The organism is Parathalassolituus penaei, assembly GCF_026626885.1.
In the GTDB taxonomy this organism is placed as follows: domain Bacteria; phylum Pseudomonadota; class Gammaproteobacteria; order Pseudomonadales; family Oceanobacteraceae; genus Oceanobacter; species Oceanobacter penaei.
Map to the genome: position 1 here is coordinate 1 of NZ_JAPNOA010000055.1, position 57,671 is coordinate 57,671.

At 54.8% G+C, this 57,671-nt stretch carries 46 protein-coding genes and 6 tRNA genes (1 of these 52 running past the window's edge); 13 read left to right on the forward strand and 39 right to left on the reverse strand.

Annotated elements, in window-relative coordinates:
* Window positions 1-254: electron transfer flavoprotein subunit beta/FixA family protein (locus OUO13_RS14480; protein WP_428982347.1), on the reverse strand; the 254-nt coding region annotated here is incomplete at its 3' end.
* Window positions 255-598: 344 nt separating this feature from the next.
* Here OUO13_RS14480 and OUO13_RS14485 point away from each other — a divergent pair.
* On the forward strand, window positions 599-2,239 hold the full coding sequence (locus OUO13_RS14485; RefSeq protein WP_283174616.1) for an electron transfer flavoprotein-ubiquinone oxidoreductase: 1,641 nt from the start codon (window positions 599-601) through the stop codon (window positions 2,237-2,239).
* A gap of 145 nt (window positions 2,240-2,384) precedes the next feature.
* Here the strand turns inward: OUO13_RS14485 and OUO13_RS14490 are convergent, their stop codons facing one another.
* The 12 genes from OUO13_RS14490 to OUO13_RS14545 all read right to left on the reverse strand — a co-directional run bounded on the left by OUO13_RS14490 (window position 2,385) and on the right by OUO13_RS14545 (window position 11,611).
* The gene (locus OUO13_RS14490; protein ID WP_283174617.1) at window positions 2,385-4,220 is read right to left on the reverse strand and encodes a SurA N-terminal domain-containing protein; all 1,836 of its coding nucleotides are present in this window, start codon (window positions 4,218-4,220) and stop codon (window positions 2,385-2,387) included.
* A 150-nt stretch (window positions 4,221-4,370) separates the two neighbouring features.
* Window positions 4,371-4,643 (reverse strand): HU family DNA-binding protein, encoded by a 273-nt coding sequence (locus OUO13_RS14495; protein ID WP_283174618.1) that lies wholly within the window; start codon window positions 4,641-4,643, stop codon window positions 4,371-4,373.
* Window positions 4,644-4,759: 116 nt separating this feature from the next.
* A complete protein-coding gene (gene lon, locus OUO13_RS14500) occupies window positions 4,760-7,150 on the reverse strand; it encodes an endopeptidase La (RefSeq protein WP_283174619.1) in 2,391 nt (796 codons plus the stop codon).
* A gap of 117 nt (window positions 7,151-7,267) precedes the next feature.
* Window positions 7,268-8,557 carry an ATP-dependent Clp protease ATP-binding subunit ClpX gene (gene clpX / locus OUO13_RS14505; protein WP_283174620.1) on the reverse strand — a complete coding sequence of 430 codons (1,290 nt, stop codon included), beginning with the start codon at window positions 8,555-8,557 and terminating at the stop codon, window positions 7,268-7,270.
* A gap of 96 nt (window positions 8,558-8,653) precedes the next feature.
* On the reverse strand, window positions 8,654-9,283 hold the full coding sequence (gene clpP / locus OUO13_RS14510) for an ATP-dependent Clp endopeptidase proteolytic subunit ClpP (protein WP_283174621.1): 630 nt from the start codon (window positions 9,281-9,283) through the stop codon (window positions 8,654-8,656).
* A 120-nt stretch (window positions 9,284-9,403) separates the two neighbouring features.
* Window positions 9,404-10,720, reverse strand: coding sequence for a trigger factor (gene tig / locus OUO13_RS14515; RefSeq protein WP_283174622.1), 1,317 nt, complete (start codon window positions 10,718-10,720; stop codon window positions 9,404-9,406).
* Between the two features lie 240 nt (window positions 10,721-10,960).
* Window positions 10,961-11,036: transfer RNA gene (locus tag OUO13_RS14520), tRNA-His, on the reverse strand.
* A gap of 23 nt (window positions 11,037-11,059) precedes the next feature.
* Window positions 11,060-11,136 (reverse strand) — tRNA-Arg (locus OUO13_RS14525).
* Window positions 11,137-11,159: 23 nt separating this feature from the next.
* Window positions 11,160-11,236, reverse strand: a tRNA-Pro gene (locus tag OUO13_RS14530).
* Between the two features lie 96 nt (window positions 11,237-11,332).
* A tRNA-His gene (locus tag OUO13_RS14535) sits at window positions 11,333-11,408 on the reverse strand.
* Between the two features lie 26 nt (window positions 11,409-11,434).
* Window positions 11,435-11,511: transfer RNA gene (locus OUO13_RS14540), tRNA-Arg, on the reverse strand.
* A 23-nt stretch (window positions 11,512-11,534) separates the two neighbouring features.
* Window positions 11,535-11,611: transfer RNA gene (locus OUO13_RS14545), tRNA-Pro, on the reverse strand.
* Window positions 11,612-12,067: 456 nt separating this feature from the next.
* Between OUO13_RS14545 and folD the strand changes: the two genes are divergently transcribed.
* Window positions 12,068-12,922 carry a bifunctional methylenetetrahydrofolate dehydrogenase/methenyltetrahydrofolate cyclohydrolase FolD gene (folD, locus tag OUO13_RS14550; protein ID WP_283174623.1) on the forward strand — a complete coding sequence of 285 codons (855 nt, stop codon included), beginning with the start codon at window positions 12,068-12,070 and terminating at the stop codon, window positions 12,920-12,922.
* A gap of 83 nt (window positions 12,923-13,005) precedes the next feature.
* Here folD and OUO13_RS14555 read toward each other — a convergent pair whose 3' ends face one another.
* The 4 genes from OUO13_RS14555 to OUO13_RS14570 form a co-directional block, all read right to left on the reverse strand.
* On the reverse strand, window positions 13,006-13,707 hold the full coding sequence (locus OUO13_RS14555; RefSeq protein WP_283174624.1) for a response regulator transcription factor: 702 nt from the start codon (window positions 13,705-13,707) through the stop codon (window positions 13,006-13,008).
* Complete coding sequence (locus tag OUO13_RS14560) at window positions 13,700-14,962, reverse strand: sensor histidine kinase (RefSeq protein ID WP_283174625.1); 1,263 nt, start codon at window positions 14,960-14,962, stop codon at window positions 13,700-13,702. Before OUO13_RS14560 ends, OUO13_RS14555 begins: the two co-directional genes overlap by 8 nt.
* Before the next feature lie 221 nt (window positions 14,963-15,183).
* Window positions 15,184-16,557: a cysteine--tRNA ligase gene (gene cysS / locus OUO13_RS14565; protein ID WP_283174626.1), complete on the reverse strand. Its 1,374-nt coding sequence runs from the start codon at window positions 16,555-16,557 to the stop codon at window positions 15,184-15,186.
* Between the two features lie 6 nt (window positions 16,558-16,563).
* Window positions 16,564-18,234: a glutamine--tRNA ligase/YqeY domain fusion protein gene (locus OUO13_RS14570; protein WP_283174627.1), complete on the reverse strand. Its 1,671-nt coding sequence runs from the start codon at window positions 18,232-18,234 to the stop codon at window positions 16,564-16,566.
* Window positions 18,235-18,396: 162 nt separating this feature from the next.
* Here OUO13_RS14570 and OUO13_RS14575 point away from each other — a divergent pair, with 162 nt between their 5' ends.
* Together OUO13_RS14575 and OUO13_RS14580 are read left to right on the forward strand one after the other, a co-directional pair.
* Entirely contained in the window at window positions 18,397-18,894 is a 498-nt protein-coding gene (locus OUO13_RS14575; RefSeq protein ID WP_283174628.1) for a peptidylprolyl isomerase, read from the forward strand.
* A complete protein-coding gene (locus tag OUO13_RS14580) occupies window positions 18,894-19,619 on the forward strand; it encodes a UDP-2,3-diacylglucosamine diphosphatase (protein ID WP_283174629.1) in 726 nt (241 codons plus the stop codon). The genes OUO13_RS14575 and OUO13_RS14580 overlap by 1 nt, the downstream gene beginning before the upstream one ends.
* Before the next feature lie 114 nt (window positions 19,620-19,733).
* Here OUO13_RS14580 and murB read toward each other — a convergent pair whose 3' ends face one another.
* From murB to OUO13_RS14620, 8 genes are all read right to left on the reverse strand, one after another.
* The gene (gene murB / locus OUO13_RS14585) at window positions 19,734-20,750 is read right to left on the reverse strand and encodes a UDP-N-acetylmuramate dehydrogenase (protein WP_283174630.1); all 1,017 of its coding nucleotides are present in this window, start codon (window positions 20,748-20,750) and stop codon (window positions 19,734-19,736) included.
* The gene (locus OUO13_RS14590) at window positions 20,747-21,247 is read right to left on the reverse strand and encodes a low molecular weight protein-tyrosine-phosphatase (protein ID WP_283174631.1); all 501 of its coding nucleotides are present in this window, start codon (window positions 21,245-21,247) and stop codon (window positions 20,747-20,749) included. Before OUO13_RS14590 ends, murB begins: the two co-directional genes overlap by 4 nt.
* Before the next feature lies 1 nt (window position 21,248).
* Complete coding sequence (locus OUO13_RS14595; RefSeq protein WP_283174632.1) at window positions 21,249-21,467, reverse strand: Trm112 family protein; 219 nt, start codon at window positions 21,465-21,467, stop codon at window positions 21,249-21,251.
* Window positions 21,467-22,459, reverse strand: coding sequence for a tetraacyldisaccharide 4'-kinase (gene lpxK / locus OUO13_RS14600; protein WP_283174633.1), 993 nt, complete (start codon window positions 22,457-22,459; stop codon window positions 21,467-21,469). Before lpxK ends, OUO13_RS14595 begins: the two co-directional genes overlap by 1 nt.
* Before the next feature lie 5 nt (window positions 22,460-22,464).
* A complete protein-coding gene (msbA, locus tag OUO13_RS14605) occupies window positions 22,465-24,225 on the reverse strand; it encodes a lipid A export permease/ATP-binding protein MsbA (protein ID WP_283174634.1) in 1,761 nt (586 codons plus the stop codon).
* Entirely contained in the window at window positions 24,215-24,637 is a 423-nt protein-coding gene (locus tag OUO13_RS14610) for an ExbD/TolR family protein (protein ID WP_283174635.1), read from the reverse strand. The genes msbA and OUO13_RS14610 overlap by 11 nt, the downstream gene beginning before the upstream one ends.
* On the reverse strand, window positions 24,634-25,269 hold the full coding sequence (locus OUO13_RS14615) for a MotA/TolQ/ExbB proton channel family protein (RefSeq protein WP_283174636.1): 636 nt from the start codon (window positions 25,267-25,269) through the stop codon (window positions 24,634-24,636). The genes OUO13_RS14610 and OUO13_RS14615 overlap by 4 nt, the downstream gene beginning before the upstream one ends.
* 89 nt (window positions 25,270-25,358) lie before the next feature.
* Complete coding sequence (locus tag OUO13_RS14620; RefSeq protein WP_346429361.1) at window positions 25,359-27,632, reverse strand: DNA internalization-related competence protein ComEC/Rec2; 2,274 nt, start codon at window positions 27,630-27,632, stop codon at window positions 25,359-25,361.
* A gap of 57 nt (window positions 27,633-27,689) precedes the next feature.
* Here OUO13_RS14620 and OUO13_RS14625 point away from each other — a divergent pair, with 57 nt between their 5' ends.
* On the forward strand, window positions 27,690-28,241 hold the full coding sequence (locus tag OUO13_RS14625; RefSeq protein ID WP_283174638.1) for a DUF2062 domain-containing protein: 552 nt from the start codon (window positions 27,690-27,692) through the stop codon (window positions 28,239-28,241).
* A gap of 58 nt (window positions 28,242-28,299) precedes the next feature.
* Here OUO13_RS14625 and OUO13_RS14630 read toward each other — a convergent pair whose 3' ends face one another.
* Entirely contained in the window at window positions 28,300-28,998 is a 699-nt protein-coding gene (locus tag OUO13_RS14630; protein ID WP_283174639.1) for an ABC transporter ATP-binding protein, read from the reverse strand.
* Window positions 28,991-30,241, reverse strand: a complete 1,251-nt coding sequence (locus OUO13_RS14635) for a lipoprotein-releasing ABC transporter permease subunit (RefSeq protein WP_283174640.1) — start codon at window positions 30,239-30,241, stop codon at window positions 28,991-28,993. Before OUO13_RS14635 ends, OUO13_RS14630 begins: the two co-directional genes overlap by 8 nt.
* Before the next feature lie 163 nt (window positions 30,242-30,404).
* On the opposite strand from OUO13_RS14635, the gene OUO13_RS14640 reads away from it, so the two are divergent.
* Window positions 30,405-31,433: an agmatine deiminase family protein gene (locus OUO13_RS14640; protein ID WP_283174641.1), complete on the forward strand. Its 1,029-nt coding sequence runs from the start codon at window positions 30,405-30,407 to the stop codon at window positions 31,431-31,433.
* On the forward strand, window positions 31,420-32,349 hold the full coding sequence (locus OUO13_RS14645) for a carbon-nitrogen hydrolase (RefSeq protein WP_283174642.1): 930 nt from the start codon (window positions 31,420-31,422) through the stop codon (window positions 32,347-32,349). The genes OUO13_RS14640 and OUO13_RS14645 overlap by 14 nt, the downstream gene beginning before the upstream one ends.
* 48 nt (window positions 32,350-32,397) lie before the next feature.
* Here the strand turns inward: OUO13_RS14645 and OUO13_RS14650 are convergent, their stop codons facing one another.
* The 5 genes from OUO13_RS14650 to OUO13_RS14670 all read right to left on the reverse strand — a co-directional run bounded on the left by OUO13_RS14650 (window position 32,398) and on the right by OUO13_RS14670 (window position 38,540).
* Window positions 32,398-32,997: a histidine phosphatase family protein gene (locus OUO13_RS14650; RefSeq protein WP_283174643.1), complete on the reverse strand. Its 600-nt coding sequence runs from the start codon at window positions 32,995-32,997 to the stop codon at window positions 32,398-32,400.
* Between the two features lie 61 nt (window positions 32,998-33,058).
* Window positions 33,059-35,152 (reverse strand): ATP-dependent DNA helicase DinG, encoded by a 2,094-nt coding sequence (gene dinG / locus OUO13_RS14655; protein WP_283174644.1) that lies wholly within the window; start codon window positions 35,150-35,152, stop codon window positions 33,059-33,061.
* A gap of 36 nt (window positions 35,153-35,188) precedes the next feature.
* Window positions 35,189-36,118, reverse strand: a complete 930-nt coding sequence (locus tag OUO13_RS14660) for a general secretion pathway protein GspB (protein WP_283174645.1) — start codon at window positions 36,116-36,118, stop codon at window positions 35,189-35,191.
* A gap of 3 nt (window positions 36,119-36,121) precedes the next feature.
* Window positions 36,122-37,831 (reverse strand): ExeA family protein, encoded by a 1,710-nt coding sequence (locus OUO13_RS14665; protein ID WP_283174646.1) that lies wholly within the window; start codon window positions 37,829-37,831, stop codon window positions 36,122-36,124.
* Between the two features lie 94 nt (window positions 37,832-37,925).
* Entirely contained in the window at window positions 37,926-38,540 is a 615-nt protein-coding gene (locus tag OUO13_RS14670) for a TetR/AcrR family transcriptional regulator (RefSeq protein WP_283174647.1), read from the reverse strand.
* A 97-nt stretch (window positions 38,541-38,637) separates the two neighbouring features.
* Here OUO13_RS14670 and OUO13_RS14675 point away from each other — a divergent pair, with 97 nt between their 5' ends.
* From OUO13_RS14675 to OUO13_RS14690, 4 genes are all read left to right on the forward strand, one after another.
* Entirely contained in the window at window positions 38,638-40,092 is a 1,455-nt protein-coding gene (locus OUO13_RS14675) for an efflux transporter outer membrane subunit (RefSeq protein WP_283174648.1), read from the forward strand.
* Between the two features lie 17 nt (window positions 40,093-40,109).
* Window positions 40,110-41,255, forward strand: coding sequence for an HlyD family secretion protein (locus OUO13_RS14680; RefSeq protein ID WP_283174649.1), 1,146 nt, complete (start codon window positions 40,110-40,112; stop codon window positions 41,253-41,255).
* Window positions 41,256-41,258: 3 nt separating this feature from the next.
* The gene (locus tag OUO13_RS14685) at window positions 41,259-42,806 is read left to right on the forward strand and encodes a DHA2 family efflux MFS transporter permease subunit (RefSeq protein ID WP_283174650.1); all 1,548 of its coding nucleotides are present in this window, start codon (window positions 41,259-41,261) and stop codon (window positions 42,804-42,806) included.
* A 144-nt stretch (window positions 42,807-42,950) separates the two neighbouring features.
* Window positions 42,951-44,819 (forward strand): cation:proton antiporter, encoded by a 1,869-nt coding sequence (locus OUO13_RS14690; RefSeq protein WP_283174651.1) that lies wholly within the window; start codon window positions 42,951-42,953, stop codon window positions 44,817-44,819.
* Between the two features lie 10 nt (window positions 44,820-44,829).
* On the opposite strand, the gene OUO13_RS14695 is transcribed toward OUO13_RS14690, so the two are convergent.
* A complete protein-coding gene (locus tag OUO13_RS14695; protein ID WP_283174652.1) occupies window positions 44,830-45,864 on the reverse strand; it encodes a hypothetical protein in 1,035 nt (344 codons plus the stop codon).
* Window positions 45,865-46,133: 269 nt separating this feature from the next.
* Here OUO13_RS14695 and OUO13_RS14700 point away from each other — a divergent pair, with 269 nt between their 5' ends.
* Window positions 46,134-47,747 (forward strand): OpgD/OpgG family glucan biosynthesis protein, encoded by a 1,614-nt coding sequence (locus OUO13_RS14700; RefSeq protein ID WP_283174653.1) that lies wholly within the window; start codon window positions 46,134-46,136, stop codon window positions 47,745-47,747.
* 422 nt (window positions 47,748-48,169) lie between these two features.
* On the opposite strand, the gene pdxB is transcribed toward OUO13_RS14700, so the two are convergent.
* Window positions 48,170-49,312 carry a 4-phosphoerythronate dehydrogenase PdxB gene (gene pdxB, locus OUO13_RS14705; RefSeq protein WP_283174654.1) on the reverse strand — a complete coding sequence of 381 codons (1,143 nt, stop codon included), beginning with the start codon at window positions 49,310-49,312 and terminating at the stop codon, window positions 48,170-48,172.
* A 384-nt stretch (window positions 49,313-49,696) separates the two neighbouring features.
* Here pdxB and acnB point away from each other — a divergent pair, with 384 nt between their 5' ends.
* Entirely contained in the window at window positions 49,697-52,300 is a 2,604-nt protein-coding gene (acnB, locus tag OUO13_RS14710) for a bifunctional aconitate hydratase 2/2-methylisocitrate dehydratase (RefSeq protein ID WP_283174655.1), read from the forward strand.
* A gap of 107 nt (window positions 52,301-52,407) precedes the next feature.
* Here the strand turns inward: acnB and OUO13_RS14715 are convergent, their stop codons facing one another.
* From OUO13_RS14715 to OUO13_RS14735, 5 genes are all read right to left on the reverse strand, one after another.
* Entirely contained in the window at window positions 52,408-52,932 is a 525-nt protein-coding gene (locus OUO13_RS14715; RefSeq protein WP_283174656.1) for an Lcl C-terminal domain-containing protein, read from the reverse strand.
* Complete coding sequence (locus OUO13_RS14720) at window positions 52,929-54,701, reverse strand: Lcl C-terminal domain-containing protein (protein WP_283174657.1); 1,773 nt, start codon at window positions 54,699-54,701, stop codon at window positions 52,929-52,931. Before OUO13_RS14720 ends, OUO13_RS14715 begins: the two co-directional genes overlap by 4 nt.
* A 26-nt stretch (window positions 54,702-54,727) precedes the next feature.
* Window positions 54,728-55,243: an Lcl C-terminal domain-containing protein gene (locus OUO13_RS14725; protein ID WP_283174658.1), complete on the reverse strand. Its 516-nt coding sequence runs from the start codon at window positions 55,241-55,243 to the stop codon at window positions 54,728-54,730.
* Entirely contained in the window at window positions 55,240-56,619 is a 1,380-nt protein-coding gene (locus tag OUO13_RS14730) for a PKD domain-containing protein (RefSeq protein WP_283174659.1), read from the reverse strand. Before OUO13_RS14730 ends, OUO13_RS14725 begins: the two co-directional genes overlap by 4 nt.
* 235 nt (window positions 56,620-56,854) lie before the next feature.
* On the reverse strand, window positions 56,855-57,671 hold the 3' portion of the coding sequence (locus OUO13_RS14735; protein WP_283174660.1) for a CLCA_X family protein. The gene runs 26 nt beyond the window's last position; 817 of the gene's 843 nt are visible here — the last part of the coding sequence; the start codon falls outside the window, past its right edge; it ends in the stop codon at window positions 56,855-56,857.

Below are 57,671 nucleotides of genomic sequence, written 5' to 3' on the forward strand. Positions count from 1 at the left end.
AGGATGCCGCGATCAGCGCCCAGGGCGAGGGCGGTACGAATCTGTTCCTGAGCGGTTTTAGGACCGATGGAAACCACCACGATTTCAGACGCGATGCCTTTTTCTTTCAGGCGTACGGCTTCTTCGACGGCGATTTCACAGAATGGGTTCATGGCCATCTTGACGTTGCTCAGATCAACATCAGTGTTATCGGCCTTTACGCGCACCTTGACGTTGTAGTCGATCACGCGTTTTACAGCGACGAGAACCTTCATAGATTCCTCTGTTTGTATAGGGTTGATTCAAAAAGCCCGCCAACCACAGGAGACGTGATGAAACATCGTCATTCGGGGCATGTGTAACGGTCAGATTATTCTGATCTTTTACTTTAGCGTCAATAGTGGCTTTTCTTTGTTTCCAAAATGGCAGTATTCTTCAGGCCGCAGGTTGCCTGAGCCCACGACGACCGTATAATGCCGCCTTTCCACCGAAGGTGGCGCCCGCCATATCCCGTTATGGCCCTTGCACAGGCACGCCCGGATTAGACACGGCAGGCAATGATTGCCCTGCCACACAGTTTCTCACTCCCGCCTTATTAATAAATAGAGGAGAGATTCACATGCAACGTGATGTGATGGAGTACGACGTCGTCATCGTTGGTGCCGGCCCGTCAGGGTTGGCCGCTGCCTGCCGTATCAAGCAGGCTGCAGAAGCAGCCGGTACTGAAGTTTCAGTTTGCCTGGTTGAAAAAGGCTCTGAAATCGGCGCACACATTCTGTCGGGTGCAGTGATTGAACCCCGCGCCCTGAATGAGTTGTTCCCGGACTGGAAGAACATGGGCGCACCACTGAATACTGAAGTGACTTCTGATGAAGTGTACTTCCTGACCAGTGACACCGCTTCTGTCAAAACTCCTGGCTTCCTGATTCCAAAGCCGATGCACAACGATGGCAACTACATTGTCTCCGTTGGCAACCTTTGCCGTTGGCTGGGCGAGCAAGCCGAAGCGCTGGGTGTTGAAATCTACCCTGGCTTCCCGGCTGCGGACGTTATTATAGAAGAAGGTGTTGTTAAGGGCATCATTACTGGTGATATGGGTATCAGCGCTGAAGGCGAAGAAAAAGACACCTACACTCCAGGTATGGAACTGCGTGCCCGTTACACCCTGTTCGGCGAAGGCTGCCGTGGCCATCTGGGCAAAAAGCTGATCAAGGAATTCAACCTCGACGCAGGCCGTGATCCTCAGCACTATGGCATTGGCATCAAGGAACTGTGGGATATCGATCCTTCCAAACACAAGGAAGGTCTGGTTATGCACGGCGCAGGCTGGCCTCTGTCAGAGTCTGGCTCATCAGGCGGTTTCTTCCTGTACCACGCCGAGAACAACCAGGTGCTGGTGGGGCTGATCACCGACCTCTCCTACTCCAACCCGCACGTCAGCCCGTTTGATGAATTCCAGCGCATGAAACACCATCCGCTGGTGAAGCAATACCTGGAAGGTGGCAATCGTGTTTCTTACGGTGCGCGTGCCATTACCAAAGGCGGCCTGAACTGCTTGCCTAAAATGACCTTCCCGGGCGGTCTGCTGATCGGCTGCGATGCTGGCACCCTGAACTTTGCCAAGATCAAGGGCGTTCACACGGCCATGAAGAGTGGCATGGTGGCTGCCGACAGCCTGATTCCGGCCCTGACCGCAGGTCGTGGCAATGACGAGCTGACTGAGTTCGCAGGCAACTTTGAAGCGTCATGGGCCTGGAAAGAACTGCACCGCAGCCGTAACTTCGGCCCGGCCATGCACAAATTCGGCACCTTCGGCGGTGGCGCTTTCAACTTTATTGATCAGAACATCATGGCGTTGCCGGTTACCCTGCACGACACCCACCCTGATCATGAAATGCTGAAACCTGCGGCTGAATGCACCCCGATCAACTATCCGAAACCGGATGGCAAGCTCAGCTTCAGTAAACTGGACTCAGTGTTTATCGCCAACGTGAACCACGCTGAAGACCAGCCATGCCACCTGAAGCTGGCTGACAGCTCCATTCCACTGGAGATCAACCTCAAGAAGTGGAACGAGCCAGCGCAGCGTTACTGCCCGGCAGGCGTGTACGAAGTAGTTGAAGACGAAGCCGGCAAGCGCTTCCAGATCAACTCTCAGAACTGCGTGCACTGCAAGACCTGCGACATCAAGGACCCTCTGCAGAACATTACCTGGGTAACTCCAGAAGGCGGCGGCGGCCCGAACTATCCAAACATGTAAGACTTGCACCAACAACAAGGCCGGGATTATCCCGGCCTTGTTGTTTATGTCTGTTTGTTGTTTCTGTCAGCTGTCGCCTACACGCAGCAGAATTGGCAGACATAAAAAAACCGGCCAAGGCCGGTTTTTTTATTGCCACACGTTATCAGGCGCCTGGGCGCTTGATCTCGGTATTGGCTTCAGCCCACTTGCGGAAGCTGATCATTCCCTGACGGCTGATACGACTCAGCTGTGACATCTTGCCATCATCGCTTGCAGTCAGGTCAGCCATTTCTGGAACCTGAACCGCATCAACACGCACAACCGCCACACCACCGTTTACGTCAACCGCTTCAACAGCGCCTTTTGCCATAGCAAAAGCACGCGCCTGAGCTTCACGTGGCAGATCACTGCTCTGACGGAAGTTCACAGAAACCGATTTCCATTCAGGCGCATCACCAGAACCTTTCACAATGGCATCAGCACGCTGATGCGCCAGCTCCAGAGCTTTTTCACGCTTCAGGCGAGTTTCAACACGGTTGCGAACCTCAGCCAATGGCTGAACTTCAGCTTCTTTGTGTTCTTCAACCGCAAATACGTAAACACCACTGTCGGTTTCAACTACCTGACTGGTTTCGTGATCCAGCAGCACGTTATCAGCGAAGGCTTCTTCACGAACCTTGGCATCAGCCGCAATACCTTCACCCGCATCACGAGTAAAAGGCGCGCTGACTTCTGCTTTCAGACCAAGTGCGTCAGCGATATCGTTGACACCAGAAGCAGAGAAGGCAATGTTGGTCAGCTCCTGAGTTTGCTCAGCAATGTGCTGCTGGGCTTTCTCGTCGCGAATCCACGCGCTCAGCTCTTCACGCTTGTCATCCAGAGATGCGGCATCGGCAGCTTTTACACCCATCAGCTTGATGATGTGGTAACCGAACTCGGTTTTCACCGGCTCAGACACAGTACCTTCTTCCATACCGAACAGTACGTTATCGAAAGCTTCTACATAAGCACCGCGAGCCGCGAAGCCCAGCTCACCACCCTGGTTACGAGTGCCGATATCATCGGAGAACTCAGTCGCCAGCTTGGCAAAGTCTTCACCGCCAGCAATGCGTTTTTCGATATCAGCAGCCAGCGCCTGAGCAGCCGCATCATCACGCTTGTCATTCACTTCGATCAGGATGTGACTGGCGTTACGCTGCTCTTTATCTTTCAGCTGGGTCAGGTAGTCGTTGTACGCCTGTTTCAGCTCGTCTTCGGTCACCTCCATCTTGGCGGCAACATCCTTGCGGTTGAAGCCTACATAACGGATAGAAACGGTTTCAGGAGTTTGGTACAGATTCTTGGTAGCTTCGTAGCTGGCCTGAACTTCATCATCACTCAGCGTGATGCCATTGGTCAGATCACGAGCGTTCAGCTGAACCCAGGATACAGTACGCATCTCACCGTCCAGCATCGCATTCAGACGCACCTGATAAGGAGCGGCAATAGTGGTCTGTACCACAGCGGCATTCAGCTGGTTAACAATGATGTCCTGAGAGAGGTTTTCGCGGAATGTCAGCGGAGTCCAGCCGTTCATGGCCAGAATGCTGCGGAACTGTTCCTTGTTGAAATTGCCATCCAGCTGGAATGCCGGGATGGTTACGATGGCTTCGTCGATCTGTGCTGGAGAAGCATACAAGCCCATCTCATGAGCCTTGACCAGCTGCACTTTACGTTGAATCAGCTGTTCGATAGCGCTCTGACGCAGCACACCATCATTAAACAGGCTTTCATCAAACTGTTCGCCAAACTGGCGACGCAGTGTTGCCTTCTGTTGTTCAACGGCACGCTGAACTTCCACTTCCGTAATTTCCTGCCCGCCAACCTGAGCCAGCGGTTCGGAGCCACTGCCAAGGTTTACGATGCTTTCGACACCCCAGAGGGCAAATACGAAAATGATAAAAAATACGATGAACTTGGCGACGATACCCTGGGCATTGTCGCGCATTGTCTGAAGCATGCTTCCTCCACTCTAACGCTACTTCAACATAAAAAAAGCGCATCCAGGATGCGCTCTTTTTACATGAACCGATCAGGTACCAATCGGGCCAGCACCTGATTCCGATTCCTGGCGAAATGAACCACCTGAGCGGTCATTCCGATGGTGTGCTTACTGAACGGCGTCTTTCAGCGCTTTGCCTGGCTTGAAGCCAGGAACTTTGGCGGCCTTGATCTGGATTGGGTTGCCGGTCTGCGGATTGCGACCAGTGCGCTCAGCGCGCTCTTTCACCAGGAAAGTACCAAATCCGACCAGAGCAACCTGATCACCCTCTTTTAACGCATTGCCGATGCTTTCAATCATCGCATCCAGCGCGCGACCAGCAGCTGCTTTCGGAATATCAGCAGAAGCTGCGATTGCGTCGATTAACTCAGACTTGTTCACACTTATCCCCTCACTCTGTGCGCAATATTAAATTCTTGTTATGCGACTGGGCGATCGCTACAGGAAATTCAAGAGCGTCGATTTATACCAACTGGGCTATACAGCGTCAAGCCGACTCAGTGGGTGTTAGGTCGACTAGTTTCATCCTTCACGTTTCCCGTGTCATCCGTAGGAATCACGGGAGCTACAGCCGCTTCCGGAGTAGACTCAAGAGCCAGATCCAGAACTTCGTCAATCCAGTCTACAGGAATAACAGTAAGGTCCTGTTTGATATTCGCAGGAATATCGCGCAAATCCTTTTCGTTTTCCCGCGGAATAATCACAGTCTTGATACCACCACGGTGAGCAGCCAGAAGTTTTTCTTTCAGACCACCAATAGCCAACACTTTACCACGCAAAGTGATTTCGCCAGTCATTGCCACTTCCGCCTTGACCGGAATACCAGTCATAACGGATGCCAGAGCAGTTGCCATACCAATACCGGCACTTGGGCCGTCTTTTGGAGTTGCGCCCTCCGGAACGTGGACGTGAATATCTTTCTTGTCAAAGAAATCCACTGGAACACCCATGCCTTCAGCACGACTTCTGACGACTGTCAGAGCGGCCTGGATGGATTCCTGCATAACGTCACCAAGAGAACCGGTTTTGATAATACGACCCTTACCAGGCGTAGCGGCAGCTTCCAGCGTCAGTAGCTCACCACCAACCGAGGTCCAGGCCAGACCAGTCACTTGTCCAATTTCATTTTTCACACCCGCCAGTCCATAACGGAAGCGAGGCACACCAAGGTAATCTTCCAGCAATCCGGAAGTGATTTCCCGGGTTGCAGTTGTGCCATCCAGCATGTTGGCTTTCACCACTCGACGACACAACTTGGCCACTTCACGCTCAAGGCTACGCACCCCCGCTTCACGGGTGTACAGGCGAATGATTTCACGCAGGCGATCTTCGGAAACCTTGATCTCACCATCTTTCAGACCATTCTGTTTGATCTGTTTTGGCAGCAAATAACGCTGAGCGATGCTGACCTTCTCGTCTTCGGTGTAACCCGGAATCCGTATGATCTCCATACGATCCAGCAGCGGACCTGGAATGTTCATGCTGTTTGATGTACACACGAACATGATATCGGACAGGTCGTAATCAACTTCCAGATAGTGATCAGCAAAAGTGCTGTTTTGTTCCGGATCCAGAACTTCCAACAGCGCCGACGCCGGATCACCACGGTGATCCATACCCATCTTGTCTATTTCATCCAGCAGGAACAGTGGGTTACGAACGCCGACCTTGGTCATGCGCTGAACCAGCTTGCCTGGCATGGAGCCAATATAGGTGCGACGGTGACCACGGATCTCAGCCTCATCACGAACACCACCCAACGCCATACGAGTGAACTGGCGATTGGTAGCGCGGGCAATGGATTTGCCCAGAGAGGTTTTACCAACCCCTGGCGGCCCTACCAGACACAGCACAGCGCCTTTCACTTTCTTCACGCGGTTTTGTACGGCGAGGTACTCAAGGATACGTTCTTTCACTTCCTCAAGACCGAAGTGATCCGCATCCAGAATCTCACGCGCACGAGCCAGATCGTGATTCAGGCGAGTACGCTTCTTCCATGGCAGGTTCAGCAGCCAATCGAGGTATCCGCGCACCACGGATGCTTCTGCCGACATCGGCGACATCATACGCAGCTTGCGCAGCTCTGCTTCGGCTTTCTCTCGAGCTTCGGCCGTCAGGCCAACTGTTTCGATCTTCTGGGTCAGCTCATCAAATTCATTGCCACCTTCTTCAAGCTCACCCAGCTCTTTCTGGATGGCCTTCATCTGTTCGTTCAGGTAGTACTCGCGCTGACTCTTCTCCATCTGCTTTTTGACACGGCCGCGAATACGCTTCTCGACCTTCAGCAGATCCATTTCGGACTCCATCAGCTCCATAAGATGTTCAACGCGATCGCGTGGATCAAACATCTCAAGAACGTTTTGCTTCTCCTCCAGTTTCAGGGAGATATGGGCGGCAATAGTATCCGTCAGACGAGTAATGTCTTCGATGCCAGAAATGCTGGCCAGCACTTCGCTCGGAACCTTCTTGGACAGCTGAACATACTGTTCAAAGTGCCCGGTCAGAGAGCGAATCAGTGCTTCGTTTTCACGCTCGGTCAGCTCTTCACTGGCAGCAATACGAACATCACCGTGGAACATTTCTTCTTCGTCAATCAGCTGGTCCAGGTAGGCGCGAGCCTCACCTTCTACCAGCACCTTGACGGTGCCATCCGGCAAGCGCAACAGCTGCAGAATAGTAGCGACGGTACCTACCGGATGCAGATCATCGATACCCGGGGAATCATGAGAGGCATCTTTCTGGGCAACCAGCATGATGCGTTTTTCACCTGCCATAGCTTCTTCAAGCGCATTGATCGATTTTTCACGACCAACAAACAGAGGGATCACCATCGCAGGGAATACCACTACATCGCGTAGCGGTAACAGGGGAAGGACTTCTTGATTCATCAGATCAGCACTCTGGTACAAAGCTCTGTTCTCAGATTGGGGGCGGATGCCCGGAAAAACAAGGAACAGAGGAAGGAAAAGGAGCCATTGGCTCCTTTGGTCTGTTAGCTATCAGGTTCACTCGGAACTTGATGAAGCCTTCGCCATGTCAGCGCCATCGTAAATGATGATCGGCTCAGCGCCACCAGTGATCACATTTTCTTCAATCACCACTTTGGTGACGTGATCTTCCGATGGAACCATATACATGGTCTCCAGCAGTGCAGCTTCCAGAATCGAACGCAGACCACGCGCGCCAGTCTTACGCTCCATTGCACAAGTGGCAATGGCTTCCAGTGCCGCATCGCGAACTTCCAGTTCAACATCTTCCATTTCGAAGAGTGTCTGGAACTGGCGAACCAGAGAGTTTTTAGGTTCCGTCAGGATGCGGATCAGGGCATCCTTGTCCAGCTCTTCCAGAGTAGCAAGCACTGGCAGACGACCGATGAATTCCGGAATCAGACCGAATTTCACCAGGTCAACCGGCTCCACTTCTTTCAGGGCCTGCCCGATCGACTTCTGATCTTCTTTACCTTTTACAGTGGCCGAGAAACCAATACTACTGCGCTCGGAACGATCGCGAATAATTTGATCCAGACCGGCAAAAGCACCACCACAGATAAACAGGATGTTTGAAGTATCCACTTGCAGAAATTCTTGCTGAGGATGCTTGCGACCACCCTGTGGCGGAACAGAAGCCACAGTGCCTTCGATCAGTTTCAGCAGAGCCTGCTGCACGCCTTCGCCCGACACATCACGGGTGATAGACGGGTTGTCAGACTTGCGAGAAATCTTGTCGATTTCGTCGATGTAAACGATACCGCGCTGGGCACGTTCCACATCATAGTCACACTTCTGCAGCAGCTTCTGGATAATATTTTCAACGTCTTCGCCTACATAACCGGCCTCGGTCAGTGTGGTGGCATCAGCGATGGTGAATGGTACGTTCAGCAGTCGCGCCATGGTCTCGGCCAGCAGGGTTTTGCCACTACCGGTTGGGCCAATCAGCAAGATGTTGCTTTTGGACAACTCGACGTCAGCAGACTTGCGATCGCCATAACGCAGACGTTTGTAATGGTTGTACACCGCCACCGCGAGGACAATCTTGGCTTTGTCCTGACCGATAACGTATTCATCCAGGGTCTGTTTGATTTCCCGGGGAGTTGGCAACTTGTCGGACTTGCCCTTGGTGTCTGCTTCCTGCACTTCTTCACGAATGATGTCGTTACACAAATCGACACACTCATCGCAGATGAACACCGAAGGCCCGGCAATCAGCTTGCGAACTTCATGCTGACTTTTTCCGCAGAAGGAACAGTACAGCAGCTTACCGCCGTCTTCGCCCTTGCCTTTAGTATCGTCGGTCATTCGACTGCCTCATTCTGGAACATAGCTTCAAGCTTCAATATATAGGTGCCTGCGGGACAGGTTTCAAGCCCGCAGATGCACTTCAGGTCGAAATTATTACTGGCCGCGATGGGTCAGGACCTTGTCGATCAATCCGTACTCAAGAGCAGCGGCTGCAGTCATGAAGTTGTCACGCTCGGTATCGGCTGCAATACGGTCGTAACTCTGGCCAGTGTGTTCCGCCATAATGCGGTTCAGGCGCTCTTTGGTGTGCTGAATGTTGGCTGCCTGGATCTGGATGTCGGTAGCCTGACCCTGCGCACCGCCACTCGGTTGGTGAATCATGATGCGGGAGTTAGGCACGCTGTAGCGCTTGCCTTTGGCACCGGCGGCCAACAGGAACGCACCCATACTGCACGCCTGACCAATCACCATGGTGCTCACATCTGGTTTGATGAACTGCATGGTGTCATAGATCGACAGACCGGCTGATACGGAGCCGCCCGGAGAGTTGATGTACAGGTGGATGTCTTTGTCCGGATTTTCGGATTCCAGGAACAGCAACTGGGCAACCACCAGGTTAGCCATGTGATCTTCCACAGGACCTACCAGGAAAATAACCCGCTCTTTCAGCAGACGAGAATAAATGTCGTAGGAGCGCTCACCGCGTGCAGTTTGCTCCACAACCATCGGAATCAGGGCGTTGACCAGATTTTGATCTACCCCGTGAGTGATGTGATTGCTCATTCGTTTGTCCCCAACTAATCCAATTCAACCAACAGTTATAATAACAGTCACTTGTACCAAGTGACTGTTATCAAGTCTAGCTATTGGCAGACGGTCTGTCAGGCTCTTTCACTCAAGCAATCAGGCAGACTGGTTAGCATTGGCAGCTCGAATGACATCTTCATAGCTGCTTTCAACCACAGTAACGGCTGCCGCAGCCAGAATTTTCTCTACCAGTTGCTCTTCCAGAGCCAGAGCTTCGATCTGGGACTTCTGTTGAGCGTTGTTCAGGTAGTAGTTGCGAACTTCTTCCGGCTCCTGATAAGTAGCGGCGATTTCTTCAATCAGTTCGCTTACTTTTTCTTCGGACGGCTTCATGTCAGCAGCTTCGATGGCAGTGCTCATCAGCAGGCCAACCACGACGCGGCTTTCAGCTTGTGGCTTGAAGATTTCAGCTGGCAGCTGGTTAAAGTCAAATTGCTGACCGCCACCGAATTGCTGAACAGCCTGGCGACGCAGACGATCAACTTCCTGATTGATCAGGGCAGCTGGAACTTCGATCGGGTTGGCAGCTTTCAGGCCTTCGATAACCTGGTTCTTGGTCAGGGTGCGCAGAGCACGCTTCAGTTCACGCTCCATGTTGGAACGGATTTCAGCGCGAAATTCTTCTTCAGTAGAAGACTCAACACCGAAGGACTTGAAGAATTCGGAGTCCATTACTGGCAGCTCGCCCTTCTCAACCTTGCTTACTTTTACCTTGAACTGGGCTGGTTTGCCTTTCAGCTCTTCCTTGTGGTAACCCTCTGGGAAGGTAACGTCCAAAGTCACTTCAGAACCGGCAGCAGCGCCAACCAGACCATCTTCGAAGCCTGGAATCATGGAGTTGGAGCCCAGCACCAGAGTGTAAGCGTTGGCTTTGCCACCTTCGAATGCAGAACCGTCAATGAAACCTTCAAAGTCGATTACTACGCGGTCGCCAGAAGCTGCTGCTTCAGAAGACTCGCTCCAGCGAGTGCTCTGCTTGCGCAGGGTATCAACCATCTTCTCTACGTCATCGTCAGAAACCTGAGCGGTTTTCTGTTCAACTTGCAGAGCTGCGAAATCACCCAGAGTTACTTCCGGGTAAACTTCGTAAGTAGCCTTGAATTCCAGATCCTTGCCATCTTCGTCCACAGTTGGTTCGAAGTAAGGCATACCAGCCAGCTTCACGTTGTTCTCCTGAACAGCGGCGAAGAAGGACTGTTGCATTTGCTGATAGATGGCTTCGTAGCGAGCCTGTTTGCCGAACAGGCGCTTGATCACTGCTGGAGGAACCTTGCCTGGACGGAAACCGTCGATGCGGCGGCCACGGGCCAGTTTCTTCAGCTCTGCTGTTACTTTTTGTTCTACTTCAGCAGCAGGGACGCCAATGGTCATACAACGTTCAAGACCAGAGGTAGTCGCGATGGACACTTGCATAGATGCCTCTCAGATTCAGTGTATTACAGATCATGCCGGCCAACCTTGGTCGGACGTCAATTTGGAAAGCCGCGGATTATAGCCCAATGGCGAACGTGAATAAATGACCGATAACTGCGATCAATCACGCCATAAAGAAGTATCGAGAATAAAAGCGGAGGAGGATTTTGCGGGAACCAGAAACGGAAAAACCCGACTTTCGTCAGGCCATTTTATTCATGCATCTAGCGAGGTTTAAAGTGGGGTGGCCGATGGGGTTCGAACCCACGACAACAGGAATCACAATCCTGGACTCTACCAACTGAGCTACGGCCACCACATCGCTGCTGGTTACGCCTATGGCGCACCCGGCAGGGCTTGAACCTGCAACCCTCGGCTTAGAAGGCCGATGCTCTATCCGATTGAGCTACGGGCGCATGAAGCCACTATCCGAAGGAAGTGGTCGGGGTAGAGAGATTCGAACTCCCGACATCCTGGTCCCAAACCAGGCGCGCTACCAGACTGCGCTATACCCCGTTTTTACGCCTGATCAGAAAACTGAGCAGGTTGAAACTTTACTGCAAGATCGCTTTTGCGATCAAATCCCACACGCGCTGTAAGCGAGGTTTAAAGTGGGGTGGCCGATGGGGTTCGAACCCACGACAACAGGAATCACAATCCTGGACTCTACCAACTGAGCTACGGCCACCACATCGCTGCTGACTGCACCAAAACTGGCGCACCCGGCAGGGCTTGAACCTGCAACCCTCGGCTTAGAAGGCCGATGCTCTATCCTGTTGAGCTACGGGCGCATGGAGCCACCATCCGAAGAGAGTGGTCGGGGTAGAGAGATTCGAACTCCCGACATCCTGGTCCCAAACCAGGCGCGCTACCAGACTGCGCTATACCCCGTTTCTTGCAACTTGCTGAGCTGCCCCGAGCAAGTGATGCGCATATTACGGATGCATTACCGGGTCGTCAACGACTTTTTTCAAAAAAATCCAAAAAACCTTAAATTTCATGTTTTTGGTTATAAAACAAACAGTTGCAACGGATATTGCATGAAAATCCGCAGTGTAAAAGCCGGTGATACACAACAGGGCCAGGCCTCCCCGCTTATTACGTAGAAATGATAAAGAGGAACCTGCTCAAATTTTTCTCAAAGAGCAAAATCCACTACCGCCACCTGAAGCCACACCACCCACGACTGCAACATTATCGTTTTATGGTGCTTTATCTCTCGGGATGCAGTGAGAACAGTATCCACTACACTCCTGAATGTGACGATTACCGCCCGCGCTCTTTGCATAGTTGCAAACGCATGCGAAAATTGCGGCCTTTGATGATTTTTGACAGGTTCCTACTTACATGACTGCAAAGCTGATTGACGGCAACGCCAAGGCCAAGGCCATTCGCGAAGAAATTCGCACCCGCGTGGATGCACGCCTGGAAAAAGGTCTTCGCGCCCCTGGCCTCGCCGTCATCCTGGTGGGTACAGACCCGGCATCCCAGGTATATGTGGCGCACAAGCGTCGCGACTGCGAGCAGGTCGGCATTATCAGCAAGGCATATGATTTGCCAGAAACTACCACACAGCAGGAATTGCTGGATCTGATCGAAGAACTGAACCAGGACGCTACTGTTGACGGCATTCTGGTTCAGCTGCCACTGCCAGCCGGATTGAGCTCTTCCGAAATTCTGGAGCGCATCGACCCGAAGAAAGACGTTGATGGCTTCCATCCGTTCAACATGGGTCGCCTGGCTCAGCGCATTCCAATGCTGCGCCCTTGCACCCCTGCAGGTGTTATTGATCTGCTGGATGCCACTGGCGTGGATATCAAAGGCATGCACGCCGTTGTCGTTGGTGCTTCCAATATCGTTGGCCGTCCAATGAGCCTCGAACTGTTGCTGCGCGGCTGCACCGTTACTACTTGCCACCGCTTTACTGCCAATCTGCAACACCACGTTGGCGAGGCTGATTTGCTGGTTGTGGCAGTAGGCAAACCTGGCATCGTCAACAGCGAATGGATCAAGCCAGGTGCACTGGTTATTGACGTGGGTATTAACCGCGGCGCCGAAGGCAAGCTGGTTGGTGATATTGATTTCGACACCGCCGCCGAGCGCGCTGGTTTTATCACTCCGGTTCCTGGTGGCGTTGGCCCAATGACTCGCGCCAAACTGCTGGAAAACACCCTGTTTGCCTGCGAAGAACTGCATTCCTGAGTTCAGAGCACGCATCAAAAAGCCCGATCATTGATCGGGCTTTTTTGTTTTGAGCAACCGGGGCATTGCAAACCGAACAACCGTCAGCTTTTGCTACCCGTGTAGCGGTACCCCACCCCACGCACACTGATAATCAGCGCTTCTTTTGAGTCGGCCGTGTCACGCAAGCGAGCACGCAACCCCACCATATACTGATCGAGTGCTCGACTATTGGGGAGATGGGCATGACCCCAACCGCGGTTATAGAGTTCATCCCGGGTTACTGCCAAACCTGCCCGCTGCCATAAGAGCTCCAAGAGATGTAAATCTCTGACGCTGATCAACTGCGACTCCCCGTCCGGAAACAACACTTGCAAGCGCAGAGGATCAATCCGACGATTCCCAAACAGGAAGCCGGCTGGTGCCACTTCGTGCTGCAGATACGGCAATCGCCTGCGCATGACCGCTATTCTGGCAATCAACTCCTCCACATCAAACGGCTTGGTCATATAGTCGTCTGCGCCTGCTTTCAGCCCATCCAGCTTGTCCTTGCCACGACTGCGCGCAGACAGCATCAGGATTGGCATAACCGGATGCATCTTGCGCAACCGTTTGCAAAGAGCGTCACCGCTGGCACCTGGCAACTGCCGATCAAGGACACAAAGGTCCGGCATCTGATGAATCAGAATGTTTTCCGCTTCTTCTACTGACGCGCACGTCAAACAGGCATATCCCTCTTCCGTCAGGAGCATTTCCAGACCAGCTCGCAACGCTGGGTCGTCCTCGACCAACAACAGGCTATACATGACAGTCGCCTCCTGTAGCGACCGAACGTCGCTGTGTTTTCGTAGACGCCATCGGCATCGCAACAACAAGCCGATAAAACCGGCCGTCGAATGTTTGCTGGCAGCGCCATCCGTTCAGTCGCATTTGCCACAAGCATGAACGCAAACCAATGCCCGATTGCCAACGCATGGGTGTCGACTTGTGATTCGACACAGCTTCAGACATCCAGCGCAACTCCAGCTTGTTGGCATCGGTGACCAGCCAGATGTGCACGCGCCCTCTCGGCGAATACCTGCAAGCGTTATCCATCAAATTATCCAGCACTCGCGACAAGCCACTGACACTCCCACAGACGCTGCATGGAGCCATTCGGGAAATATCGGTGACGACCTGGATACCAGCGTTTTCAAGAGCAGGTTTCCAGGTGGCAATTTTGGATTTCAGATGGGCCTGAATGACAGAGCACTCAAGATGTGGTTTCTTGTTAAAGTCAAAGACAACGGTATAACCAAAACTCCGAAAGTTTGAGAGTTCCAACGCACTCCCCGTCATCAACGACGCCCGCTGCTGTTCGCTTTCGAGAACATCCAGATGTGGCGACACCTGTTCCGAATGTCGCCGCAACAACGCCAGATAAAGGCCAATATTGGCAAGCGGCATACGTAAATCGTGCAAAACTTCATCAATACGTTCACACAACCAACGCAGCCGAACTCGCAGCAGCAAAACCATGAGAACAGCAAGCGCCGCCAGCAGGCTGACCAGGACCAAAGCAGTCGTAAAAGGAAACCCGACATACTCGTTTGCAGGAATATCGATGTTATTGGCAGCCAACCAGCGTTCAGAGAAGGCCAGACACACGACCAACTCATTTGGAATCGGACTGCAATTAACCCAGGCCGGCCCAGTGCTCAGATACAAGCGCTGCCAGTTCAATGAGGCATCCATTCGAATGGCATTCATTACCGGGAGCAACTCAGCCAATAAACTGGACTCAGCCCATGTGGTCATACCGGAAGCAGACGGAAATATGCGTGCGTCGCCATCCCACATACCCGCAAACTCGACACCATCGCCCTGATATACCAGATTACGCAGGTAAAACGCGGCATCGTCAGTGGCATTAACCGACTCAACCATTGGCTCCAGACCAGTCAGTTGTTGTCGATACACAGCGTCAAGAGACAAGGGCTGTGTTAATGGAGGGCATATCTCGCTCAGAAAGGCCGCCAGCAGCGACACCACTACCAGAGCAGAAAAAACAAAATGACGCATACAAAACTCCGTTGCAAGCAATCAACGGATAGTCGATCTTTTCGAATGGCAACGCTACCCACCAAAGGTGCCATGCCCTCACTACCTTGGAGTTGTCAGCAGAATTTCCCCCCCTATTCCGCTGTGGCTGCCCATCTTTATTTCAAAAATGGCCCAATACTTTTCAAAACCCAATAAAAAAGGCCGCTAACGTTTCCGTTAGCGGCCTTTTTGACTATCAGTTACTGACGGGACCAGGTGGTACCCTCAGGACTGTCGCGTAACACAATACCCTTGGCCAGCAGCTCGTCACGAACCGCATCGGCGGTTTTGAAGTCTTTGGCTTTTTTTGCATCGGCACGTTTGACGATCATGGATTCAACCCATGCAGCTTCGTCTTCATCCGCACCACCCTGCAGGAATGATTGAGGATCAGACTGCAAGCATCCCAGAACAGAACCCAGGAACTTCAGCTGACCGGCCAGAGCCGCCTGTTCTTCACCACTGGTTTTGTTAATAGCACGCGCCAGCTCGAACAGCACTGCGATTGCTTCCGGAGTATTGAAGTCGTCATCCATAGAGGCATGGAAGCGCTCGGAATACTCGTTGGCCAGATCCTTGACCTCTCCCACTTCGATGCCAGCCAGAGTGTTATAGAAGCGATCCAGTTTGGTCTGGGCTTCTTTCAGGCTGTCTTCGCTGTAGTTAATCGCGCTGCGGTACTGGCTGGACAGCAGCAGGAAGCGCACAACTTCCGCTGGGTACTTATCCAGAATCTCGCGAATGGTAAAGAAGTTGCCCAGAGACTTGGACATCTTTTCGCCATCAACACGCACTGCGCCAGCGTGCATCCAGGTGTTTACGTAACGCTGTCCAGTCGCCGCTTCGGACTGGGCAATCTCGTTTTCATGGTGTGGGAACTTGAGGTCCGGACCGCCACCGTGAATATCGAAAGTATTGCCCAGGCAGCAGGTCGACATGGCAGAGCACTCGATGTGCCAGCCTGGACGACCAATGCCCCACGGCGAATCCCAATGCGGCTCTTCCGGCTTGGCTGCTTTCCAGAGCACGAAGTCCAGCGGGTCCTGTTTCAGTTCTTCAACCTCAACACGAGCACCGGCTTCCAGCTCATCCAGAATCTTGCCAGACAGCTTGCCGTAGCCTTCAAACTTGCGAACCGAATAATACACATCACCATTGCTGGCGGCATAAGCAAAACCCTTGTTGATCAGGGTTTCAGTCAGGCTGACGATGCCATCAATGTGGGCGGTAGCACGTGGCTCGGCGTTTGGCGCCTCGATACCCAGCAGCTCGGCGTCCTTGTGCATTTCAGCAATAAAACGCTCGGTCAGGGCATCAAACGGCTCACCGTTTTCCTTGGCACGTTTGATGATCTTGTCGTCGATGTCGGTGATATTGCGGATGTAATTCACTTCGTACCCACGATGGCGCAGGTAACGGGCGATCACATCAAACGCCACCATCACCCGCGCATGGCCCAGGTGACAGAAGTCGTACACGGTCATGCCGCATACGTACATGCCAACCTTGCCAGGCACCAGGGGAACAAAGACTTCCTTTTGACGGGTAAGGCTGTTGTAAATGGAAAGCGTCATGAAATATCAGTCCTTACTGAGTTCTTTGTCTTCGCGCAGACCAATGGTCAGGTTGAAGACCGGCTTGTCAGCCGTGTGATCAAAACGGTCAGAGACGAAGTAACCTTCGCGCTCAAACTGGAAATGGGTTTCAGGGGCAACCGCCGCCAGGGCTGGCTCAACCAGGCCTTGCACAACAGACAGGGATTCCGGATTCAGGTATCCCATGAAGTCGCCATCAGTCTTGTCTGGAGTCGCGTGATTGAACAGACGCTGATACAGACGCAGTTCAGCCGCCACAGCCTTGTCGGCAGACACCCAGTGCACAACGCCTTTTGGCTTGTCGCCATCTTCCGGATCAACACCCAGGGTGTTTTCAATCAGTTTGGCGCGCACCAGAACGACGGAACCGGCTTCGTCTTTTTCGTAACCAGTCGCCTCAATTACATAGGAATGACGCAGACGGATACGTTTGCCCGGAGCAAATTTCTTCTTGAACTTCTTGGAGTATTCTTCCTTGAAGTCGTCCTGATCGATGAACACTTCGCGGGTGAACGGAATATCACGACTGCCCAGATCCAGCTCGTGGTGGTAGGCAGCACTCAAGGATTCCAGATGGCCTTCTGGCAGATTCTCGATCACTACTTTCAGTGGATTGATCACACACATGCCACGCGGTGCATTGTGGTTCAGGTCATCACGTACGGCGTGTTCCAGCATCGCCACGTCAACCATGCCGTCGCTGCGGGTTACACCAATCATGTCACAGAAGTTACGCAGGGAGCGCGGAGTGAAGCCACGACGACGCATGCCGGAAATGGTTGGCATACGTGGGTCATCCCAGCCAGTCACGACTTTGTTGTCCACCAGAGATTTCAGCTTGCGCTTGGAAGTCACGGTGTAGTCGAGGTTCAGACGACCGAATTCATATTGCTTTGGCTGCGCTGGCACTGGCAGATTGCTCAGGAACCACTCATACAACGGCTTGTGATCTTCAAACTCCAGAGTACATACGGAGTGAGTCACGCCTTCCAGCGCGTCCGACTGACCATGGGTATAGTCATACGTCGGGTAGATGCACCATTTGTCACCGGTCTGGTGGTGATGTGCCTTGCGGATACGGTACAGGATCGGGTCGCGCAGGTTCATGTTGCTGGAAGCCATGTCGATTTTGGCGCGCAGCACACAGGCACCCTCGTCGAATTCACCGGCACGCATTTTTTCAAACAGCGCCAGGTTTTCTTCAACGGAGCGATTGCGGAATGGGCTGTCCTTACCGGCTTCGGTCAGGGTGCCACGGAATTCGCGGGCCTGTTCAGGGCTCAGGTCACACACGTAAGCCTTGCCTTCGCGAATCAGGTGCAGAGCCCACTGGTACAGCTCATCAAAGTAGCTGGAAGCGTAACGAACATCACCATCCCACTTGAAGCCCAGCCATTGAACATCCGACTGGATAGCATCAATAAACTCCTGGTTTTCCTTTTCAGGGTTGGTATCGTCAAAACGCAGGTTGCATACACCACCGAACTGCTCTGCTACACCGAAGTTCAGGCAGATGGACTTCGCGTGCCCTACGTGAAGGTAACCATTTGGCTCTGGCGGGAAGCGAGTCACTACCCGGCTGATCTTGCCGGAGGCCAGATCGTCTTCAATGATTTTGGCGATAAAGTTATTGCCGCGGACAGTTGCTTCAGTCATATACACCCGTTTCAGGTCGAAAATTGAAAGGCCGCCCCGTCTGTTCCGATACAGAGGCGCTGTCAGGCCGTCAAAAAGCCGCTATTATACGCGGCCTCGTATTTTTTTAGATACCCGTTTTATACCGTGCCCGGCTGCGGGCCTACAACCGGAAGAGACAACATGATCCTGCTCAAAACCAACTTCGGCGACATCAAGATCGAACTGAACCACGAAAAAGCGCCTAAAACCGCTGCCAACTTCGAAGCTTACGTAAAAGACGGCTTCTACGACGGTCTGGTTTTCCACCGCGTCATCGATGGCTTCATGATCCAGGGTGGCGGTTTCAAGCCTGGCATGAGCGAAAAAGCCGAGAACAAGACACCAATCGAAAACGAAGCTGACAACGGCCTGACCAACAAGGCTGGCACCATCGCTATGGCCCGCACCATGGATCCACACTCTGCCAGCTCCCAGTTCTTCATCAACGTGAGGGATAACGACTTCCTGAACCACAGCAGCAAAACCATGCAAGGTTGGGGCTACTGCGTATTTGGTGAAGTTGTAGATGGTATGGACGTGGTTAACCGCATCAAGGCTGTTAAAACCACTACCAAGATGGGTCACCAGGACGTTCCAGTTGAAGACGTGATCATCGAAAAAGCGGAAATCATTGCCTGATGACCGTTTATTTCATCTCCGATCTGCATCTGGAGCCGAGTCGCCCTGCCCTTGCAGACGGCTTTCTCCGATTCATCAACAGCCTGACGGACGCTGAAGCGCTGTATATTCTCGGCGATTTCTTTGAAGTCTGGATCGGTGATGACCTGCAAACCCCTTTCACAAAACTGGTGGAAGAGGCTTTGCGGGGACTGTCCGAGCGCGGCTGCAAGGTTTACATCATGCATGGCAACCGTGACTTCCTGCTCGGACAGGCATTCTGCCAGCGTGCTGGCGCTAGCCTGATTGACGAAGGCACCTGTCTGACACTCGGCAACGAACGCATTCTTTTGTTACACGGCGACAGTCTCTGCACTGCAGACGTGGAATACATAAAAATGCGCGGTCTGTTCCGCAGCCCGACCTGGCAACAGCAAATCCTGTCAAAAACCATCGAAGAACGCATTGCGTTTGCACGCCAGGTACGGGACGAAAGTCAGCGTAAAGGCCAGATGCAAAGCATCGAAATCATGGATGTGACTCAGGACGAGGTAGTAAACGTTATGCAACAGGCGGATGTCCATACCCTGCTGCACGGTCACACCCATCGCCCTGCGGTGCATCACTGGCAGGAGAATGGCCAGAGCATGACACGTATGGTGCTGGGCGACTGGAGCGACCAGCAAGGCTGGATGGCACGTTGGACCAGTGAGGATGGTTTGCAGCTGAGCGAGTTCGAACTCTGATCAACTGCTTCCCACCTTCCAATAAAAAGCCCGGTTAAACCGGGCTTTTTATTGTTTGAAATCCGAGGTTTTATTATCGTGAAGCAAACCTCGACGAGGCATCTCTGAGGCCCGTCACACCTCGCCAAATTGCAATGGCTCAGGTTCAAGGCGAACCCCAAAACGCTGCCAGACATCATCAGCAACCGCATTCTGGAGAGCACGAACATCAGCAAGCGTCGCCGCACCGTTGGTGACCAGCACCAAAGCCTGACGATCATGCATCCCCACAGTTCCTAACCAGCGACCTTTCCAGCCAGCCTGATCAATCAACCAGGCAGCAGCCAGTTTCAACTGGTCAGCACGTGCCGCCGGATACACCGGAATCCCCGGATACTGCTGCTGCAGTCTTTCCACTTGCACACGATCAATCACCGGGTTTTTAAAGTAAGAACCTGCATTCGGCGTAATTGCTGGATCAGGCAAACGCTCGCGGCGAATGTCGCACACCCGTTCGATCAGCTGTTGCGGTGTTACAGATGCAGCATCCAGAGTGGCCAGCGGGCCATAAGACAAATCCGGTTCAAACCGACGCTGCAGGCGAAACACCACCGACAGCACAATAAAGTCATTCGCCAGCTCTCGCTTGAAAACCGAATCACGATAACCGAAACGGCACTCCTGTGCCGATATCGTGCGCAGCTGCCCGGTCGAGAGCTGAAATCCACGAACCTCATCTACCAGATTGCCGACCTCAACTCCGTACGCACCGATATTCTGGATAGGTGCAGCACCAACGGTCCCCGGAATTAATGCGAGGTTTTCCAGACCATGTCCATATGCCGGACTCTCCAGCACCCACTCATGCCAGTTTTTGCCAGCCTCAACCTGAATACGTACGTGCTCGGCAGCACCTCCCAGAACGGTCACTGCTGTCATCGCCGAACGCAGCACCAACGCCGGAACCGATGATCCCAACAGCACGTTACTGCCACCGCCTAACATCATCACGGGCAAACGCGCAGCGCCAGCCTGATCCAGTAATGACAGCAAATCCGAAACGGTTGAGAACTCGGCAAATGCAGCTGCACGCCCCGCCAGACGCAAGGTATTGGCAGAGGTCAGATCATGGTTTTGAGCAACAGGAATCACGATAAACGGGTTTTCTGCAAATGAGAGAGGAGATTACGAGACGCGACTTCAACCAGATCCAGGACATGATCAAAACCGTCATCACCACCGTAATAGGGGTCGGGCACTTCTACAGGTCCCGGCCGTTCGCCGAATGCTTCGAGAAACAGCTCGGGCAGCGCGCCGCGATTACCATGACGGGCGCGCAGCTGACGCAGCTCGGCGAGATTTTTGCGATCCATCGCCAGCACCAGATCAAATGTATCGAAATCATCAACACTGACCTGACGAGCACGTTGCGCCGTCAGATCATAACCACGCAGCGCAGCCGCCGCACAGGTTCGCGGATCAGGAGCTGAACCAACATGCCACCACCCGGTTCCTGCTGATTCAACATGAATCACATCAGCCAGCCCGGCTCTGTTAACCATATGGGCAAATACGCCGTGCGCGGTTGGCGAACGACAGATATTACCAAGGCAAACAAACAGAACCGACAGCGGCTGATGATTGGCCATGTTATTCCGCATCAGCTGCAGGGGCAGCGGTTTCGGAACGTTCCATTTTTTCTTCAACGCTCATACGGCGGGCTTCGCCTTCCAGCATAACAGGCACGCCATCCTGAATCGGGAAAGCCAGGCCATCAAACGTACACAGCAACTCCTGGGCATCCTTGTCGTACTTGAGTTTGCCTTTGCACAGCGGGCATACCAGCATCGCAAGCAATTGTTTATCCATCAGTCTTTACCTCCCCAGGTCAACAACAGGGCTTCCAGCGCCTGCCGGGTCTTGCGGGTCAACACCGCTTCTACCGGCAGGTACCAGCTATTTTCAGTCACAAATTCACGACACTTCACCCAGTCTTTTTCGGTCATCACAACCGGGTGTTTGTCTCCAAACTGCAAATCTTCCGGCTGATAAGGATGATGATCCGCGAACACATGTTCGATTGGATTCATCCCCAGTTTGCGGAGCGTTGCAAAAAATCTTTGAGGGTTTCCAATACCCGCAACCGCGTGTACTGTCCGCCCTTCGAGGCGCATAAAATCAACTTCAAGGCCGCTGGCTGCGTTTATCAGGCTGGATGGCTGCAGAATAAAATCTTCGCCATTACGAACCACCAGATCAACGGATTCAATCCGCTCCACCGGCTCACGCAACGGACCAACCGGCATCAGCCAGCCATTACCAAAGCCGCGCTCATGATCAACCACCACAACCTCAGCCACCCGAGGCATGCGATAGTGCTGCATACCATCATCACTCAGCACCAGGTCAACCTCGTTGGCGAGGCTCTCCACTGCGCGACGACGATCCGGATCAACCACGACCGGACACCCCAGGCGATTAGCCAGCAATTTCGGTTCATCACCACAAAAGGCAGCATCCGTATTGGCCTGAACCCGCAATGGGTATTGCCCACCGCTGGAACCATAACCGCGACTGACGATACCGACCCGAATCCCCAGTTCACCGCCACGACGTGCCAACCAGGTGATAAGAGGAGTCTTGCCAGTACCGCCCACGGCGATGTTACCAATCACAATCACCGGCAGCTTTACGTCAACCGGCGGTCGCAGGGTAAACCACACCCGCCGCGCCGACGCAATCATCCAGAACAAGGCATGCAGAGGCAACAGCCACAGATTTCCAAAGGCCGATGGCGAATACCAGTTGTGTTCAATCCTGGCCGCCACTCGCTTCCAGAAACCCTGCTTTGCATCCTGCATGCCGGTTATTCCTCGCCAAACTGCATCTGGTAAAGCGTGGCGTACACACCACCTTTTGCCAGCAACTCCCGATGAGAGCCATCTTCCACAATACGACCACCATCCATAACCAGAATGCGGTCAACCCGTTCAATGGTGCTGAGGCGGTGCGCAATAACAAAGGTCGTCCTGCCCTTCATTACCTCTTCCATCGCCGCCTGAATGTGACGCTCGGAGCCGGTATCCAGCGCCGAAGTTGCCTCATCCAGAATCAGTACCGGTGCGTTCTTGAGGATGGCACGTGCAATCGCAATGCGCTGACGCTGACCACCGGACAACAACACGCCATTTTCGCCGAGCCAGGTGTCGTAACCCTGCTCGAGCTTTTCGATAAACTCATCCGCATGAGCAGCGTGAGCGGCAGCACGAACCTGTTCGTCAGTGCAATGACGCAAGGCGCCATAAGCAATGTTGTCGCGAACCGTACCGTTAAACAGCGTCACTTTCTGGCCCACAATCGCGATCTGCTCACGCAGACTGGCCAGGGTCAGTTCGCGAATATCTTCCCCGTCCAGACGAATACAGCCGGATACCGGCTCGTAAAAGCGCGGAATCATATTTACCAGACTGGTTTTGCCTGAACCGGACTTGCCCACAATCGCAACAGAAGTGCCGGCCGTCACAGTAAACGTAACCGCATCCACCGATGGCGTAACCGCACCATCGTAGGTCAGGGTCAGTTGATCGAACTCCATATCACCACGAGCAGGCACATCAAGAGTACGAGCACCGTTATCCGGCTCTTCCGGGCCATCGAGCACCAGGAAAATGGATTCAGCCGCAGCAATCCCTTTCTGGATCTGGGCATTGATATCAGCAAGGGAGCGAATCGGCTTGGCGATCAGGGAAGCAGCGGTCATAAACTGCAGGAACTCGGCAGCCGTCATGGACCCACCCTGAACCCGCAGGAACATGATGTACACCATTACACCCAGACCAACCGATACAATCTGCTGCGACAGCGGCACACTGATGGCGTTAGTCAGGTCGAACTTCAGTGCCTGATTACAGTTTTTCTCACTCACTTCAGCGAAGCGTTTCTGCTCGTGCTCAAGCGCACCGAAGGACCGCACTTCGCGATAGCCCTGAACCGTTTCGTTGGTTACCTGGGTAACATCACCAACTGACTGCTGAACCCGACGACTGTAGCGACGGAAAAAACGGCTCGACAGACCAACAACCGCCACCATTAACGGTGTGATCGCAATAAATACCAGAGTGAGGGTAAGGTCGAGATACATCAGATAAGCCATCAGGCCAATCACGGTCATTCCTTCTTGTGCAAACGTTGTGAGAGCTCGGGTCGATGCGCCGGTAACCTGGTCAACATCAAAGATCACACGAGAAATCAGGCGACCGGACGACTCACCGTCATAGTAGGAGCTGGGCAAACGGGTCATCTTGTTAAATAACTGGGTGCGCAAGCTGTGCACCACGTTGCGGGCGACCCGGGCCAGAAAATATTTGCCCAGAAAGGTACCGATACCACGGTAAAAGAAAGTGCCCATCAACAGGGAGATCAGCAGAAAAATCGCCGACTGGGTCGGTTCACGCAAAGTTTTCTCTACCAACCCCATCAAATGAGCCATAGCAGGCTGGGACGAAGCAAACAGTGCAAAACCGATGACGCTGACACCAAAGGCCACACGATGTGGCCATACATAAGAGAGCAACCGGGTATACACCCGGTATGCAGACCGCGTTTCCGCGGTAGATTCAGTTTTCATTTTCAGATTGGCGGGTAGTAATGCTGATATTGACCAAACCTAATTGGCCTGCGGCATCCATCGCACGTACAACGGCTCCGTGAGGAGCGCGGGAATCGGCGGTAATCACCAGCGGAGCGGTCTGACGTTCACCCAGTTCGTGGCTGATACCACGTTTGAGTGAATCAACCTGCTGATTGATCAACGCCTGATTATTGATGCTGTAGTTTCCTTCGGCAGTCACCACAATCTCGATCGCCCGTTCAGGAGCGTCGCTCGGCTGAGCCGTCGCTTCTGGCAGATCCAGATTCAGGTGACTTTCCTTGGTGAAGGTTGTCGACACCATGAAGAAAATCAGCAGCAGGAAAACAATGTCAATCAGAGGTGTCATGTTAACTGACACCTCCTCACGTTGCTGACGCTTGAAATTCACCGGGCGGCCTCTGCGCTGTCGACAACTTCACGATCACCGTGCAGAACGTCCACCAGTTTGATGGCTTCCTGCTCCATGAACACCACGATCTCATCCACACGACGTTGCAGGATGCGGTGACAGATCAGCGCCGGAATGGCGACAATCAGACCGGCTGCAGTCGTGATAAGAGCTTCGGAAATACCACCGGCCAACGCACCCGACTGACCAGTCCCCTGAGTCATGATCTCAGTAAACACCTGGATCATACCGAACACGGTACCCAAAAGGCCCATCAGCGGAGCAACCGCAGCAATGGTGCCCAGAGCGTTAAGGTAGCGCTCCATGTCATGAATCTCGTGGGATGCAACTTCCTGAATACTCTCTTTCATAATCTGACGACCATGACGGGAGTTAACCAGGCCAGCCGCCAGCACACGCCCCAGAGAGCTGGTTTCTTGCAGCTCACGGATACGGTCAGCATTCAGCTGCTTGTTTTTCATCCACGCCCATACCTGGGCTAACAAATCCGGCGGCGCGATTTTGGAAATACGCAAGGTCGCGAAGCGTTCGCCACAAATTGCCAGGGCCAGTACCGAACAGAGGATAATCGGTACCATCATCCATCCACCACTCTGGATGATCTCAAACATGCGGGCATTCTCCTTGATTCAAATTGCGCGCTACTCTAGCACAAGGGATTGTCATGTATAAGACATGACAGTCATGGCTATCAGGGACTTCAGAGCTGTCGCCATACAGGCTGCCAACCAGTCCGCATTCCCAGAACCGAACCATCCGGCTTCATTTCTATTGCACCCACCTCGGCGGTGTTGCGCCATGAGATATGCAACTGGCGTAATCGTTCCAGAACATCCTCATGCGGATGCCCAAAATGATTATGAAAACCCGCCGAGAACCACACTTCTCTGGGTTTTGCGGTCTCCAGAAACGGCCGGGATGAGCCACTCCGACTGCCGTGATGACTGGCAACCAGAACGTCTGTGCGCAACTCGTCGCCGTAACGACCAACCAGCAACTGCTCATAAGCACTGCTCAGATCACCCATAATCAGAATTCGTTGACCGAACCACTCCAGCATCACCACACAGGAATGATCGTTATCGTCAGCAGTTGCCATCAGAGGAACCAGCAGAAAACGCCAGCGTCCGTCATTACCAAACACATGCCAGCGATCGTCCTGCTGATGACAGTCCAGGGCAGAATTCAAAGATTCGATGTGTTGGCCGACATACCAGTCACGCACAGCCGCGCCACGTTTTAACAGGCTTGGCACTCCACCGGAATGATCCTGATCACTATGACTGACCACGACATCCAGAACTCCCGCACCCTGACGCAAAACCGGAATAATCACCAGATCAGCCACACTGAATTCATCGGAGTAAAGAGCGCCAGTGTCATACAACAAGGAATGACCGTTGGCACTGGCAAGCAGTGACAGTCCCTGCCCAACATCCAGCAGTAACAGGCGCTCGGGAACCGCTGGTGGAACCATAAACAACACCACCACACTGGCGATCGTTCCCAGCGCGGCCCGCCATGGGCTGGCGCCGAGATACAACAAAACCAGCAACCCGATCCATATAACCGTCAAACCGATACCCGCTCCAGAGAGGATCGGCAGCGGCACTCGTGCCGCCCACTCCAGCGACTGCCACCATACATCACCAAACCAAACCAGAGGTTCGGCAAACCACCCACCCGGCCATATTACGTTCAGCAAGACCAGCGGTAGCATCACAAAGCCCAGCACAGGAATTGCAACCGCATTGGCCAACAGATGCACAGGCGACAGCGGTTGCAACCAGCTGAGCGCCACTGGCATCAGCCCCACAAAGATCAGCCACTGCGGACGCCAGATACCCTCCAGCCACGACATATTCCGTCCCGACAAAAACAGCAACAACAGCAGCACAGCCAGCATCGAATAGTGAAACCCGGACGACAGCACCATCAGCGGATTAATCACCAGTATCACCAGCAGCGCGACGGTCCAGCCCAACAACGGCGAAATTCGCCAACCACTGCCGTATACCAGCAACAGTACCACCAACATCAGCCAGGCTCGCTGCAAGGCAACCCCTGCTCCTGCCAGCCACAGGTAAAAACCGGAAAGGATGAGCATCAACAAAGCACGGATCAGCCGGGACTCCTGCCAACGCAAAACAAAAACGGCCATTCCCGCTAACGCTAACAGGCGTATGACAAGCGCCAGCAGACCATACAAAAGCGCACAAACCATTCCCAGATGCAGACCACTGACCACCAGTAAATGCAGAGTTCCGGTCGCCTGCGCCACCCGCCACTGTTCTGCTGTGAAGGCGTCCTGCTGCCCCAACACCAGCCCGGCAATCCAAGGCCACACGTTGGCCCCTTGCTGTACCTGTTGCTGCTCCAGCCAGCGCTGCCGCCAACCGCCATTTGCAGCCACCGGAGCTAGCGAAGAAACACTACGAATGTATCCGCGCGCATCGACCTGCTTACGCAGCATCTGGCCTTCATAATCAAACGGCAATCCGTTCACCATGCCACGCAGCGCCCGCAGCCGCACCACGCCCTGCAAACGCTCACCCACGACCGGCAATCGGTGGCTGAATGCACCTTTGCGCCCATACCAGCCCAGTTTCAAACGTCGAATATCAACGCCAAGATCATCCGGCGCTTGCAGCACCGTCACCTGCAGACTTCGATAATTACCGCTGTCGCGAACATTATCGATTTCCAACAGCAGATCAACGTCCTCACCATCCCGCTCGACTGGCCAGCGATGAGACAACTGCTCCGCCAGCCAGAATTGGGTCCAGAGCATCAGCAAACAGCCAATTCCAAGCACCCACAACAAGCGTTTTCCAGCCATCGCATTGCGGTAACAATTAACCGTTACACATCCACACAGAATGACCAGAATTGCCAACAGAAACAGACTCGTCGACTGCGGTAGGATTACTGAAGAGGCGATCAGGCATGCCCAAAACATCATTGGATGTTGCATTGCTACTCCCTGCCAATGGCGGCATAATCACCGCGCTTCACAGCTATGGCCTTTTCCATGCCCAAAAAATTACTCAAGCGTTTCTTCCCGTCCCCTGAGCAGATCAAGGCCAACAAGTCGCTTCGTTTTTTGTCGCCGCTGTTTGCCAAACCGAACCTGTGGCATTTGAACAGACGTTCGGTTGCGCGTGCTTTTCTCGTTGGTTTGTTCGCAGCCTTTGTTCCGATTCCGTTCCAGATGGTCCTGGCTGCACTGATCGCGTTTTATGCCAATGCCAACGTTCCGATTTCCGTTGGAATGGTATGGCTGACCAACCCGATCACTATCCCGCCCATTTATTACGCCACCTACAAATTTGGTACCTGGATACTCAACACTCCACCTCGTGATTTCCACATCGAAATTTCTCTCGATTGGGTACTTAACGAACTGGGTGCGGTCTGGGAACCGTTGCTGGTCGGCTGTATTACCTCGGGTGTACTGTTGGGTGTTGCCGGTTACTTCCTGATTCATCTGTTCTGGCGACTGCACGTGCTGGACAACTGGAAAAAACGTGCACTTCGCCCAAAAAAGCCTCGCAAGACTGCTGTTGATCCTGCTGCTCACTGAACACAGGAACAACCAATAAAAAACGGCCGCTATTGCGGCCGTTTTTTATTGTGCGTACTCAGACGATTTCAACGAGCGACTGGTTACGCAAGCGCATACAACGATTCATGCGGCGCGCCAGGGTTTCATCGTGGGTCACCAATACAAACGCCGTTTCAACCTGACGCACCAGCTGCACCATCAACTCTTCGACCTGAGAAGCCGTTTGCTGATCGAGGTTACCGGTCGGCTCGTCCATCAACACCAACGCAGGCTTGTTCACCAGCGCCCGCGCAATCGCCGTACGCTGACGCTCACCACCCGACAACTCCGACGGCTTGTGGTCAGCACGGTGAAGCATACCCAGCTGTTGCAAACATCCCATTGCCGCCCGCATGGCCTCTGCAGTCGGCACACCCGCCAGCAATTGTGGCAGCATGACGTTCTCCAGTGCTGAGAACTCAGGCAACAAATGGTGGAACTGGTACACAAAGCCAATCTTGCGATTACGCACCCGGGTACGTTCAGGCTCACGCAGCGCGTGAAGATCCTGCCCAGCCAGCAGTACCTGCCCGGCATCCAGAGAATCCAGACCACCCAGAACGTTCAGCAAGGTTGTTTTACCAGAGCCGGACGCACCCACAATCGCCAGGGTTTCACCGGGCTGCAGAGTGATATCAATATTCTGCCAGACGGTTACGTCCTGCGGCCCCGTGGTGTAAGTCTTGCGCAGTCCTTTGGCAACCAGCACAGGCTCGCGCGTTACCGGATTATTCATAACGCAGGGCCTCCGCAGGTTGAACTCGAGATGCACGCCAGGATGGATAAAGGGTGGCCAGGAAACTCAAGGCCATAGCGGAAGCAATCACCACCACCACGTCTTCAAGCAACAGCTGGCTTGGCAGATAGGAAATGAAGTACACGTCAGCACTGAGAATCTGGAAACCGAAGACTTTTTCAACAAAGGCGACCAGGTCAGAAATGGTCAGCGCGGCAATAACACCGAGCAAACCGCCCGCCACAACACCCACCAGACCAATCGCCACTCCCTGAACCATAAAGATGGCCATGATGGTACGCGGACTGGCGCCCATCGTCCGCAGAATCGCAATATCCGCCTGTTTGTCAGTCACCACCATCACCAGCGTTGAAATAATGTTGAATGCGGCCACCGCCACAATAATCATCAACAACAGACCAATCATGGTTTTTTCCATCCGGATGGCGGCAAACAGATTGCCGTGCGTTCTGGTCCAGTCACTGCCGGAGAACTGGCCATCGAGGTTGTTCACCAGCTGCCAGATACGTTCCGGAGCATCAAACAGGTTGTCGAATTTGATCCGCAGCGACTCCGCCTGACCATTAATACGCTCCAGATGGCCCGCATCTTCGAGGTTGATCACCCCCAGATTGGCATCCAGTTCAGCACCCACCGAGAAAATGCCCACCACCGTCAAACGACGGACTCGTGGCAGAACACCAGCAGGTGTCACACTGGCTTGCGGAAGCATCAGGGTGATGCTGTCACCCGGCGCAACATCCAGACTGCGAGCCAGCAAGTCGCCCAGCATCACGCCATAGCTGCCAGGCTCAAGATCGGCCAGATGCCCAAGAGTGATGTGATCCGGCAGAATCGAAACCTTGCCTTCTTCGGCAGGATCAATACCGGTCAACATCACACCCTTGACCCGACCATTGGCGGCCAACATGCCCTGAATACGGGTCAGCGGCGCCACGCCAGCAACACCCGGAAAGGCCTGAACCTGACGAGCCAACGAACGCCAATCCTGAATTCCACCGGTCTGGTAGAGAACACCGTGAGGCACCATACCGAGAATGCGCTGGCGCAATTCGCGGTCAAAGCCGTTCATAACCGACAACACCAGAATCAGCACCGCGACCCCAAGAGTCATGCCGATCATCGAGCTGGCTGAAATAAAGGAAATAAAATTGTTACGACGGCGTGCCGACAGGTAACGCAAACCGATACCGATGGGCAATGAACCGGGTGACAGGGACATAAGCCAGGAAACTCCAAAGCAAACTGATTAGCCGATTGAGACAATCGGTGGCGGCGCAAGTTTGCCCGACTCGACAACGAAAGGCGACCCGCCGACTATCCGACAACAAAAAAATAGACATAATGCCCGTTCAGGATTGTCCGACATCACAGTGAGAGCCCCCGTGAACAAACGCATGCCGGCGGAATGGGAACCGCAAACCGCCGTACAACTGATCTGGCCCGACCGCAGCAGTGACTGGGGTGCAAGCCTTGGCCGTGTTGAGCCGGTATATCATGCCATTGTGGCGGCCATCGCCCAGTATCAGAAGGTCATCATCAGTGTGGCCTCGCGCGCCGACCAGTCACGCCTGGCGCATCTGTACCAAAACCAGCCGATGGTCAGTGTATGGTTGGCTGACAATAACGACACTTGGGCACGGGATACCGGCCCGCTCAGTTGTTATGAAAATGGCAAATTGCGCCTGCTCGATTTCCGCTTTAACGGCTGGGGCAATCGTTATGCCTGCGACAAGGACGATCGCATCACTGCAACCCTGCATCGGGCCGGTGCTTTCGGCGATGTTGTTATGCACCGACAGGAATGGATACTGGAAGGCGGCAGTCTGGAAACCGACGGCCGCAACACCCTGCTGACCACCGAATCCTGTCTGCTCAATCCGAACCGCAATCCGGGATTCACGCGCCTGCAAATCGAACAGATGCTGCTGGAGTATCTCGGCATTGAACGGGTGATCTGGCTCACCAGTGGCAAACTGGAAGGTGACGACACCGATGGCCACATCGATACACTGGCGCGTTTTTGCAACCCACACACCATCGCCTATTGTCAGGCGCGCCATTCCGATAGCCACTATGCCAGCCTCAAAGCCATGGAGACCCAGCTTCAGGGACTGCGTCAGCCCAATGGAGCGCCGTACAACCTGATGCCTTTGCCATTACCGTCGCCCATCCACAACAGCGAAGGTAAACGCTTGCCCGCGACCTACGCCAACTTCCTGATCATTAACAAAGCGGTACTGGTACCTGTCTACGATGTGCCAGAAGACAGCATTGCCATTGAACGTCTGATGCAGAGCTTCCCGTCTCACCGTATTCACCCCATCAATTGCCGCGCCCTGATCGAACAATTCGGCTCCCTGCACTGTCTGACCATGCAGATTCATCAGGAGACTGATCATGGCCGTCGCTGAACCAAACAAACCAGCCGCATTACCAGCCAGATTAAAAGTAGCAGCCATTCAGCAGGCCTTTGCCGGAACCCCTGCCGCGACCTTTGCCAATACCGTAGAACATATTCGCGCGGCCGCCGAGGCTGGCGCCCAGCTGGTCTGTTTGCAGGAATTGCATGGCAATCGCTATTTTTGCCAGCACGAATCTGAAGAACTGTTTGACCTCGCCGAACCGCTGAATGGCCCAACCAGCCAACAACTGGGGGCACTGGCAGCCGAACTGGGAATCGTTATTGTCGGTTCGATTTTTGAACGACGAGCCCAGGGCGTGTTTCACAATACCGCCGTGGTGTTTGACAACAGCCCGGAGCTGGCCGGCTTCTATCGCAAGATGCATATCCCCGACGATCCTGGCTATTACGAAAAATACTATTTCACGCCGGGCGACGCGCACTCACCGGGTTTTCAGCCGATAGTAACCTCCGTTGGGAAACTTGGCATTCTGGTGTGCTGGGATCAATGGTATCCGGAAGCCGCACGCCTGATGGCTCTGGCCGGTGCCAATCTGCTGATTTACCCAACCGCTATTGGCTGGGACCCAATCCAGCAGGCAGACGAAAACCAGCGCCAGCTGGAAGCCTGGATGACAGTGCAACGCGGACATGCCATCGCCAACCATTTACCTGTGATCAGTACCAATCGCTGCGGTTTTGAAGGCGACCCAAGCGGCCAACGCAATGGCATTCAGTTTTGGGGTAACAGTTTTATCTGCGGCCAACAGGGTGAATTTCTGGCCAGAGCAAGCGAGGACCAACAACAAACGCTGCTGGTGGATATCGACATGAGCCGCACGGCACAGCTGCGCCGCACCTGGCCCTACATGCGGGATCGCCGCATCGAAGCGTTTGGCGACATCAGCAAACGCTGGCGCGACTGAACTCAAGTAACGAGGGACGGTGCAATCCGGGAATCACACGATTGCTGCTCAGCGAATCAGCTCAAGCAGTGGTAACACCCCAATGGCAACCAGGTAACCGTTTTCATCAAACGACAGCAAGGTTGCATGATCAGGTTCCGGCACCACCCCAGCCAGATCCACAATATTGGCGCGTTGGGTGACCAGCACCAGCGGCTGATTCAGCGGCTGCTCCATAATCCAGCCTTTCAAGGCCTGACCTTGCAAGCCATCAACATAGTTGTTAACCAGTTGCGGGTTCAGCATCGGCAACAGATGCACCACCCCAAGCCCCAGACGGGTTGCTGTTTCAATTGCCGCACAGTTTTCGCTGGAATACACCATCGCTTGTTTGAGGTCGTGTCGACGCAGAGTCCGGTAATAACGCAGACTGCGATTCACTCCGATCGAGGTCAGATTCATCTGCTTGTAGCAGTCATGTTCCTTGCCCTGCTCCTGAGTGCCAGCCGGGGAAGCGTCAGCCGCCTGTACCAGCAGTATATGTCCCGGTTGGTGGGCGCGCTGCCAGAGATTACGCAGTTGCTGACGTTCCTGCAGGGTTCCGGTTTGCTCAACGGCCAGACACATACTGGCACAAAGACAAGCCACCAAGGCCAATAGGGATTTCATGGATGTACTCCTTCAGGCATTACAGCAACTCTAGCGGCCTATTGGCCGGCGCTCCAGCCAATCAGACGATTCGTTTCAATGGTGGCAGGGAATCCAGCAACAACTTGCCATACCGATGCGAAACCAGACGCTTATCCAGAATACTGACGCGTCCGGAATCGGTTTCCTTGCGAATCAATCGCCCGCAGGCCTGCACCAGACGAATCGACGCTGCCGGCAACGTGAGTTCCATAAACGGATTCCGGCCACGGCTTTCCAGCCATTCACTGGTCGCCGCCTGAATCGGGTCATCCGGCACTGCAAACGGAATTTTCACAATCACCACATGGGTCAGGTATTCACCCGGCAAGTCGATACCCTCAGCAAAACTGGCCAGACCAAAAATGATACTGCCCTCGCCTTTGTCGATACGTTCCTTGTGGCGGCGCACAATCTCGCTTTTGGGCAAAAAGCCCTGACACAACAACCGCTCATACCAGTTGCGGATAAAGGTTTCCCGGGTTGCTTCCAGCTGAGCCCGCGAACTGAACAGCACCAGCGTGCCTTTATCGGTATCAACATTCGCCCGCAGCCAATCTTCTACATCCTTTTGGAACTGCTCACTTTTCGGATCTGACCCCAGTTGCACCACTTCCAGTTGGCCCAGATTCGGGTAGTCAAACGGGCTCGCTACCCGATGATAACCAACCCAATCCGGCAGGCCGGTTTCCCAGGCCAGATTACCAAAGCTGTTAAGCGCCGTCAGGGTTGCCGACGTAACCACCGCACCGTAACAACGCCACCAGAGGTTACGACGCAACTGATCGGCGATCGCAATCGGTGAAGCACTCAGACGGATATCCCAGTCTTCACCAAACGGCGTGCGGGCAATCCAGCGCGCCACCGGCAATTCGCCTTCTTTTTCTTCCGCAGCCAACCAGGTTACCGCCTCCCACAGCGCTTCAGCCCGCTGCAGCATCATGCCCATTGGCGCCTGCCAGCTTTCGGCGATATCACGACTGAACTCACCTTCACCCTTGGCATCCAGCGACTGCTGCAAGGCGTCGCAGAGCTTGTCGAGCCCCTGCATCAAGGGTTGCAATGGCGCTTTGATGTTATTCAGCAGATCACGCAGGTTGTCGGGGATACGGCCAAACTCAAAACGCACCCGCTCACGATCACCCAACATATCCATCAGCAGTGGCCACAAAAGGTTCAGCCAGTTGACCAGATCACGAGCCTGCCCCGGCGCTTCCTGCATGGAGTGCATCAACGACGGCGGCATACTGGTCGCCGCCACAAACTGTTCGATGCCTTTTTCGAACTGTTTCAGCCACTGACGCTGGGCTCGCACCCCGACTTCCATACGGAAGTGGTTCAGTGCCTTGTCCGCCAGGTGATGGCCTTCGTCGAACACATAAATGGTTTTTTCGGGCGCTGGCAGCACTGCGCCACCGCCCAGGCTGAGATCCGACAACACAAGGTCGTGGTTGGCGACGATGATATCGGCGTCTTCCATGGCCTGACGGGCCTTGTAGAATGAACAATTGGAAAAATGCGGACAGCGGCGATTGGAGCACTCACGATGGGTTGCCGTCATATGGCCCCACTGGGCATCACTGATTTCTTCCGCCCAGCGATCACGGTCGCCATCCCAGCGCCCGGAGGCGTACTGGTTGAGCATCTTTTCGTATAACTCGCGATCCTGTTCTTCCGGGGTCTGTTCGAACAGGTCGATGGTCGACAGAATGCCCGACAGCTGCTCCAGCGCCTTGTCGAGTTTCATCAGACACAGATAACGGCCGCGGCCTTTGGCCAGCGCGTAATTGAATGGCAGCGAGATCGTTTTTTTCAGATTCGGCAGATCTTTATCAAGAATCTGCTCCTGCAGCGCCACCGTGGCGGTAGAAATCAGCAATTTCTTTTCGGCCGCAATGGCAATCGGCAACGACGCCAACAGATAAGCCAGGGTTTTACCAGTACCGGTCCCCGCTTCTACCACCACAATACCGGTATCGTTTTCACGCTCACCCTTGTCATTCAGACGAACGCCACCCAGCGCCTTGGCAATTTCAGCGATCATCACCCGCTGTCCATAACGCGGTTTCAGGTCCAGCGCCTTGATACATTCTCGATACAGGGCCTGGATACGCTCCCGGGATTCCTGATTCAGCATGATGAATTCTCCTGCCACATCGTATTTTCAGTCTGCTCAGTCAGCCAGCGCCTGCCAGCCGTTCTGGCTATTGACGTGGAACGGATAACCATCAACCACCACCACAATCCCCTCCGGGGTAATTTCCTGCAACTGCACTTCGCGAGTGATCCAGTCACCTTCGTGCCAGTTGCGACCATTCATACTGAGCTGCCGACTGGCTGGCTCCGGGCTATAGATATGGCTGGAAATAATCAGGTCTGGCAATTTCACCAGCGCCGACAGCGGCGGCAAGGTTCGGGTTTCAACAGCCGCCGCACCAGCAACGGATGGTTCTGTGCTGGCGACACCATTATTACGAACGTTCGGCATCGGCCTGGCTGATGGCTCGATCAGGGTTGAGCCCTCTGGCATGGCCACACCCGCGCTGGCGACGGGTCTGGTCTCAAGCTGCACCTCGGCATCCGGATCATGCACACGACCGAAATCCGACATCTGTCCGGACTGGATACGTTGCTGGATCGAAAGGTCATCTGGCACAGAACTTGAAGATAACGGTATAAATTCAGTTTTTGGTAATACCGGCGCCGGACGCGAACGCACAATCAGGGCCGGATCTACCACCGCAACCGATTTGGAGGCGGCTGGGACATTTTGTTCTGACACCACGTCCGTTGAATCAACCGATGTATCCGTCGCTGATTCGCTATTCACAACCGGCTCGACTGCTGATCCTGCATCCGCCTGATAACCAGCGGCCTGATTCAACTCCAGTGCAATATTGATATCAGCCCCGGCATCCGCAGTGCGGAAGGTTTGCCACACCGCCACCAGTAACAAGACCATTACAACAGCACCTGCCACCAGCACCAGGGTTGGTAACCCGGCAGGGGCAGCTGGCGTTTCAGGTAGCGCCACAAGCGGCGTGGTATTCGATGGCGCGCGCTCCTGCTGGGACTTTTTCAGAGCATCGAGGATGTACGACACCGTTTATTCTCCCGCCTGGGTATTGCTGCGCGCCGCCAGCGCTTTCTGCAAATACAGCAGGGTTTGTGGCCCCAGAATCTTGTCGGCACCCAACCCCTGCTCCGCCTGGAACTGACCAACCCGCAGCGCTAACAACGGGTCATAAAAATTCTCATCGATTTTGGCCAGTACATCCTGACCACCAGAGGGGCCGATCATTTGCCAGTCACCGTGCCACTCAACCCCGAGAACCGCACGAACCCAGGCAACCACCAGCGAAGTTTGCCCCGGACGCACCAGTCCCTTATAACCCTGCGGAGGTTGCCAGAGCAGCAAGGCTTTGGATGCCAATGGCTCGTCACTGGCCTGACTGAACGGCAACCAGTTACCCGCTTCGTTCTGAACAGCCACCTGATACTGGAAATCCTGCAGACGTGCGCGCGGCCAGTCGACCCACAGGCAGGCCCAGCCCTGCTTCGGTAAATCATCACAGCCGACAGCGGTTAAACCCAGAACTGGCGACAACATCAGGGCCGGATCGGTTGCATTGACATCCACCAGCACGGTTGCGGGAGCAACCTTGACAGCGTCGGCATTCGCCATTTGCGCATCCTCGGCTGCCAGATCATCTGGCGTTGATGGCTCAGGCGCGCTCTCGTGTGTGTTCTCTGGAGCGCTAGCAATGGATACAGTAGCAATGGACGCAGAGAGGGCAGGATTGATTTCTGTGGGCTTCGCTGCTTCAGCAGACTCAGCCGCAGCTTCCACAAGATCGGCACTTGCGTAATGGTCAGAGCCCGTCAAACGCGGTGCCAGCAGTACACCAATACCCACCAGCGCCAAAGCCATCACCATTCCGGATGCCACCCCTATCGCGCTACGCAGCGGATTGGTCTGGGCGTTTGGCAAATGGGTGGTGTGTAACGCCGCCTCACCCAGCACTTCCCGCAGCGCCTGCCGAGCAATCACCGGAGTAACTTCCTTGCTATTGGACGCATAGGCACCCAGCAGGGCACGATCGGCCACGCTATTGATGATACGCGGCACCCCGGCACAGCCTTTCCATATCACTTTGGCGGCGCTATCCGGGAACACCGGCTGCTCACAACCCGCGGTCGCCAGACGATGACGCAGATAATTGCGAGTTTCGACCTCAGAGAGATGACGCAGATGGTAACGAGCGGTGATGCGCTGGCTGAGCTGACGCAGTTCGTAGCGATTGAGCAGATCCCGCAATTCCGGCTGTCCGACCAACACCAGCGTCAGCAGCTTTTCCTTGTCGGTTTCCAGATTGGTCAACAAACGAATCTGCTCCAGCAACGGAATCGGCATACTCTGCGCTTCGTCGATCACACAGATCACCCGTTTACCGGCGGCATAAATATCGAGCAGTGCTTTGTTGAGCGTTGCGTAGATGTCTTTCTGACTGGCATCACGGGCGTATTCCACACCAAGTTCGTCACACAGATTCTGCAGCAGTTCGAGCGCCGACAATTGCGGATTAAAGATATAGGCCGTACAGACATCGTCGGGGGCCATCGCCAGAAAAGCGCGGCAGAGAGTGGTCTTGCCGGTCCCTACCTCACCGGTCAGGCAGATCAGACCACCGTGTCCGGTAAAGGCGTAATGCAAATGGGCCAGCGCTTCCTGATGCCCCGGTGACGGAAACAGGAATTCCGGGTCAGGGGCAATGGTAAATGGGAAACGGCTCAGGCCAAAAAAATCGAGGTACATTCGGTCAAACGCTCGGCTGCCAGCAATCTGGCCGGGCATCATAGCGGATTTTGACCACCAACGCAGTTGAGAGCAGCACTCAACAAAGCCGCATCTAGTGAGTATCGATGGGGCCCCAGATCGCCAGAAACGCATTCACTGCCCGTCCGGTAACCGCCTGAATATGCTCAAAGTCCGGCTCCGGTACATCACGCCAGAACAGCCTTTCCATCAACTCCGCATCCAGCAATGCCAGCCACTGCACCGCCATCAGATGGGTATCGCCATTACGCAACTGACCGGCATCGATTGCCTGCTGCAGATGCTGGGCAACCAGTTGCTCGCCCTTACGACGACTGCGCTCATAAAAATCCTGACCAACACCGGAACGCATCGACTCGGCAATGGCCAAACGCCGCACAGCAATAATGGAAGGAGAATAAATCAGCATGAGAAGCTGCTCACCGAAGTTGGTCAATGCTTCACGGATACTTGAATTACGCCAATCAAGTGCCTGATGTAAAAAGCAAAAGTGATCCTTGGTGCCTTCCAGCATCACTTCCAGAAACAGCTCTTCCTTGGATGGGAAATAATTGTAGAGAGTCGCCTTGGAGCCACCCACCCGCGTACAGATCTCTGCCATCGACGAACGCTCAAAACCGGACTCACGAAAAACATCCGCAGCCACATCCAGAATCAGACGTCGACGCGCCTCGCTTTTGGTTTTCATATCCACCTCATAACTGTACCAGCGAGTTCATTTTAGCTTGACGTTGATAAAGAAGACAACATAAACTAAACCGTACAGTACAGTTTTGGAGTGTCCAATGACCTGCCTCAATTCCGTTGGTCGCCTCTTTTATGCGCGCCCCGCCCGACTGGCCATCGTCATCGCCAGCCTCGGACTCGGTGCCTGCGCCAGCTTGCCGGACGATGGCGAGTTGAGCAGCCTGCCCGATGCAGGCCAGTTCCAATCCACCAGCATCAAGGGCACCTCTACCCAGTGGCCTCAGGATAACTGGTGGAAACGCTACAACGATCCACAGCTCAATCAGCTGATCGACGAAGCCTTGACCTCCGCCCCGGACATGAAAATGGCCGACGCCCAGCTGCAGTCTGCCGCCGCCGTAATCGGCCTGAACAAAGCCGCCATGGGCCCCAACGTCAGCGCCAATGCTTCGGTTACTCGTGAGAAGCAGAGTTACAACTACCTGACGCCGGAAAGCATGACGCCGAACGGCCTGCAGAATTATGGTCGCACCACCATTGATGCCAGCTGGGAGCTCGACTTCTGGGGTAAAAACCGCGCCAATCTGGCTGCGGCGACCAGCGCCATGGAAGCCACTGAAGCCGAACGTGCCGCTGCGCGCCTGACACTGTCCGCTGGCATTGCATCCTCATGGGCAGAACTGGCACATCTGTACGCCAGCCGCGACACCCTTGAGCACGCATTGGAAATTCGCAGCACGACTGCCCGCCTGATGAAAGAACGTTTTGACAACGGCCTGGAAACCCGTGGCAGCCTGCGTCGTGCCGAAGCATTACAAGCCAGCGCCCAAGGCGATGTTCTGGCCATCGACGAACAGATCGAGTTACAACGTCATGCCATCGCAGCCCTCTTGGGCGCTGGCCCTGATCGCGCTGCCAGCCTGCAACGCCCGGTGATGAGTCTGGCCGGTGATGCGGCCGTACCATCTGATCTGCCACTGAGCCTGCTGGGTCGTCGTCCGGACATCGTTGCCGCACGCCTGCAAGCCGAATCCCGTATGGACAAGGTCGCTGCCAGCAAAGCGGCGTTTTACCCGGACGTAAACCTGTCAGCCATGGTCGGCCTGCAGTCACTGGGCCTCGACAAACTGACTGACGGCGGATCAGCCATCGGCTCATTCGGCCCGGCTATTTCGCTGCCGATCTTTAACGGCGGCAGCCTGCGCAGCAATTTGCGTCAGGCCCGTGCCGGTTACGAAGAAGCGGTTGCCAGCTACCAGTCGGCGATCAGCCATGCACTGAACGAAGTAGCAGACGCCGCCACCAGCCAACGCGCGCTGCAGGGCCGCATGCAGGCCAGCCAGCAAGCACTGGAAGCCGCCGAAGAATCCTGGCGCATCAGTCGTAACCGTTATGAAGGCGGCCTCGACAGCTACCTCGACGTGTTGACCGCTGAAGACCTCGTAATACAAAACCGCCGCGCTCTGACCGACTTGCAAGCGCGTGCCATCACCCTTGACGTTGCTCTGGTTCAGGCCCTTGGTGGCGGTTACCAGCAACCTGTATCTGAATAATGTCCGGAGAATCCTGTATGACTGAAGTTGCTTCCCCATCCCGGAGCCAGAAACGTAACAAACTGCTGGTGGCACTGGGTGCCGTGGTTCTGCTGAGCGCTGGCGCGACCGCCACCTGGTGGCAGCTGCACGGCTCCCGTTATGTATCCACTGACAACGCCTACACAGCCACTGAAATCGCCACCGTCACTCCGGCCGTCTCCGGCATTGTTGCCGAAGTACTGGTGCAGGACACCCAGAGCGTCAAAGCAGGTGATGTACTGGTTCGTATCGATCAGGCTGATGCACGCCTGGCCGTAGCCCAGGCCGAAGCGGATCTGGCGCGAGTACAACGTCAGGTCGCTGCCTACTACGCCAATGACAAGACGCTGGCAGCCCAGGTAGCCGCTGCAGAAGCGGCCGAAAAAACCGCTCGCGCCCAACTGAGTGGTGCTGAGTCCGACTTCGAACGCGCCCGTATCGATCTGGAACGCCGTCAGGCGCTGGTGAAGTCCGGTTCTATTTCCGGTGACGAACTGACCCGCGCCGAAAACGCCTTTGCATCCGCTCGTGCTGCCCTGACCGCGGCCAATGCCGCTACCAGCCAGACTCTAGCCACTCGTATTGGTGCCCAGCGTTCTCGCGAAGCCAACGCCGTGCAAATCATCAACAGCACACCGGATACCCATCCGGAAGTACTGGCCGCTCAGGTACGCCTGCAACAGGCCCAGCTGGATCTGGAGCGCACTGAAATTCGCGCCGCCGTTGATGGCATCGTCGCCAATCGCAGCGTACAGCCAGGCCAGCGCATTCAGGCAGGTACCAGCCTGCTGAGTATTGTGCCGGTGCAGGACATGCATGTTGATGCCAACTTCAAGGAAGGCCAGCTCGAAGAAGTGCGCATTGGCCAGCCAGTGATCGTCACCTCCGACCTGTACGGCGACAGTGTGACCTACCACGGCGTAGTGGAAGGGCTGTCTGCGGGTTCCGGCTCCGCGTTTGCAACGATTCCGGCCCAGAACGCCACCGGCAACTGGATCAAGGTTGTGCAACGCCTGCCACTGCGCATTCGTCTCGATCAGGCCGAACTGGCAGAACATCCGCTGCGTGTTGGCCTGTCCATGGAAGTGACCATTGATACTCACGCCAAGGCTGATGGCGATAACGCGCTGACCTTGAGGTAAGCCATGGGTAATCCGTTCGATCACAAGCAACCACTCCAGCCGCTGCAAGGTGGCATGTTGTGGCTGGCTGCTCTGGTACTGGCCGCCGCCAACTTTGTGGCCGTACTCGACATGACCATCGCCAACGTATCGGTGCCTTCGATTGCCGGTGGCCTTGGCGCCACCACCAGTCAGGGCACCTGGGTGATTACCTCGTATGCGGTGGCCGAGGCCATTACCGTTCCGCTGACCGGGTGGCTTGCCAACCGTTTTGGTGCGGTACGGGTATTTACCATCTCGATGGGTGCATTTGGTCTGTTTTCGGCGCTGTGCGGCCTGGCTGACTCTCTCGGTTTGCTGGTACTGGCGCGGATTTTCCAGGGCCTGGCAGGCGGCCCACTGATGCCACTGTCGCAAACCCTGCTGCTGCGTATTTTCCCGGCCGAAAAAGCCGGGGCAGCGATCGGCTTGTGGTCAATGACAACCCTGATTGCACCGGTTCTGGGGCCAATTCTGGGTGGTTATCTGTGTGACAACTACTCATGGCCGTGGATCTTCTGGATCAACCTGCCAATTGCGGTTGCCTGTGCCTGGGCTGCCTGGCGCTTGCTCAAGCGTTATGAAGAACCCCTGCAGCGCAATCCGTTCGACCTCACCGGTCTGGTGCTGTTGATTGTGTGGGTGGGAGCGCTACAGCTGGTGCTCGACGAAGGCAAAAACCTCGACTGGTTTGCTTCGATCGAAATTATTACCCTGAGCATTGTGGCCGTGATCGGTTTTGCCGCCTTTATGATCTGGGAATTGCACGAGGATCACCCGGTAGTGGACCTGCGGGTATTCCGCCATCGTGGATTCTCGGTATCGGTGTTAACCATCAGTCTGGCGTTTGCGGCGTTTTTTGGCGCTAACGTGCTGACACCGCAGTGGCTGCAAGGTTATATGGGTTACACCCCGACCGAAGCCGGCCATACCACGGCCTGGACCGGCGTGCTGGCCATTCTGGTAGCACCGATGGCCGCCGGTATGTCGATGAAAATGGATGCCCGTAAACTGGTGTTCTTTGGGGTGATGTGGCTGGGTGCCATTACCGCATGGCGCACTATCGCCACCACCGACATGACCTACTGGGATATCGCCCTGCCGCTGCTGCTGCTGGGCGTGGGACTGCCATTTTTCTTTGTACCACTCAGTGGACTGGCATTGTCGTCGGTAGAACCTAAGGAAACCGCATCAGCCGCTGGCCTGATGAACTTCCTGCGGACGCTATCAGGTGCTTTTGCCACCTCACTGATCACCACCATGTGGGACGACAAAACCACCCAGAACCATGCTGAACTGGTAGCGATCAGCGATCCGGGCGGTGTTACTCACGCCCAGATGATCAACCAGGGCATGAGTCCGGATATGGCCAACCAGATGCTCGACCGTCTGATCACCAGTCAGAGCGTGATGCTGGCGACCAACCAGATCATGGCGATTGTGGCCGCCGCCTTCGTGATTGCCGCCATGGCGATCTGGCTGGCACCCAAACCAACCCGAAGCATCGACCCGGCCGCCAGCGGCGGACACTGATCGCCCCATTCAACACAACCGCTACAAAACGACAGCCATCTGTCTCGAAGCCCCGCCCTGCGGGGCTTCGTTCTATCTGAGCATTCCCGCCATCCATCATTGTCGTTATCCTGACGATCGACATGTTGATAACAAGGACAACGAGTGACCAGTACGCACACTCCAACCGAACTGATTCCGTTAATGCTGGCCGGTATCGCCCTGACCGGCTTCCTGTGCCAATGGCTGGCCTGGCGCGTACGTTTACCCGCCATTCTGTTCTTGCTGATCAGCGGCCTGATGCTGGGGCCGGTCAGTGGCCTGCTTGATCCTGACGCCCTGCTTGGCAACCTGCTATTCCCCCTGATTTCCCTCGCAGTGGCCATCATCCTGTTTGAAGGCAGCCTGACCCTCAACCTGCAGGAAATCCGCAACCAGCGCAACGTCGTGCGCAGCCTGATCAGTGTGGGCGCCATGGCCAGCTGGGTGGTTACCGCTCTGGTTACCCAATGGTTGTTTGAACCCGGCTGGCCGATTGCCATTCTGTTTGGCGCATTAACCGTAGTAACCGGCCCGACCGTGATTGTGCCCATGTTACGCACCGTCCGCCCCAATGCGGCGATCAGCAACATCCTGCGCTGGGAAGGCATTCTGATCGACCCGATTGGCGCCCTGCTGGTGGTTATGGTGTACGAGTACCTGCTGGCCAGCAGCACCGCCAATGGTATTGGCCAGGGCTTGCTGGCGTTTGTTGAAATCATCGGTATCGGCAGTGCCTGTGGTCTGGCCGGTGGCTGGCTGCTGGGCACCTGGTTACGCAAACAGTGGATTCCGGAATACCTCGCCAATCTGGCGGCGCTGGCCGTTGTACTGGTGACCTTCAGTCTCTCCAACTATCTGGCCCATGAGTCCGGCCTGCTGGCCATCACCCTGATGGGCATGTGGCTGGCCAACCAGCGCGACCTGCATCTGGCCGAAATCCTCAACTTCAAGGAACACCTGACGGTGGTGCTGATCAGCGGTCTGTTTGTGCTGCTGGCGGCGCGCCTGACCCTGCCGGAGTTGTTGTCACTGGGCTGGAAAGCCATTGTCCTGCTGATCGCCATGCAATTACTGGCACGGCCCTTGTCGATTTTACTGGCTTCCTGGCGCAGCAAATTGCGCTGGCAGGAAAAAGCCCTGCTGGCATGGATTGCACCACGCGGCATTGTGGCAGCTGCGGTATCAGCCCTGTTTGCCATCAAACTGGAAGAAGCCGGTGTTGAAAACGCCAGCCTGCTGGTACCCCTGACGTTTTCGGTGATTTTTGGCACAGTGATCCTGCAAAGTGCCACCGCGCGCCCGTTGGCTCGCTGGCTCGGTGTTGTCGAACCTCCACCACACGGCATTCTGATTCTGGGAGCCAACATTGTGGCGCGTGCCATTGCCCGCGAGCTACGCAAGCACAACGTTCAAGTGTTATTAGCCGACTCCAGCCACGACAATATCCGGGCCGCACGCATGGACGGCCTAACTACATTCTTTGGTAACCCGGCCTCTGACTACGCCGAAGCACGCCTCGACCTGACCGGCCTGGGCAGCCTGCTGGCCTTGTCACCGGATGCCCGCAGCAATGCGGTGGCCAGCATGTGGTTTCAGGAGGAGTTCGGAGCGCAGAAGGTGTACCGCCTGCAAACCAGCACCGAAAGCCAGCAAAGCAGCAAACATCGCCACAGCGAGGAATTCAGTGGCCAGCTACTGTTTGCCGACCACCTCACCTGGGGCAAATTCGCCAGCCTGCTGTCACAAGGCGGACAGGTACGCAGCACGCGCCTGAGCGAGGAGTTCACATTCGAGGACTATCAGAAACGCAACGGCAGCGACGCCATGTGCCTGATGTGTATTGAGCAAGATGGCAAGGTGACACCACTGGTATCCGGCTCTGGGACAACTCCCAAAGCCGGACAGATTGTGATCAGCCTGTGCAACAAGGCCATGCTGGATCGTCTGGCGGGCGAGCGCGAACGCACCGCCAGCAGCAATCAGAGCATCTGAACGGGTCGAATCACCACTGCCAACTGGCCCCGGCCTGCAGCTGCAGGTCGCGGGCAAAGCCGGTACGAAGATCATCACTGGCCAGACTCAGATTCCAGTGACGCCCATAAATGCCCAGCCCCATTTGTGCCGTGCTGTAAGCGGCCACACCTATTTCCGGCAATTCAGCCAATGGTCGCCAGCGATACTCAGCCCTCAGACGGGTGAATTCACCGTGGTGATACAGCTCAATCCGCGTGTTTAATGGCTGATAAGCCAGGTTGGCCATCAGGGTCGGACGCAAACTGGCCACAAACACCTCCTGACCGGATTTGCCCGATGCTGTAGCACTACTGGCGCACACCGTCTCGGATGGGCTGTTAAAGTTGATACAGGCATTGGTGTAACCGGAATCCTCGAAATACCAGCGATTGAGGATATCCTTCAGAGCCACATCCGCAGACCAGTTTTGGTCAATCTGCCAGCTACCGACCAGATCCAGACTCAGCCCCCAGCCTGCAGCGGGGTTTACCCCGTATTCCAGAATACGGTCCTGATCATAGTGATAATCCAGCTCTGCCGACGCGGTATCCGAAGCACCACCTTCTGCTACACCATCAAGCGAACCGAATTGCCATTGCGACACCCGATAAACCGCCAGTGCAGGTGTGATGCTCCAGTCGCGCTGACGGAATTCCCGACCAAGGCGCAACCCCTGCGCTTCCAGTGTGCGCGCTTCCAGGCTCAGACTTTCGGTATTGGCGAGATCCGTGCCCTGTTCCTGAGCCCGGTAATAACGCGACATACCTTCCGAAAACGTCAGGTCATAATGCCAGCGCCGCTCCCACTCGACATTCCAGCGCTGCTGTTCGCCAAAGCGGAAACCCGCCGCGACACGGGCATCAGCATACGCGTATGTACCCGACTGGAAGGGGCCATCCCAGCCATTCACCATATCCAGCACCGGCACCGGTTCAGAACTCGACATCAGACTGACCTGGCTGTACAGCTCGGTTGCCTGCACTGGCACCAGCGCCACACTGGCCCCGGCCAGAACAGCTGACATTGCATAAATCGACTTCAATCGTTGCACCCCTGTTAACGAACATCCGGCACGTCTTTCAGCCGGGCCAGCAGCTTAACGCCGATTAAAACCATCGCAAGCCTTGCCCGTAAGCATTTGCCAGCAGGCGGTCAGCAAACGCCGATTGCTCAGAGAATATTCAAACAGTTTTTTACACACTGAATTTAAGAAACTCTCATGAATGCAACTATTTAACTGTTACGAAACAAGGCTTAGGATGCGCCGGTTGAATTCCCGATTCGAGGTGAGCAATGCGCTCTCAAAACCCCGCACAATCATTTTGCAAGTCAGTAGGCACCCTGCTGACCGCAACGGCCCTGTCACTGGCCAGCCTGACCGTTATGGCTGCCGACAAAGCCGCTCCAGACGCTGGTGAAGCCTTCAGTTACGCATGGCTGAAAGGTTACGCCCGCCACCAGGCCACTGAAGAGTATGTGAGCCACAAAGGCGAGCTGCCAAAAGCCCTGCAAGGTCTGAGCTGGGATAATTACCAGCAGCTGCGTTACGACCATGACCACGCGCTCTGGAAAAAAGACGAATCCCTGTTCCGTGCTGAACTGTTCCACCTCGGCCTGTTCTTCGACACTCCGATTGCCATCGACCGCCTGGTAGACGGCAAGGTTCAGCCAATGAACTACAGCCCGGATCTGTTCAGCTACGGCGACTCCGGTGTTAAAGGCAAAAACTTGCCAAAAGACCTGGGCTTTGCCGGTTTCCGTATGCAGTTCCACACCGACTGGAGCCGTGACGTAGTCGCTTTCCTCGGCGCCAGCTACTTCCGCGCGGTTGGCCCGGAAATGCAATACGGCCAGTCCGCTCGTGGCTTGGCAGTCGATACAGCCATGAACCGCCCTGAAGAATTCCCGACCTTCACCCACTTCTGGCTCGAAGATCCGAAAGATGGCAGTGATGTTGCCGTGGTTTACGCCCTGCTTGATTCTCCAAGCGTAACCGGTGCCTACCGTTTTGAAATTCAGCCAGGCGAACGTCTGAAAATGCGCGTTGATGCCGCAATTTACCCACGCAAGTCGGTAGAGCGTCTGGGGGTCGCACCACTGACCAGCATGTACATGATCGGTGAAAACGATCGTCGTATCGGTTACGACTGGCGCCCTGAAATCCACGACACCGATGGTCTGGCCATGTTCACCGGTTCCGGCGAATGGATATGGCGCCCACTGACCAACCCACGCAACCTGCGTTTTAACGCCTACAGCGATGAGAACCCTCGTGGTTTTGGTCTGCTGCAACGTGACCGCAACTTCGACCACTACCAGGACGACGGCGTGTTTTATGATCGCCGCCCAAGTCTGTGGGTAGAGCCACTGGGCAACTGGGGCAAAGGCTCTGTGCAGCTGGTGGAAATCCCGACTCTGGATGAAACCTTCGACAACATCGTTGCCTTCTGGAACCCGGCCAATCCGGTAGAAGCCGGTCAGGAACTGCTGTTCAGCTACAATCTGCACTGGGGTGGCATCCCTCCTGTGGTGCCAGAACGTGCTCATGTAAAAGATACCTTCACCGGTCTGGGTGGTGTGGTTGGTCAGAAACGTCAGTACTACAGCCAACGTTTTGCCATCGACTTTGAAGGCGGCATGCTGCCAATGGTCGGCGGTAATGCCGACATCAAACCGGTAATCAGCGTTTCTTCCGGTAAGGTCGAAATCACCTCCGCGCGCCCGAATCACGCTATTCAGGGCTACCGTGCCATGTTTGACGTAATACCGGATGCCGACAGCGTAGAACCGATCAACATTCGTGTGTATCTGGAATCCAACGGCCAACCGCTGACCGAAACCTGGATGTATCAATGGACTCCACCACCAGTGGATGACCGCCAGCTGTACAATCCTGGACACCTGTAAGGTGTTCGGGTCAACACAGAGCGCCCCCGGGGCCCTCTGAATCACTCGGTGCCCACTCTGGCTTATCGGGATGATGAATCACAAAGCCGACTTGATAGCCCTCACAGCTGACTCTTGGGGGCTACGTCGAAAACCGGCGACACCCGAGTCATCGCCATCCCGAAAGGCGCGGGCTGCCGCGCATTTGAGCAGTGTTGACGAACCTGCGCGGCCCGACTTGAAATGGACTCGGCCGGACAGGTTCGTCATTTCGCTGCGTTAGTCGCCTTGCTCACACGCATTGCACCGCTCGCGCACGACTGCATGGATGCAGGAGGTAAGGCGAAGCAGGAGCCAGAGCCACTTCCAAAGTATCAAGCTAAAAACAATGCCCTGACTTATTCAGGCAATTCATTTCAGATATATAACTTCGATATAGCTCATTACTTTGTGCGCACATCAAATCCGGCTGCCGCCAGCACGTCGTGCAGATCCTGACACTTGGCTGGCACCCCAACGCGCATGGTTGGAATATCGCGGCGCAACGGATAGTCGCGACGCAGCTGATCAAAAGCTGCCTTGCGACTACTGGCGCGACGCATAGCCGTTCGCATCATGCCGTCATCTACGCGCACTTCGTATGCAGCACGAATGGCCGTGCGCAAGGCCTGATGCACAGGTACCTGATCGGTAAAGTTGACCCGCTTCACGCCAGGCTCTGGCAGGAATTGCCCCAGTTTGCGACGAATAGGCAAACCCAGGAACTCACACACGGCGCGGTAGATGATCTCGGTGCCGTTCATTTTGCCATCAAGGGAGTACCCCGCAATGTGGGGTGTGGCGATCAGACAACGCTGCATCAGTTCGAGATCCAGCTCCGGTTCGTTTTCCCAGACGTCCAGAATTGCTTCAAATTCTGACAAAGCCGCCAAATGGGATTTCAGCGCCTGGTTATCCACCACAGGGCCACGACAGGTATTGATCAGACAGGCGTCCGGCTTCATTTGCGCCAGACGCTCGGCATTGATCAGATGCCAGGTCGGGTGATCACCCTCGGTTGTCAGAGGCGTGTGCAGAGTCACGACATCCGCCGTCAACACTTCATCCAGGGTGGTGAGCTCACCCACTTCCGCTTCGGTTTTGAAGGGGTCAACCGCCAGAACTTTCACACCCATTTCTTCAAGGCGACGACGCAGACAAGCACCAACATTGCCGACACCCACAATCCCCACCACCAGATCAGCAAAGCGCTGATCACGGGCATCCACCAGCACGCTCAAGGCGCTGAGCACATAATCCACCACCGCCTGGGCGTTACACCCCGGAGCACTGGCAAATCCGATACCGGCGCGTTTCAGGTATTCCAGATCAATATGATCGGTCCCGATGGTGGCCGTCCCAACAAACTTCACCGGCGTTCCCGCCAGCAAATTTTCATCCACACGCGTCACCGAACGAACCAGCAAAACGTCAGTCTCAAGCAGGTCATCACGATTAACCGAGCGACCCGTAAATTGCCGGATCGGGCCAAATTCAGAGAAAAAAGAAGTAAGAAGGGGGATATTTTCGTCGGCTGATATTCGCACAGTATCGGGCTCTCAGAGCAAAAGATTCCGCATTTTGGCAACCTGCGCCGGGCATGACAATCATTGCAGGCTCCCCGTTACATTATGATACATTGGCGCCCGCAAAGGCCGGGGTGAGCAAACCCGGGCTTTTGAGCAAAAAACCAACAAAAACAATCAGATCGCACGACTCAAGACCACTATTTTTGCGATGAATGGCGGATATTGGTGAAAACACCAACCTGTAACCCGGTTAAGACCTTTGGCTTTATTAAAAGCAGTAGTCCTATCGGGTATACTTCCGCACCTGAATTCCAAATGGAAACCAACCATCGAAAGATTGTCGGCGTCCTCACAAGGGATGCAGGGTCGAATCTGACGATATTATGAGATGAGGATATAACCGTGTTAGAAGCTTATCGTGCTCACGTTGCCGAGCGTGCAGCGCTTGGTATTCCACCAAAGCCGCTGTCTGCCGAACAAACTGCCGCCCTGGTTGAGCTGCTGAAAAACCCACCTGCTGGCGAAGAAGAAACTCTGGTTGACCTGCTGGAAAACCGTATTCCTCCAGGTGTGGACGAAGCTGCTTACGTTAAAGCCGGCTTCCTGACCGCCGTTGTTAAAGGCGAAGCTTCCTCTCCGCTGGTTTCCAAGCAGAAAGCTGTTCAGCTGCTGGGCATGATGCAGGGCGGTTACAACATCGAAACTCTGGTTGCCCTGCTGGACGACGCTGAGCTGGCCGAACTGGCTGGCGAAGAACTGAAAAATACCCTGCTGATGTTCGATTCTTTCAACGACGTGAAAGAAAAGATGGAAGCTGGCAACGCAGTCGCCAAAGCCGTTATGGAATCCTGGGCTAACGCCGAATGGTTCCTGAAGCGCAACAAGGTAGCTGACAGCATCAAGATGACCGTATTCAAGGTCACTGGTGAAACCAACACTGACGACCTGTCTCCAGCTCCGGATGCATGGTCCCGTCCAGACATCCCGCTGCACGCCCGTGCCGCTTACAAGATGACCCGTGACGGTCTGACTCCTGAAGAACACGGCGTGACTGGCCCAATGGCCCAGATCGAAGCCATCAAGGCCAAAGGCCTGCCCGTTGCTTTCGTAGGTGACGTGGTTGGTACCGGCTCTTCCCGTAAGTCTGCCACCAACTCCGTACTGTGGTTCTTCGGTGACGACATCCCTGGTGTGCCTAACAAGCGCGGCGGCGGTGTATGTATCGGTTCCAAAGTCGCTCCGATCTTCTTTAACACCATGGAAGACGCTGGCGCTCTGGTATTCGAAGCACCAGTAGAAAAAATGAACATGGGCGACGTGATTGAAATCCGTCCATACGAAGGCAAAATCCTGAACGAAGCCGGTGAAGTAATCTCCGAATTCGGCTTCAAGTCCGATGTAATTCTGGACGAAGTACAGGCTGGCGGTCGTATCCCTCTGATCATCGGTCGTGGTCTGACCACCAAGGCTCGCGCTGCTCTGGGCATGGGCGCCACCGACATCTTCCGTCTGCCACAGGATCCAGCCGACACCGGCAAGGGCTTCACCCTGGCTCAGAAGATGGTAGGCAAGGCGTGCGGTCTGTCTGAAGGTCAGGGCATCCGTCCAGGCACCTACTGTGAACCGAAGATGACCACCGTTGGTTCTCAGGACACCACTGGTCCAATGACCCGTGACGAACTGAAAGACCTGGCGTGTCTGGGCTTCTCTGCTGATCTGGTAATGCAGTCCTTCTGTCACACTGCTGCTTATCCAAAGCCAGTTGACGTTGCCATGCAGCACTCTCTGCCTGACTTCATCATGACCCGTGGTGGTGTATCCCTGCGTCCAGGCGACGGTATCATCCACTCCTGGCTGAACCGTATGCTGCTGCCAGATACTGTTGGTACCGGTGGTGACTCTCACACCCGTTTCCCAATGGGTATCTCCTTCCCAGCCGGTTCCGGTCTGGTTGCATTCGCTGCTGCTACCGGCGTTATGCCTCTGGACATGCCAGAGTCTGTACTGGTTCGCTTCAGCGGTACCATGCAGCCTGGTATCACCCTGCGCGACCTGGTTCATGCCATCCCTCTGTACGGTATCAAGCAAGGCCTGCTGACCGTTGAGAAGAAAGGCAAGATCAACGAATTCTCCGGTCGTATCCTGGAGATCGAAGGTCTGGAGCAACTGACTGTAGAACAAGCGTTCGAACTGTCTGACGCTTCTGCTGAGCGTTCCGCTGCTGGCTGTACTGTAACCCTGTCTGAAGAGTCAGTGGCTGAGTACCTGAAGTCCAACATCGTAATGCTGCGCTGGATGATTGCTGAAGGTTACGGCGATCCACGTACTCTGGAACGTCGCGCCAAGGCGATGGAAGAGTGGCTGGCCAACCCAGCACTGATGCGTGCAGACGCTGACGCTGAATACGCTCACGTGATCGAAATCAACCTGGACGAGATCAAAGAGCCAATCGTTTGCTGCCCTAACGACCCGGACGATGCCAAGACCCTGTCTGACGTTGCTGGCGTTAAAGTAGACGAAGTATTCGTTGGTTCTTGCATGACCAACATCGGTCACTTCCGTGCTGCTGGTAAACTGCTGTCCCAGCACAAAGGTGGTCTGTCTACCCGTTTCTGGATGTCTCCTCCAACCAAGATGGACGAGGCTCAGCTGATGGAAGAAGGTTACTTCAATATCTACGGCACTTCCGGTGTTCGCACCGAGATGCCAGGCTGCTCCCTGTGCATGGGTAACCAGGCACGTGTTCAGGCCGGTACTACCGTTCTGTCCACCTCTACCCGTAACTTCCCGAACCGTCTGGGCGATGGTGCCAACGTGTACCTGACCTCTGCGGAACTGGCTTCTGTAGGCGCCATCCTGGGCAAACTGCCAACTACCGCAGAATACATGGAATACGCCAACAAGCTGGACAGCATGTCTGCTGACGTTTACAAGTACCTGAACTTCGACAAGATGGATCAGTACACCAAGAAAGCAGCTACTGCCCTGATCGCTTCTGACAAGTAATGGCTGAGGCCTCCCTCCCCGGAGGCCAACACCACTTGCCAACAAGCATAAAAAAACCGGCCAAGGCCGGTTTTTTTATGTCTGGAATTCAGAGGCCCTGACAATACTCAGTTGCCGCCGCGCACCACGTACACGACCTTGTATTCCGACTTGCCCACCAGACTTTCAGCCCCGGCGGTGAAATCGAGTACCCGCACCTGACCCGCATCAGAAAAAGACGATGTTGACGACCAGAAACCGGTAGCCGAGTAGGTCAACGGAAACAACGAGGCATTGATGGATGGTGTAGCACACGCGCGCTCGACCAGACTCCGCAACTCGTTAATGTTTGGCAAACGCCAATCAGAATAACCGGCAAAGCTCAACGCTTCGGCATCCTCCAGCGCCGATTCCCAATTACCGTATGACGCATCACCGGTACAAGCAGAACCACTCCAGGTCTGACCGAGTGGACACTGGCGCCAGGTCAAGCCGGTCACTTTGCTGGTAACCGAACCGTTACCATTATCGGTAAACGAGCTGGTCGGATTGATCAGCGTTACCCCATCCAGACATGACTGGGTCATGGTGTCAGCGGCATTCGCCAGCATCGGCCATACAAGTGCCAGCATCAGCAAGGATTTGCCCATCATTCCTGTTCTCCCGCTACCAGACGCACCGGACGCGCAACACTTTTCGCTTCGGTTGCTGCCGTCCCTGTATTAAAACTCACCGACCAGGCCGACCAGGCACCGGATGCTCCCGTCTCACGGGTCCAGTAACTCTTGTTGTAGACGGTATTCGGGAAGTAATCGTCGTCGATGGATGGCGCTTCGGCCCCATGATTCACAATCCCGCTCAACTCGCGTGTGGTTGGCAAGCGCCAGCTGGTCAATCCACACAACTCCTGTTCGTTCACGTAACTGACGTAGTTTGCGGTCTGACAAATAACATCCGTACCAATGGAACAACTGCCAGCATCGGCTGATTTTGACGCCGCCGATGTACCGGAGTTACCGCCATTGATTGAGGTATCCGTGCTGTACCAGGTAAAGGTGGAGGCAGCGCTGTAAGCACTGCTGGACGATGCAGACTTTACTTCCCAGACCAGACCGGTGTGCACATCAAACACACAACTCCAGTCGTCAGCGGTTGCATCAAGAATCGTGCCATCAGCATCCATCTTGATGAAATCAAAGCCAGCCGCACCGGCACCACTCTTGGCCAGATTTCCTGCAAGGGCACTGGCATCACGACCATAATCACCGTCCTGGCCGGAATAACCACTCTCAGGGCAATCATTACCCCCCGCAGACAGGTTGGAGCAGGTATCCAGACCAGTGTCATTCAGAAGTCCGGTCGCACCGATGGTAACCGTCACCACACTGGTGGCATGCACCTCACTGCTGGCATCACTCTCGTCCGAGTCACGCACCGCCGTTACTGCAAAGTAATAGGTAGTAATGGAGTCAGGTGATGCCAGCACATACTCATTATCGGCAACCCCCGTCACCATATGCCCTGCAACCAGACTGGCGTAGTTATCAACATCAACCGGACTGCCAAAACTCTCAGCGGCGTAATAGACGTTGTAACTGTCGGCACCGGTGACGGCATCCCAACTCAAAGTGAATCCTGCCAGGCTGGTGGTCACCGCCAGATTAGCCGGCGCAGCCATTTCCGGGTAAACCCTGACGTTAACCGTATCAGCATCGGTTGCACCGCCGTCGTCGGTGACCACCAGAGCAAATACCAGCGTTTCCTGCGAGGTAACCGTTGGCGCAGCAAACACAAGCGTTGAGGATGTCTTATCAGTCAGAGTAACCGAGGTGCCACTCACTTGCTGCCAGGCATACGACAACACTACTCCATCGTAATCACTGCCTGAACCGGTAAGGGTAACGGTATCTCCGGAGGTGGCCACCTGGTCAGAACCGGCATTGGCGACCGGCTTGACGTTGGATGCCGAGTCTTCGGAAATATAAAGCGTGATGTTCACGGTATCAGTATCGGTAGCACCGTTGTTATCGGTAACCGTCAGAGCAAACACCAGCACTTCGGACGCTGTCACATCCGGCAGCACAACCGTCGTGGTTGCAGCCGTGGCGTTATTAATCACCGCAGCCGTACCATCCAGCTGCTGCCACTCGTAACTGACGATGGTGCCATCCGAATCAAGCCCACTCCCCGGCAAATACAGAGTGGTACCCGCCACCGCCGACTGGTCCCGCCCAGCATTGGCCACAGGGGCCACATTGGTACTGGAACTGGTATCGTCATCATCTGTCGAGTCATCGGTTCCGGTATCAGTCCCCGAATCAGAACCAGAACTCACTGGCGTTGCCGAACTGGTGCCGCCACACCCCGACAATACCAGCGCCACCACCAACCATGGCCACAACCGTTTCCCCGCAATCTGCATATAAAGGTCTCTCCGTATTCCGGTTATCAGCGCATATCACGCACAAGCAACAGATAACTGGTGTCGTACAAGGCATCTCGTACCCGGCCACTATAAAAATCCAGCACCTGAATAACCGGTGCACCATCCACATCCCTGGCACTGCTGCTCAGGTAATGGTTATTACGAATATCAGGAAAATAGGCAAGGTCAGCGGCAGGCCCCACGCAGGACCACTCAACCAGACTCTGCAACTCATTGATATTCGGAACACGCCAACCCTGATAACCCGCCAGCGTCAAGTCAGTGACCGCCAGCAGTGCACCGGTAAGGTCCACCGCCACAGGCGACCCCGAGCAAACGCCAGATTTCCAGGTCTGGCCATAACTGCACGCCGACCACAACAGACCGGTTTGCAGGTCATAAATACTGCCGTCTTTCTGACTGCGAAAGCGTTCACTACCCGTGGTCTTCACGAGGGTACTGCTACAGGTTTGTGCCATTACCGGCTGCACAACCAGCGCCGCCAAGACGATCAACCACCCTGCGCATGCCGTTTTCATTGGCTGCCTCCATCACTGACCATCATGACCTGACGCGGCAACTCCTTGCTGTACGGAGTATCGGGACGCCCATCCAGACTCACAATCCAGGCCTGGGTTGCATCCCCTGCCCAGCTATCGGCACTCCAGTACCAGGCATGTGTGTCGTACAGACACGCATCGTCTTCATCACACAAGCCCCCCACATCACTGACACCCCGCAATTCTGCCACCGTTGGCAACCGCCAGTCGGTTCGACCACACAAGGCAAGACCATCCAGATAGTTGTTGTAGGATGCCGTATTACACACATCACCACTGCATTCCGAGCCGTAATACAGACCCGCCTGACCACCATTCGTGGTTGCCACTGCGCTGTACCAGCTGAAGCGATTACCGTCTGTGCGGACAATATCGTCAGCGTTTTTGAGCTCCCAGATCAGCCCGCTGTGATTGTCCTTCAGGCAATGCGCAGCACTTCTGTCGGTCACGGCATTGCCGTCCTCATCCAGCAGCGTGAAATCCATGGCCGCCACACCAGAGCCGGTTTTTGACAGAGTTCCCGCCAAGGCTCCAGCAGTACGACCGTATTGGGCATCCTGACCACTCAATCCGTCGGCCGGACAGTCAGTCCACTCACCATCCGTGCCGATACAGGTTTCGAGCGTTGTATCCTGAAGCGCTTGAGTAAACGGAAAGGTCTGGCCAATCAGACGGGTAATCTCGGTTGAAGCAACACTTTCGGTGCGCGTCCCACAAACAGCTGCCGAGCAAACCGCCGTCACCACAAAATAGTATCGGGTACCGGTTTCAAGACCCGTCAGTTGATAGGGAGTAGCAGGCGCGGAGGTGATATCAGGAAACAGATAACCATCGGTTAGCGTTGCATAGGAGGATAAACTGCTGAGCGAGGCAAACGACTCCGTCGCCATATAGAGGTTGTAGGTCGACGCATGATCCACGGCATCCCAATTGGTCACTGCATTGGTGCCGACATTACGCATCCAGAAATTGACCGGTGCTGCGACACCAGCGGCTACCGACATCGATACACTGGTAGAACCTGTTGCACCATCGTTATCGGTCACCACCACATTAAATACCAGACTCTGGGCCGACACCCCCACAGGTGCAACGAAGGTTGGCGCCGCAATCGTTGCCGACGACAACTCAACACTGGTTCCAGATATCTGGGTCCACTGATAGCTGCTGATCGTCCCATCGACGTCCAGTGCTGAAGCCGTCAGGCGAATCGTCGCTCCGGCCGTGAGTGGTGACGTCGCCGACACCGAAATGGATACACTGGGTTTCTCATTGGATGTTGTCCCTGCTCCTCCACAGCCGGCCAGAGCAATCGCAACCACTCCTGGCAGCCACCACGGGCAATCCAGCGTCATGTTATCCCCTTGCTAATGAATCAATTCCGATGCCGTCGCATCATGTGTTATTTATCATGATAAGAAAAACAGTTGCAAATGACCCCTGTCTTTCGAGATTTTTCACCCTGCTGACAAACACCCTCAAAAACCGATGCTGGAATCACAGACAGACCAGAACATTGTCAATCAATATTCTTTTACCTTAGCGCAATCCAGCATTCTCTCCATATCGCTGCATACATCAGCCACGAACTCACCCCGCTCGCTGCAACAATTCACTCGACAGGCTGGAGAAGTAACTCTGAAATGCCGAGTTGATTTTTGAGCGCTGTTCATCCTTGGGATAGAGCCCCATACGGGCATCTTCAGACTGGCGGGTGCCTTTTACCAAAAATTCGTTATGAATCGATGAGTCTTGAATAAAAGCCTCAAAACTGCGCGCCACCAATTCCTCTGGTCTGCTGAAATAGAAACTGCCCATGACCTGATCCACCATCTGGCTACGCTGTGCCAGCTCACTGGCCTTGCCATCTGGCGCCAACAACACCGTCCGATAGCAATCGGACAACAAGCGATTAAGGGGATGCTCCAACATGGGTTGCGACGACCACAACGACGACGCCAGAGACAAATCCGGCTCGCGCGCAAAGGCCTTATCAGCGATGAAATGATCAAACGCATGAAACCATTCATGGGCAATACTGCCAGGCCCAGCATTTTTAGCCAGCGCAAACGTCCGGCGTGCCGGTTCGTAATGGGCTGCCGCTCCCGGCCTGCCACCCGTTCCATACTTCAGCCCGAGGCTACCCCGCAACGAAATCAACACTCGCCCCAGGTAAATCTGTTCCGTTGGCTGCAAACGCCGCCCCGCCAGAATCTGTACCAGATCACTCAGAGCATCATAGAAGTACCCAGCCGCCCGCTCCTGCTCAGCCACCGTCACCCAGCGTCCAATCGCCACTCCCTGAAAATCAAACCATTGCCGAATCGTCAGAAAATCCGGAATCACCCCACCCAACAACAGGCGATGATCCGGCCCACGACGCCGATACTCCCTGACGGAAGTCGTT

Bases quoted from the DNA above. Each gene is read 5' to 3' on its own strand.
- OUO13_RS14485 (WP_283174616.1), top strand. From the start codon at position 599: ATGCAACGTGATGTGATGGAGTACGACGTCGTCATCGTTGGTGCCGGC.
- OUO13_RS14490 (WP_283174617.1), bottom strand. From the start codon at position 4,220: ATGCTTCAGACAATGCGCGACAATGCCCAGGGTATCGTCGCCAAGTTC.
- lon (WP_283174619.1), bottom strand. From the start codon at position 7,150: ATGAATCAAGAAGTCCTTCCCCTGTTACCGCTACGCGATGTAGTGGTA.
- clpX (WP_283174620.1), bottom strand. From the start codon at position 8,557: ATGACCGACGATACTAAAGGCAAGGGCGAAGACGGCGGTAAGCTGCTG.
- clpP (WP_283174621.1), bottom strand. From the start codon at position 9,283: ATGAGCAATCACATCACTCACGGGGTAGATCAAAATCTGGTCAACGCC.
- tig (WP_283174622.1), bottom strand. From the start codon at position 10,720: ATGCAAGTGTCCATCGCGACTACCTCTGGTCTTGAACGTTGTATGACC.
- folD (WP_283174623.1), top strand. From the start codon at position 12,068: ATGACTGCAAAGCTGATTGACGGCAACGCCAAGGCCAAGGCCATTCGC.
- OUO13_RS14555 (WP_283174624.1), bottom strand. From the start codon at position 13,707: ATGTATAGCCTGTTGTTGGTCGAGGACGACCCAGCGTTGCGAGCTGGT.
- OUO13_RS14560 (WP_283174625.1), bottom strand. From the start codon at position 14,962: ATGCGTCATTTTGTTTTTTCTGCTCTGGTAGTGGTGTCGCTGCTGGCG.
- cysS (WP_283174626.1), bottom strand. From the start codon at position 16,557: ATGACGCTTTCCATTTACAACAGCCTTACCCGTCAAAAGGAAGTCTTT.
- OUO13_RS14570 (WP_283174627.1), bottom strand. From the start codon at position 18,234: ATGACTGAAGCAACTGTCCGCGGCAATAACTTTATCGCCAAAATCATT.
- OUO13_RS14575 (WP_283174628.1), top strand. From the start codon at position 18,397: ATGATCCTGCTCAAAACCAACTTCGGCGACATCAAGATCGAACTGAAC.
- OUO13_RS14580 (WP_283174629.1), top strand. From the start codon at position 18,894: ATGACCGTTTATTTCATCTCCGATCTGCATCTGGAGCCGAGTCGCCCT.
- OUO13_RS14590 (WP_283174631.1), bottom strand. From the start codon at position 21,247: ATGGCCAATCATCAGCCGCTGTCGGTTCTGTTTGTTTGCCTTGGTAAT.
- OUO13_RS14595 (WP_283174632.1), bottom strand. From the start codon at position 21,467: ATGGATAAACAATTGCTTGCGATGCTGGTATGCCCGCTGTGCAAAGGC.
- lpxK (WP_283174633.1), bottom strand. From the start codon at position 22,459: ATGCAGGATGCAAAGCAGGGTTTCTGGAAGCGAGTGGCGGCCAGGATT.
- msbA (WP_283174634.1), bottom strand. From the start codon at position 24,225: ATGAAAACTGAATCTACCGCGGAAACGCGGTCTGCATACCGGGTGTAT.
- OUO13_RS14615 (WP_283174636.1), bottom strand. From the start codon at position 25,269: ATGTTTGAGATCATCCAGAGTGGTGGATGGATGATGGTACCGATTATC.
- OUO13_RS14620 (WP_346429361.1), bottom strand. From the start codon at position 27,632: ATGCAACATCCAATGATGTTTTGGGCATGCCTGATCGCCTCTTCAGTA.
- OUO13_RS14625 (WP_283174638.1), top strand. From the start codon at position 27,690: ATGCCCAAAAAATTACTCAAGCGTTTCTTCCCGTCCCCTGAGCAGATC.
- OUO13_RS14630 (WP_283174639.1), bottom strand. From the start codon at position 28,998: ATGAATAATCCGGTAACGCGCGAGCCTGTGCTGGTTGCCAAAGGACTG.
- OUO13_RS14635 (WP_283174640.1), bottom strand. From the start codon at position 30,241: ATGTCCCTGTCACCCGGTTCATTGCCCATCGGTATCGGTTTGCGTTAC.
- OUO13_RS14645 (WP_283174642.1), top strand. From the start codon at position 31,420: ATGGCCGTCGCTGAACCAAACAAACCAGCCGCATTACCAGCCAGATTA.
- OUO13_RS14650 (WP_283174643.1), bottom strand. From the start codon at position 32,997: ATGAAATCCCTATTGGCCTTGGTGGCTTGTCTTTGTGCCAGTATGTGT.
- dinG (WP_283174644.1), bottom strand. From the start codon at position 35,152: ATGCTGAATCAGGAATCCCGGGAGCGTATCCAGGCCCTGTATCGAGAA.
- OUO13_RS14665 (WP_283174646.1), bottom strand. From the start codon at position 37,831: ATGTACCTCGATTTTTTTGGCCTGAGCCGTTTCCCATTTACCATTGCC.
- OUO13_RS14670 (WP_283174647.1), bottom strand. From the start codon at position 38,540: ATGAAAACCAAAAGCGAGGCGCGTCGACGTCTGATTCTGGATGTGGCT.
- OUO13_RS14675 (WP_283174648.1), top strand. From the start codon at position 38,638: ATGACCTGCCTCAATTCCGTTGGTCGCCTCTTTTATGCGCGCCCCGCC.
- OUO13_RS14680 (WP_283174649.1), top strand. From the start codon at position 40,110: ATGACTGAAGTTGCTTCCCCATCCCGGAGCCAGAAACGTAACAAACTG.
- OUO13_RS14685 (WP_283174650.1), top strand. From the start codon at position 41,259: ATGGGTAATCCGTTCGATCACAAGCAACCACTCCAGCCGCTGCAAGGT.
- OUO13_RS14695 (WP_283174652.1), bottom strand. From the start codon at position 45,864: ATGTCAGCTGTTCTGGCCGGGGCCAGTGTGGCGCTGGTGCCAGTGCAG.
- OUO13_RS14700 (WP_283174653.1), top strand. From the start codon at position 46,134: ATGCGCTCTCAAAACCCCGCACAATCATTTTGCAAGTCAGTAGGCACC.
- OUO13_RS14715 (WP_283174656.1), bottom strand. From the start codon at position 52,932: ATGATGGGCAAATCCTTGCTGATGCTGGCACTTGTATGGCCGATGCTG.
- OUO13_RS14720 (WP_283174657.1), bottom strand. From the start codon at position 54,701: ATGCAGATTGCGGGGAAACGGTTGTGGCCATGGTTGGTGGTGGCGCTG.
- OUO13_RS14725 (WP_283174658.1), bottom strand. From the start codon at position 55,243: ATGAAAACGGCATGCGCAGGGTGGTTGATCGTCTTGGCGGCGCTGGTT.
- OUO13_RS14730 (WP_283174659.1), bottom strand. From the start codon at position 56,619: ATGACGCTGGATTGCCCGTGGTGGCTGCCAGGAGTGGTTGCGATTGCT.